At 71.0% G+C, this 56,287-nt stretch carries 51 protein-coding genes, 1 tRNA gene and 1 pseudogene (1 of these 53 cut by a window edge); 25 read left to right on the forward strand and 28 right to left on the reverse strand.

What is annotated here, in order from left to right; genetic code table 11:
* Positions 1-367: 367 nt before the first annotated feature.
* The 8 genes from G472_RS0118295 to G472_RS0118330 form a co-directional block, all read right to left on the reverse strand.
* Positions 368-2,014 (reverse strand): ABC-F family ATP-binding cassette domain-containing protein, encoded by a 1,647-nt coding sequence (locus tag G472_RS0118295; protein ID WP_029009529.1) that lies wholly within the window; start codon positions 2,012-2,014, stop codon positions 368-370.
* A gap of 86 nt (positions 2,015-2,100) precedes the next feature.
* Complete coding sequence (locus G472_RS0118300; protein WP_035692982.1) at positions 2,101-3,000, reverse strand: adenylate/guanylate cyclase domain-containing protein; 900 nt, start codon at positions 2,998-3,000, stop codon at positions 2,101-2,103.
* 68 nt (positions 3,001-3,068) lie between these two features.
* Positions 3,069-4,880, reverse strand: a complete 1,812-nt coding sequence (gene nifA / locus G472_RS0118305; protein WP_029009531.1) for a nif-specific transcriptional activator NifA — start codon at positions 4,878-4,880, stop codon at positions 3,069-3,071.
* A gap of 257 nt (positions 4,881-5,137) precedes the next feature.
* On the reverse strand, positions 5,138-5,803 hold the full coding sequence (elbB, locus tag G472_RS0118310; protein WP_029009532.1) for an isoprenoid biosynthesis glyoxalase ElbB: 666 nt from the start codon (positions 5,801-5,803) through the stop codon (positions 5,138-5,140).
* A 110-nt stretch (positions 5,804-5,913) separates the two neighbouring features.
* On the reverse strand, positions 5,914-6,378 hold the full coding sequence (locus G472_RS0118315) for a VUT family protein (RefSeq protein WP_029009533.1): 465 nt from the start codon (positions 6,376-6,378) through the stop codon (positions 5,914-5,916).
* A 127-nt stretch (positions 6,379-6,505) separates the two neighbouring features.
* Positions 6,506-7,879, reverse strand: coding sequence for a cysteine--tRNA ligase (cysS, locus tag G472_RS0118320; protein WP_029009534.1), 1,374 nt, complete (start codon positions 7,877-7,879; stop codon positions 6,506-6,508).
* Positions 7,880-7,906: 27 nt separating this feature from the next.
* A complete protein-coding gene (gltX, locus tag G472_RS0118325; protein ID WP_029009535.1) occupies positions 7,907-9,250 on the reverse strand; it encodes a glutamate--tRNA ligase in 1,344 nt (447 codons plus the stop codon).
* 88 nt (positions 9,251-9,338) lie between these two features.
* Entirely contained in the window at positions 9,339-9,815 is a 477-nt protein-coding gene (locus tag G472_RS0118330; RefSeq protein WP_156927171.1) for an MmcB family DNA repair protein, read from the reverse strand.
* 153 nt (positions 9,816-9,968) lie between these two features.
* Between G472_RS0118330 and G472_RS0118335 the strand changes: the two genes are divergently transcribed.
* From G472_RS0118335 to G472_RS0118350, 4 genes are all read left to right on the forward strand, one after another.
* Complete coding sequence (locus G472_RS0118335) at positions 9,969-11,318, forward strand: ATP-binding response regulator (protein WP_029009537.1); 1,350 nt, start codon at positions 9,969-9,971, stop codon at positions 11,316-11,318.
* 259 nt (positions 11,319-11,577) lie between these two features.
* Positions 11,578-13,785 carry a sensor histidine kinase gene (locus tag G472_RS34120; protein ID WP_051340990.1) on the forward strand — a complete coding sequence of 736 codons (2,208 nt, stop codon included), beginning with the start codon at positions 11,578-11,580 and terminating at the stop codon, positions 13,783-13,785.
* 494 nt (positions 13,786-14,279) lie between these two features.
* Positions 14,280-15,692 carry a bifunctional enoyl-CoA hydratase/phosphate acetyltransferase gene (locus G472_RS34125; protein WP_084536764.1) on the forward strand — a complete coding sequence of 471 codons (1,413 nt, stop codon included), beginning with the start codon at positions 14,280-14,282 and terminating at the stop codon, positions 15,690-15,692.
* Positions 15,693-15,703: 11 nt separating this feature from the next.
* Positions 15,704-16,897, forward strand: a complete 1,194-nt coding sequence (locus tag G472_RS0118350; RefSeq protein ID WP_245593523.1) for an acetate/propionate family kinase — start codon at positions 15,704-15,706, stop codon at positions 16,895-16,897.
* Between the two features lie 42 nt (positions 16,898-16,939).
* On the opposite strand, the gene G472_RS0118355 is transcribed toward G472_RS0118350, so the two are convergent.
* Positions 16,940-17,293, reverse strand: a complete 354-nt coding sequence (locus G472_RS0118355) for a hypothetical protein (protein WP_029009539.1) — start codon at positions 17,291-17,293, stop codon at positions 16,940-16,942.
* A gap of 504 nt (positions 17,294-17,797) precedes the next feature.
* Here G472_RS0118355 and G472_RS38915 point away from each other — a divergent pair.
* Positions 17,798-18,235, forward strand: a complete 438-nt coding sequence (locus G472_RS38915) for a CBS domain-containing protein (RefSeq protein WP_029009540.1) — start codon at positions 17,798-17,800, stop codon at positions 18,233-18,235.
* 14 nt (positions 18,236-18,249) lie between these two features.
* Here the strand turns inward: G472_RS38915 and G472_RS0118365 are convergent, their stop codons facing one another.
* Positions 18,250-18,690, reverse strand: coding sequence for a YccF domain-containing protein (locus G472_RS0118365; RefSeq protein WP_029009541.1), 441 nt, complete (start codon positions 18,688-18,690; stop codon positions 18,250-18,252).
* A gap of 74 nt (positions 18,691-18,764) precedes the next feature.
* Between G472_RS0118365 and G472_RS0118370 the strand changes: the two genes are divergently transcribed.
* The 3 genes from G472_RS0118370 to G472_RS0118380 all read left to right on the forward strand — a co-directional run bounded on the left by G472_RS0118370 (position 18,765) and on the right by G472_RS0118380 (position 26,132).
* Positions 18,765-19,943, forward strand: coding sequence for an aminotransferase class V-fold PLP-dependent enzyme (locus G472_RS0118370; RefSeq protein ID WP_051340992.1), 1,179 nt, complete (start codon positions 18,765-18,767; stop codon positions 19,941-19,943).
* Positions 19,944-20,090: 147 nt separating this feature from the next.
* Entirely contained in the window at positions 20,091-22,733 is a 2,643-nt protein-coding gene (locus G472_RS34130) for a sensor domain-containing protein (RefSeq protein WP_051340993.1), read from the forward strand.
* A 141-nt stretch (positions 22,734-22,874) separates the two neighbouring features.
* Entirely contained in the window at positions 22,875-26,132 is a 3,258-nt protein-coding gene (locus tag G472_RS0118380) for a bifunctional diguanylate cyclase/phosphodiesterase (RefSeq protein ID WP_051340994.1), read from the forward strand.
* Between the two features lie 19 nt (positions 26,133-26,151).
* Here the strand turns inward: G472_RS0118380 and G472_RS0118385 are convergent, their stop codons facing one another.
* From G472_RS0118385 to G472_RS0118395, 3 genes are read right to left on the reverse strand one after another with little or no spacing between them, the layout of a single operon-like run.
* Complete coding sequence (locus tag G472_RS0118385; RefSeq protein WP_211100211.1) at positions 26,152-27,360, reverse strand: iron-containing alcohol dehydrogenase; 1,209 nt, start codon at positions 27,358-27,360, stop codon at positions 26,152-26,154.
* Positions 27,357-28,112, reverse strand: a complete 756-nt coding sequence (eutC, locus tag G472_RS0118390; protein ID WP_029009545.1) for an ethanolamine ammonia-lyase subunit EutC — start codon at positions 28,110-28,112, stop codon at positions 27,357-27,359. The genes G472_RS0118385 and eutC overlap by 4 nt, the downstream gene beginning before the upstream one ends.
* Positions 28,109-29,497: an ethanolamine ammonia-lyase subunit EutB gene (locus G472_RS0118395; RefSeq protein ID WP_029009546.1), complete on the reverse strand. Its 1,389-nt coding sequence runs from the start codon at positions 29,495-29,497 to the stop codon at positions 28,109-28,111. The genes eutC and G472_RS0118395 overlap by 4 nt, the downstream gene beginning before the upstream one ends.
* A 330-nt stretch (positions 29,498-29,827) precedes the next feature.
* On the opposite strand from G472_RS0118395, the gene G472_RS38220 reads away from it, so the two are divergent.
* The 3 genes and pseudogenes from G472_RS38220 (at position 29,828) to G472_RS0118405 (ending at position 31,268) form a co-directional block, all read left to right on the forward strand.
* Positions 29,828-30,499, forward strand: coding sequence for a sulfotransferase (locus tag G472_RS38220; RefSeq protein ID WP_084536754.1), 672 nt, complete (start codon positions 29,828-29,830; stop codon positions 30,497-30,499).
* A gap of 112 nt (positions 30,500-30,611) precedes the next feature.
* Positions 30,612-30,914, forward strand: a pseudogene (locus G472_RS0118400) (integrase core domain-containing protein); the annotation flags it as partial.
* 84 nt (positions 30,915-30,998) lie between these two features.
* Positions 30,999-31,268, forward strand: coding sequence for a hypothetical protein (locus G472_RS0118405; protein WP_029009548.1), 270 nt, complete (start codon positions 30,999-31,001; stop codon positions 31,266-31,268).
* A gap of 299 nt (positions 31,269-31,567) precedes the next feature.
* Here G472_RS0118405 and G472_RS0118410 read toward each other — a convergent pair.
* The 7 genes from G472_RS0118410 to cysE all read right to left on the reverse strand — a co-directional run bounded on the left by G472_RS0118410 (position 31,568) and on the right by cysE (position 36,632).
* Positions 31,568-31,642: transfer RNA gene (locus tag G472_RS0118410), tRNA-Met, on the reverse strand.
* A gap of 98 nt (positions 31,643-31,740) precedes the next feature.
* Positions 31,741-32,862, reverse strand: a complete 1,122-nt coding sequence (gene mnmA, locus G472_RS0118415; RefSeq protein ID WP_029009549.1) for a tRNA 2-thiouridine(34) synthase MnmA — start codon at positions 32,860-32,862, stop codon at positions 31,741-31,743.
* Positions 32,863-32,936: 74 nt separating this feature from the next.
* Positions 32,937-33,266 carry a ferredoxin family 2Fe-2S iron-sulfur cluster binding protein gene (locus G472_RS0118420; protein ID WP_029009550.1) on the reverse strand — a complete coding sequence of 110 codons (330 nt, stop codon included), beginning with the start codon at positions 33,264-33,266 and terminating at the stop codon, positions 32,937-32,939.
* A 56-nt stretch (positions 33,267-33,322) separates the two neighbouring features.
* Positions 33,323-33,973, reverse strand: a complete 651-nt coding sequence (locus tag G472_RS37395) for a molecular chaperone DnaJ (protein WP_029009551.1) — start codon at positions 33,971-33,973, stop codon at positions 33,323-33,325.
* Between the two features lie 162 nt (positions 33,974-34,135).
* Entirely contained in the window at positions 34,136-35,272 is a 1,137-nt protein-coding gene (locus G472_RS0118430; RefSeq protein WP_029009552.1) for a cysteine desulfurase family protein, read from the reverse strand.
* Between the two features lie 30 nt (positions 35,273-35,302).
* Positions 35,303-35,788 (reverse strand): Rrf2 family transcriptional regulator, encoded by a 486-nt coding sequence (locus G472_RS0118435; RefSeq protein WP_029009553.1) that lies wholly within the window; start codon positions 35,786-35,788, stop codon positions 35,303-35,305.
* An 88-nt stretch (positions 35,789-35,876) separates the two neighbouring features.
* Entirely contained in the window at positions 35,877-36,632 is a 756-nt protein-coding gene (cysE, locus tag G472_RS34140; protein ID WP_051340996.1) for a serine O-acetyltransferase, read from the reverse strand.
* A 247-nt stretch (positions 36,633-36,879) separates the two neighbouring features.
* Between cysE and G472_RS0118445 the strand changes: the two genes are divergently transcribed.
* Positions 36,880-37,542, forward strand: coding sequence for an alpha/beta hydrolase (locus tag G472_RS0118445; RefSeq protein ID WP_029009554.1), 663 nt, complete (start codon positions 36,880-36,882; stop codon positions 37,540-37,542).
* Between the two features lie 4 nt (positions 37,543-37,546).
* On the opposite strand, the gene G472_RS34145 is transcribed toward G472_RS0118445, so the two are convergent.
* Together G472_RS34145 and G472_RS0118455 are read right to left on the reverse strand one after the other, a co-directional pair.
* Positions 37,547-38,095 (reverse strand): nitrogen fixation protein NifQ, encoded by a 549-nt coding sequence (locus G472_RS34145; protein WP_051340997.1) that lies wholly within the window; start codon positions 38,093-38,095, stop codon positions 37,547-37,549.
* A 60-nt stretch (positions 38,096-38,155) separates the two neighbouring features.
* Positions 38,156-38,548: a winged helix-turn-helix domain-containing protein gene (locus G472_RS0118455; protein ID WP_051340998.1), complete on the reverse strand. Its 393-nt coding sequence runs from the start codon at positions 38,546-38,548 to the stop codon at positions 38,156-38,158.
* 211 nt (positions 38,549-38,759) lie between these two features.
* On the opposite strand from G472_RS0118455, the gene G472_RS0118460 reads away from it, so the two are divergent.
* From G472_RS0118460 to G472_RS0118470, 3 genes are all read left to right on the forward strand, one after another.
* Positions 38,760-40,022, forward strand: coding sequence for a hypothetical protein (locus tag G472_RS0118460; protein WP_029009556.1), 1,263 nt, complete (start codon positions 38,760-38,762; stop codon positions 40,020-40,022).
* A 20-nt stretch (positions 40,023-40,042) separates the two neighbouring features.
* The gene (locus G472_RS40640; protein ID WP_084536756.1) at positions 40,043-40,837 is read left to right on the forward strand and encodes a motility protein A; all 795 of its coding nucleotides are present in this window, start codon (positions 40,043-40,045) and stop codon (positions 40,835-40,837) included.
* Between the two features lie 94 nt (positions 40,838-40,931).
* Entirely contained in the window at positions 40,932-41,699 is a 768-nt protein-coding gene (locus tag G472_RS0118470; protein ID WP_051340999.1) for an OmpA/MotB family protein, read from the forward strand.
* 87 nt (positions 41,700-41,786) lie between these two features.
* Here the strand turns inward: G472_RS0118470 and G472_RS34150 are convergent, their stop codons facing one another.
* Complete coding sequence (locus G472_RS34150; protein ID WP_245593524.1) at positions 41,787-42,290, reverse strand: SRPBCC family protein; 504 nt, start codon at positions 42,288-42,290, stop codon at positions 41,787-41,789.
* Positions 42,291-42,436: 146 nt separating this feature from the next.
* On the opposite strand from G472_RS34150, the gene G472_RS34155 reads away from it, so the two are divergent.
* Genes G472_RS34155 through G472_RS0118495 form a run of 4 tightly spaced genes read left to right on the forward strand, consistent with a single transcriptional unit; the run spans position 42,437 to position 46,948 of the window.
* Positions 42,437-43,204, forward strand: a complete 768-nt coding sequence (locus tag G472_RS34155) for an ABC transporter ATP-binding protein (protein ID WP_211100212.1) — start codon at positions 42,437-42,439, stop codon at positions 43,202-43,204.
* Positions 43,198-43,935: an ABC transporter permease subunit gene (locus G472_RS0118485; protein WP_029009559.1), complete on the forward strand. Its 738-nt coding sequence runs from the start codon at positions 43,198-43,200 to the stop codon at positions 43,933-43,935. The genes G472_RS34155 and G472_RS0118485 overlap by 7 nt, the downstream gene beginning before the upstream one ends.
* A gap of 15 nt (positions 43,936-43,950) precedes the next feature.
* Positions 43,951-45,867: a GldG family protein gene (locus G472_RS0118490; protein ID WP_029009560.1), complete on the forward strand. Its 1,917-nt coding sequence runs from the start codon at positions 43,951-43,953 to the stop codon at positions 45,865-45,867.
* A 16-nt stretch (positions 45,868-45,883) separates the two neighbouring features.
* Positions 45,884-46,948 carry a DUF4340 domain-containing protein gene (locus G472_RS0118495; protein WP_029009561.1) on the forward strand — a complete coding sequence of 355 codons (1,065 nt, stop codon included), beginning with the start codon at positions 45,884-45,886 and terminating at the stop codon, positions 46,946-46,948.
* Positions 46,949-46,952: 4 nt separating this feature from the next.
* On the opposite strand, the gene G472_RS0118500 is transcribed toward G472_RS0118495, so the two are convergent.
* The 3 genes from G472_RS0118500 to G472_RS0118510 form a co-directional block, all read right to left on the reverse strand.
* Positions 46,953-48,254, reverse strand: coding sequence for a hydroxyacid-oxoacid transhydrogenase (locus tag G472_RS0118500; RefSeq protein WP_035692988.1), 1,302 nt, complete (start codon positions 48,252-48,254; stop codon positions 46,953-46,955).
* Between the two features lie 74 nt (positions 48,255-48,328).
* Entirely contained in the window at positions 48,329-49,084 is a 756-nt protein-coding gene (locus tag G472_RS0118505; RefSeq protein ID WP_029009563.1) for a DUF72 domain-containing protein, read from the reverse strand.
* On the reverse strand, positions 49,081-49,377 hold the full coding sequence (locus G472_RS0118510) for a hypothetical protein (protein WP_029009564.1): 297 nt from the start codon (positions 49,375-49,377) through the stop codon (positions 49,081-49,083). Before G472_RS0118510 ends, G472_RS0118505 begins: the two co-directional genes overlap by 4 nt.
* Before the next feature lie 215 nt (positions 49,378-49,592).
* Between G472_RS0118510 and G472_RS0118515 the strand changes: the two genes are divergently transcribed.
* A complete protein-coding gene (locus G472_RS0118515) occupies positions 49,593-50,876 on the forward strand; it encodes a lytic murein transglycosylase (RefSeq protein WP_029009565.1) in 1,284 nt (427 codons plus the stop codon).
* A gap of 10 nt (positions 50,877-50,886) precedes the next feature.
* On the opposite strand, the gene G472_RS0118520 is transcribed toward G472_RS0118515, so the two are convergent.
* A complete protein-coding gene (locus G472_RS0118520; RefSeq protein ID WP_029009566.1) occupies positions 50,887-51,306 on the reverse strand; it encodes a secondary thiamine-phosphate synthase enzyme YjbQ in 420 nt (139 codons plus the stop codon).
* A 27-nt stretch (positions 51,307-51,333) separates the two neighbouring features.
* On the reverse strand, positions 51,334-51,720 hold the full coding sequence (locus G472_RS0118525; RefSeq protein ID WP_029009567.1) for a hypothetical protein: 387 nt from the start codon (positions 51,718-51,720) through the stop codon (positions 51,334-51,336).
* Between the two features lie 246 nt (positions 51,721-51,966).
* On the opposite strand from G472_RS0118525, the gene G472_RS0118530 reads away from it, so the two are divergent.
* The 5 genes in view from G472_RS0118530 to G472_RS0118550 are tightly spaced (at most 41 nt apart) and all read left to right on the forward strand, a layout consistent with a single transcriptional unit that may run on beyond the window.
* Positions 51,967-53,076 (forward strand): inositol-3-phosphate synthase, encoded by a 1,110-nt coding sequence (locus G472_RS0118530; RefSeq protein WP_051341001.1) that lies wholly within the window; start codon positions 51,967-51,969, stop codon positions 53,074-53,076.
* Between the two features lie 13 nt (positions 53,077-53,089).
* Positions 53,090-53,704, forward strand: a complete 615-nt coding sequence (locus G472_RS34160; protein ID WP_051341002.1) for a histidine phosphatase family protein — start codon at positions 53,090-53,092, stop codon at positions 53,702-53,704.
* A complete protein-coding gene (locus G472_RS0118540; protein WP_029009569.1) occupies positions 53,701-54,789 on the forward strand; it encodes a CgeB family protein in 1,089 nt (362 codons plus the stop codon). Before G472_RS34160 ends, G472_RS0118540 begins: the two co-directional genes overlap by 4 nt.
* Positions 54,790-54,830: 41 nt before the next feature.
* Positions 54,831-55,571, forward strand: a complete 741-nt coding sequence (locus G472_RS34165; RefSeq protein ID WP_035692990.1) for a sugar phosphate nucleotidyltransferase — start codon at positions 54,831-54,833, stop codon at positions 55,569-55,571.
* On the forward strand, positions 55,571-56,287 hold the 5' portion of the coding sequence (locus tag G472_RS0118550; protein WP_029009570.1) for a TIGR04290 family methyltransferase. It continues 75 nt past the right edge of the window; 717 of the gene's 792 nt are visible here — the first part of the coding sequence; the start codon lies at positions 55,571-55,573; its stop codon lies off the right edge, out of view. Before G472_RS34165 ends, G472_RS0118550 begins: the two co-directional genes overlap by 1 nt.

Below are 56,287 nucleotides of genomic sequence, written 5' to 3' on the forward strand. Positions count from 1 at the left end.
CTCGGGGGCGTAGAGCCGAAGCACGGCGTCGATGTGCACCAAGTCGGCCCGGTGCTGGGCGATGCGCTTCTCAAGGTCCGCGATGATGCCCGAGACTTCGGCGCGCTTGGTGGTCAGGCCGGAGATGATGTAGGTGTCGCCCATGGCTTCCTCTCTGGAAGGAAATGGGATATAGTGCAGCTAAATCAATTGGTTAGCGGCTATCTGGGCGTGGTGTATTTGCTACCGAATACCGAATCTATTCGACTGCCGGCGCACGCAGCCGGAGGAACGTCGCCGAGTGGCATAGCCACCCGATCCCCGTCGCTCTCCCCACCCCCCGCATCGTCCACCCGTCGCGGCGGCACCCGCGTGCCGCCGCTCTTCCTCACCGGCCGGCGGGTTGGAAGGAGGTCGGGTGCAGGCCGGGGGCTTCCTGGCCGGTGCGGGCCACATACTCCGTATAGCCGCCGCCGTATTGGTGGATGCCGTCGGGGGTCAGTTCCAGCACGCGGTTCGACAGGGTCGCCAGGAAATGGCGGTCGTGCGACACGAACAGCATGGTGCCCTCATAGGCGGACAGGGCGGTGATCAGCATCTCCTTGGTGTCGAGGTCCAGGTGGTTGGTCGGCTCGTCCAGAACCAGGAAGTTGGGCGGGTTGAACAGCATGATCGCCATCACCAGCCGCGCCTTCTCACCGCCGGACAGGACACGGCATCGCTTCTCCACGTCGTCGCCGGAAAAGCCGAAACAGCCGGCCAGCGCCCGCAGCGCCCCCTGGTCGGCCAGAGGGAAGGACGCCTCCAGGGACTCGAACACGGAGCGGTCGCCGTCGAGCAGTTCCATGGCGTGCTGGGAGAAATAGCCCATCTTCACGCTGCCGCCGACGGTGACCGTGCCGGAATCCGGTTCGGTGCTGCCGGCCACCAGTTTCAGCAGCGTCGACTTGCCGGCACCGTTGACGCCCAGGACGCACCAGCGCTCCTTGCGGCGGATCGTCAGGTCCAGCCCTTCGTAAATGATCCGGCTGCCATAGCCCTTGTGCACCCCCTTCAGCACCGCCACGTCCTCGCCCGACCGCGGGGCCGGGGGGAAGTCGAACACAACGGTCTGGCGGCGCCGGGGCGGCTCGAAACGCTCGATCTTGTCCAGCTTCTTCACCCGGCTCTGCACCTGGCTGGCGTGCGAGGCGCGGGCCTTGAAACGCTCGATGAACTTAAGCTCCTTCGCCAGCATGGCCTGCTGCCGGTCGAACTGCGCCTGCTGCTGCTTCGCATGCAGGGCCCGCTGGCGCTCATAGAAGGCGTAATCGCCGGAATAGCTGGTCAGCGAGCCGTCGTCGATCTCGATGATCTTCGACACGATCCGGTTGAGGAACTCGCGGTCGTGCGACGTCATCAGAAGGGCGCCGTCATAGCCCTTGAGGAACGCCTCCAGCCAGATCAGGCTTTCCAGGTCCAGGTGGTTGCTCGGCTCGTCGAGGAGCATGACGTCGGGCCGCATCAGCAGGATGCGGGCCAGCGCCACGCGCATCTTCCAGCCGCCCGACAGGGCCCCGACGTCGGCGTCCATCATCTCCTGGCTGAAGCTGAGCCCGGCCAGCACCTCGCGCGCCCGGCCCTCCAGCTCGTAGCCGCCCAGCTCCTCGAAGCGGGCCTGCACCTCGCCGTAGCGCTCGATGATCGCGTCCATCTCGTCGGCGCGGTCGGGATCGGCCATGGCCGCTTCAAGCCCCGCCAGCTCCGCCGCCACGGCGCTGACCGGTCCGGCCCCGTCCATCACCTCGGCCACCGCGCTGCGGCCGGCCATCTCGCCGACATCCTGGTTGAAATAGCCGATCGTCACCTGCTTCTCGACCGTCACGCGGCCGTCGTCGGGCGCTTCCTCCCCGGTGATCATCCGGAACAGCGTCGTCTTGCCGGCGCCGTTGGGACCGACAAGGCCGATCTTCTCCCCACGGTTCAGCGCCGCCGACGCCTCGACGAAGAGGATGCGGTGGCTGTTCTGCTTGCTGATGTTCTCAAGGCGTATCATGTGCGACCGGGTTCCCGTGGCTTGGCGGGCACCTTATGCCACAGGATGGCGACGCGGCGGTATCCCGATGGCCGGGCCGGCGCGCGTCACCGCTGGTCGCAGCGGAAGGCCGCGACGTGGTCCTCGCCGGCGTCCGCCGGCTCCGCGCCGAAGCCGATGAGGCCGCTCCCCACCAGCTTGGTGCTGTCGCGCTTCAGCGCCACGGGCCGGGAGTCGCCGGCGCGCACGAAGGTGCCGTTGGTCGACTGGTCCGTCAGGATGAAGCTCTCGCGGCTGAAGTCGATGGTGGCGTGCTGGCGCGACGTGCGGCGCGACGGGATGCGCAGGCCCGCACCCTCGCCGCGGCCGATGCCCAGGCGCGGCCGGTCGCGGCCGACGGTCAGCCGGGTGCCCCGGTAATCGATGTGCAGCACCATGTCGGGGGCGGTCAGAGCCGCCAGGTCGTTCATGGTGAAACCGATGGTCGTGCTGTCCAGGGCATCCTCCGGGTCCTCGGGCCCGTCCGGGTGGAAGCGGTGGATGCGCAGCGGCATCGAGCGGCCCTTGACCGCCACGTTGTTCAGCAGCCGGGCGTGCCTCCGCTGATCCGGCGTCAGGCGATCGACGAAATCCTCGGTCGCCAGCACCTCGCCCGGCCGCGCCATCGCCTCGACCCGGGCCGCGACGTTGCAGGCGTCGCCGTACAGGTCCTCCTGGCGCTGCACCACCGGGCCGTGGTGCAGCCCGATGCGCAGGGTCAGGCCCAGCACGTCCTGGAAGCGCATCATGGTGGCCGCCGCACAGGCGGCGTCGTCGGCGGTGGAGAAGGCGCCCAGCAGCCCGTCGCCCAGCAGCTTGACCACGGTGCCCTCGTTGGCCTCGATGGCCAGGCGGAGCAGCAGCAGCATCTTGCGCGTCAGCGCCGCCGCCCGCACGTTCCCGATCCGCTCATAAAGCGGGGTGGAATCGGCGATGTCCACGAACAGGATCGCGAGGGGCTTTTCCATGGTCCCGACCGGGCCACCCTTGGGTTCCCACGGTGATAGCACACCGCCCCCGCCGGGTGGGAGCCCGCTCAGAAGCGCTTGATCTCGATGTTGTACTTGCGCAGGGCGTAACTGACCTGGCGCGTGGTCATGCCCAGCAGACGGGCGGCCTTGGCCTGCACCCAGCCCGTGCGGTCCATCGCCCAGATCAGCCGCTCGCGCAGGGACCCAGAATCCGGCTCGTCCGGCAAGTCCACCGGGCCGTCACCGTCCGGGTCGGGCGGCAGGGCGGAGGCGGGCGGTGCGGCGGGACCGGCGGCGGCCGGACCGGCCGGACCCGCGGGGGCGGCATCGGCCGCGGCATTGCCCGCGGGGGCGGGGGCCTGGCACGGCTGGCCCGGCGCCGCACCGCAGGTGTTGCAGCCCGTGGGCGGCGCCACATGGGAGGCCGCACCCGGCACGATCGCTCCGGGGCCGTGCACCGCCGGGGCCAGGCCGCCCACCGCCTTGCCGGCCGTGCGGTACTGCAACAGGATCGAGGAGTTGCAGAGGTTCTGGCTGCACGACAGGTCGACGGCGCGGATGGTGCCGTCGCGGCACTGGGTGGCCGCGCGCTCGATGCAGTTCTCCAGCTCGCGCACGTTGCCCGGCCATGGACAGCGGCTCAGCACCTCCTGCGCCTCGGTCTCCAGCGCCAGGGTCAGGCCGTTGTCCTTGGCGAACTTGGCCACGAAGTGGCGGGCCAGGGGGGCGATGTCGCTGCGCCGCTCGCGCAGGGGGGGCAGGAAGATGCTGACGACGTTGATGCGGAAATAGAGGTCGGCGCGGAACTTGCCCAGCCCCACGGCCTCTTCCAGGTTCAGGTTGGTGGCGCAGATCAGGCGGACGTCGGTCTTGATGGTCTTGGTGCCGCCGATGCGCTCGAACTCCTGCTCCTGCAGGACGCGCAGCAGCTTGGCCTGGAAGTTGGACGAGATGTCGCCGATCTCGTCCAGGAACAGGGTGCCGCCCGACGCCAGCTCGAACCGGCCCTTGTGGTCCTTCTGGGCGCCGGTGAAGGCCCCCTTCTCGTGGCCGAACAGTTCCGACTCCAGCAGGGATTCGGGCAGGGCGGCGCAGTTGACGCGGATGAACGGGGCGTCCTTGCGCGGCGACAGGTTGTGGATGGCCCGGGCGATCAGCTCCTTGCCGGTGCCGCTCTCGCCGCGGATCAGCACGCTCGACTTGAACGGCGCCACGCGGTGCACCTGGGCCAGCACGTCCACCATGTTGGGGCTGGAACAGACGATGTCGGCAATGGGCTCCGGCGCGCGCAGTTCCTTCTGCAGGCGGAAGGTCTCGCGCATCATATAGCGCCGCTCCTCCGCCACCGTGCGGTGCAGGCGCACGGTCTGGCCGATCAGGTTGGCGACCATGGTCAGGAATCGCACGTCGCTGCCGAAATGGGTGGTCGGCCCGTCGTCGCTGATGCGGTCGATGGTCAGCACGCCGACCGCGCTGCCGGCCACCTTGATGGGAACGCCCACCAGGGATGCCACCACCTCGTCCAGGTCGTCGCGCCCACCGGTGCGATTGAGGAACAGCGGCTCCTCCGCCAGGTTGGGCACCACGGCGGGCATGCCGGTCTTCAGGATGCGGCCGATGATGCCTTCACCCTCGCGCAGCTCCACCTGTCGCGCCTCATCCACCGGGGCGCCGTTCACCGCGACGAGCCTCAGGACCTGGTCGTCGCCCAGCAGCCACACGCGGCCGCGGTGCATCTGGAGCTGGTAGGCCAGGACGCGCAGCACCTCGCGCAGCGTCTGCTGCAGGTCGAGCGACGAGCCCAGCACCTTGCTGACCTCGTAGATGGCCATCAGTTCCAGGTTCGACGACGCGGCGCTGCGCGTTGTGGACGGCATTCCCGACACCTCTTCCTCCACCCATCCGCCGCGTCCCTGCGGCGGTGTTGTGCAATCCGAGCTGTCTCCACCCTCTACCGGCCGGCTGTCGTGTCACCGGGCGCGGCGGCCAATGCCCCGCACCCGAAATCCACCGCCGTCGTCCCGCATTTCCCTGAGCGGGTGCGGCAAAGTTTCGGGGACATTGCAGGCAAACGCAAGTGCTTTCGCGGGACGATGCTGCGGTGCAGCAACGTCCCGCGCCGCCCGATCGGCGGTCAGGCCAGTTCCGCCAGCGCCTTCACCGCGTTGGCGGCGCCGTCGGCGATCTGCGAGACGCTGGCATCCAGCATGTAGCAGGGGGCGGTGACGATCTTGCTGGCGCGGTCGACCACCACCTCGCAATGGGTGGTCGCGGTGTGGCGCGCCCCCATCGCCTGAAGGGCCGCCGCCGTCTCCGCGTCCGAGCCGATGGTCAGTTCCACCCCCTCGCCGCCCATCAGCCGCGCCAGGATCGCCGGGGCGATGCACAGGGCGCCGATCGGCTTGCCGGCCGCCTTCATGGCGCGCACGGCCGACTCCACGTCGGGGTTGACGGCGCAGTCGGCGCCCTTGAAGGCGAAGTCGCAGAGGTTCTTGGCGGCGCCGAAGCCGCCGGGGAAAATCAGCACGTCCACGTCTTCGGCGTTGAAGGCGGCGAGCGGCGTGATCTTCCCCCGGGCGATGCGGGCCGCCTCGATCAGCACGTTGCGGCGCTCCGCCGTCACCTCGCCGGTGAGGTGGTTGACCACGTGCGCCTGGTCGACGTCGGGGGCGTAGCACTTCGCCTCGCCGCCGATGCGGTCGATGGCCAGCAGGGTGCACACCGCCTCGTGGATCTCCGCCCCGTCGAAGACGCCGCAGCCGGCGAGCACGACGCCGAACCGGAGCTTCTTGTCGGCCATGGGTCCATCCTCCTTCATGGGTGCCGTTTGGTTGTGCCGCGCGGGCGGGCGCCAGGGTAACCCGGGCGCCGCCCGCGGTCACGGGCCGAAGGTGGACGATGCAACCCCGCTCACGCCGCCGCCGTGCGCGCCGCGCGGGTGCGCATCAGCAGCCACACCGCGGTGATGCCCGCCAGCTTCGACGCCAGCGCCACCGTCCACACCTCCGGCGCCCAGATGCCGATCATGCCGAAGAAGATGGCGGTGTCCACCGGCACCGAGATGGCGGAGCTGATCCACAGCCGGTCGCGCAGCGGCCGGCGGGTGATGGTGAAGACGGCCCAGTCGATCATCTCCGACACCGCGAAGGCGGTGACGCTGGCCATCGCCACGAAGGGATCGGCCAGCCCGTAGGACACGGCGCAGGCCGCGAGCATGGCGGCAAGCGACCAATGGCCGTAGCGCACCTGCACCATGTCGCGCAGGATGAAGATCAGACCGGCCCAGCAGGACCAGAGGATGTCGAGGTGGGGGGCGGCGCTGAAGGCGATGTTGATCGCGATCACGCTGCCCATGTAGGCGGCAAGCCAGAGCATGGCACAAATCCTCGTTGCCACCCGCCTGAACGCGGGCGCCACAGTGATGAAGGGCGGGGCGGACCCGCATGAACGCGAGGGCCCCTCGGCAGCTCCCCGCCCCCCGGAAGGGGAGGGGGAAAACGGGTTACGAACGCTTCCAGGTGGTGCCCTGCGGGCCGTCCTCCAGGATGATTCCCAGTTCGGCGAGATCGTTGCGGATGCGGTCGGCGGTGGCGAAGTCCTTCGCCTTGCGGGCGTCGCGCCGCTCGACGATCATCCGCTCGATCTCGGCGTCGCTCGGCCCCGCCGCCCCCTTGGGCGCGCGGCGGAACCACGCCTCGGGGTCCTGTTCCAACAGGCCCAGCGCCTTTCCGGCGGCCAGCAGCGCCCCCTTGGCGGCGGCCCGGGCGCCCAGCGTGTCGGCCTTGTTCACGGCCGACGCCAGCTCGTGCAGGTGGGCGATGGCGAGCGGGGTGTTGAGGTCGTCCTCCAGTGCGGCCAGCACCTCGAAGGGCAGTTCCGCCTCGGCCGGCACGGGGTCGCCGCGCAGGGACTGGTACCAGCGGTCGAGCGCCGCCCGCGCCTGGCGCAGCCCGTCGCGGGTGAAGTCCAGCGGCTGGCGGTAGTGGGCCGACAGCAGGGTCAGGCGGATCGCCTCGCCGGGGTGTTCGTCCAGCAGCTCCTGGACGGTGAAGAAGTTGCCGAGCGATTTCGACATCTTCTCGCCCTCGACGGTGACGAAGCCGTTGTGCACCCACGTTCGCGCCAGCGGCGCGCCGGCGTGGGCGCAGCGGCTCTGGGCGATCTCGTTCTCGTGGTGGGGGAAGATCAGGTCCAGCCCGCCGCCGTGGATGTCGAAGGTGGCGCCCAGGTGCTTCTCCGACATGGCGGAGCACTCGATGTGCCAGCCCGGCCGGCCGCGGCCCCACGGGCTGTCCCAGCCGGGCACATCGTCGGCACTCGGCTTCCACAGCACGAAGTCCTGCGGGTCGCGCTTGTAGGGCGCCACCTCGACGCGCGCGCCGGCGATCAGCTCGTCGGGCGAACGGCGGGAGAGCTGCCCGTACTCCGGCATGGACGGCACCGAGAACAGCACGTGCCCGTCGGCGGCGTAGGCGTGGCCCAGGTCGATCAGGCGGGCGATCATGGCGATCATCTCGCCGATGTGGTGGGTGGCGCGCGGCTCCACGTCGGGGCGCAGCGCGTTCAGGGCGCCCATGTCCGCGTGGTACTGACGGGCCGTGCGCTCGGTCAGGGCCTCGATCGGCTCCCCCGACTCCCGCGAACGGTCGATGATCTTGTCGTCCACGTCGGTGATGTTGCGCACGTACGTCACGTTGGCGTACAGCCGCTTCAGCAGGCGGTACAGCACGTCGAACACCACCACGGGGCGGGCGTTGCCGATGTGGGCCGTGTCGTACACCGTCGGACCACACACGTACATGCCCACCGTGTCGGCGACGAGCGGCTCGAAGCGCTCCTTCCGGCGGGTCAGCGTGTTGTACAGGTCCAGCGGCATTGCTCCGGCTCCATCTCGGCGGGCGCGTCAGGCGGTGTCACCGGCCAGGCGCCTGGCGGCCCGGTCACGGCCGATGAGGGGTAGCAGGTTCTTCAGTTCCGGTCCATGGTCGCGGCCGGTCAGCGCCCGGCGCAGGGGGAGGAACAGGTCCTTGCCCTTGCGGCCCGTCGCCTGCTTCACCGCGCCCGTCCAGGCGCCCCAGGTGGCGGTGTCCCACGGCTCCGGCGGCAGCAGGGCGGCGGCGGCGGCCGTGAAGACGGGGTCGTCGATGGACGGGACGACCGGGGCGTGGGTCACCGCCCACCACTCCGCCGCGTCCGCCAGCCGGGTCAGGTTGGGCCGCACCGCCTCCCAGAACGCGGCGTCGGCGCCGGCCAGACCCGCCCCGGCCAGACGCTCCCGCACCGCGTCGAACGGCGCCTCGTGCAGGACGCGGGCGTTGAGGCGCATCAGCTCGTCCGGATCGAACTTCGGCGTGCCGCGGGCGATGCGGGCCATGTCGAACTCCGCCGCCAGGGTGGCGAGGTCGGGCCGCGGCTCGATGGGGTCCGATGTGCCGAGACGGGCGAGCAGAGAGAGCAGTGCCATGGGCTCCACCCCCTCCTCCTCCCGCAGGCTCCGCACCGACAGGCTGCCCAGGCGCTTCGACAGGCCCTGGCCGGCGGCATCGGTCAGCAGCGGCAGGTGGGCGAAGACGGGCACCGCGGCGTCCAGCGCCTGCCACAGTTGGATCTGCACCGCCGTGTTGGCCACGTGGTCCTCGCCGCGGATGACGTGGGTGATGGCGAGGTCGGCGTCATCCACCACCGAGGTCAGGGTGTAGAGCGGCCGCCCGTCCTCGCGGATCAGCACCGGGTCGGACAGGGCGGCGCCCTCGAAGCGGACGGGGCCGCGCACCAGGTCGTCCCAGGCCACCGGCCCCGGTTCCAGCAGGAAGCGCCAGTGCGGCCGGCGCCCCGCCGCCTCCAGCCGGGCGCGGTCGGCGTCGGTCAGCTTCAGCGCGGCGCGGTCGTAGATCGGCGGCTTGCCGCCGGCGGCGAGGCGCGTGCGCTTCAGCGCCAGCTCCTCCGGCGTCTCGTAGCAGGGGTACAGGCGCCCGACCGCCTTCAGGGCCGCCGACACCGCGTCATAGCGGGCGTAGCGGTCGCTTTCGCGGGCGAAGCGGTCGGGGATCAGGCCCAGCCAGCGCAGGTCCTCCTCGATGGCCACGGCGTATTCGGGCCGCGAGCGCTCCGCATCGGTGTCGTCCAGGCGCAGCAGGACGGTGCCGCCGTGCTTGCGGGCGAACAGCCAGTTGACCAGCGCCAGGCGCAGGTTCCCCACGTGCAGCAGGCCGGTGGGGCTGGGGGCGAAACGGACGGCGACGGACATGACGGAACCGGCGGGCTGGTGTGGCGGGAACGGCGGGAGGCGGCAGCCATAGCACGGAACCGGCGGGCCCGCGAACCCGTCCGTTGCCTCATCCCCCCATCTGGTCCGGCGCGAAGCCGGGGTCCTCCAGGCGGTGCAGGCGGCCGGCGGCGGCGAGGGCGGCGCGCAGCACCACCGCCTTGCGGCGGGCGGCGGCCAGCTTCGACGCGGGGGCATCGCGCAGCAGCGCCGCGCCGAAGGCGTCGGCGACGTACAGCCCGCAGTCGTCCGGGATCAGGTCGGCCGGGAACGCCTCGTCCACCGCGAAGTAGAAGGCGTCGCACCAGTCCCGGTACTCCGTCCACTTGCGGTCGGCCCGGAAGTCGGCGACCGAGCTTTTCACCTCGACGATCAGGACCGTGCCGTCGCCATCCACCGCCAGCACGTCGGCGCGCCGCCCGCTGGCCAGGCGGAACTCGGTCAGGGTGGCGAAGCCGCGCTGGGCGAGCGCCCGGCGCACGCCCCTTGTGATGGCGACGGCGCCCGCGGGCTCACCGCCGGGCGCCTCGGTAAGCGGGTCGGACATGGGGCGCAGCATGGACCGGCCGGGCCCCGGCGCGCCAGCGGGAAACGCCCCGGACCGGACGCCCCGCATCCGACAAAGGCCAGGGTTGAAGGATCGGCGCAAATCCTTAGGGTTGCTTGGAAGGGGGCAGCGGACCGACGGGGGCGGGGAGTCGTGCAGTCGGAAGGTGGAGGTGCCGGGACGGCGGTGCTGGTGTTCGACGGGGGTGGCCGGCTGGCTGCCTGGAACGACGCGGCCGCGGCCCTGCCGGCGCTGGCGGGCGTGCTGCGGACGGGCCTCGCGGTGGAGGCGCTGGATGCGCGGCTGGCGGGACGCGCCCTCAGCGACCGCCGGCTGTGCGACGGCGGGCTGGTGCGTGTGGTGGGCGAGGGCGGCGGGCTGACGGCGGAGCGCGGCAGCCGCCTCTTCGCCGCCGCCAGCCACGACCTGCGCCAGCCGCTGGCGGCCCTGTCGCTGCTGGTGGGGGCGCTGGACGGCCGCGTCGGCGACCCCGCGGCGCGCGACGTGCTGAAGGCCATGGGCACCGCCGTGCAGTCCATGAAGACCATGGTGGACGGCCATTTCGACCTGGCCCGGCTGGAGGCCGGCCTGATCGAGCCGGACATCGGCCGCAGTGCCGTCAACGGCATCCTCACCCGCCTGGCGCTGGAGTTCGCCCCCCGCTTCGAGGGGCGCCGGCTGCGCTTCACGGTCATGCCCTGTTCCGCGATGGTCGAGACCGATGCCGTCCTGCTTGAGAGAATCCTCCAGGCCCTGCTCGGCAACGCGCTCCGCCACACCGGCCGTGGCCGGGTCCTGCTCGGCTGCCGCCGGCACGGCGGCGACGGTCTGCTGGTGGGGGTGTGGGACAGCGGGCGGGGCCTGCCGCCCGAGGAGGTCCGCACCCTGCGTGAAGAACTGGCGCGGACGCATGCCGGCGAGACGCCGGGTCGGGTGCTCGGCCTCGGGCTGACGCTGGCAGGGCGGCTGGCGCGGCGCCTCGGCCTGCGCCCGGTGGTGGAGTCGCGGACGGGGCGCGGCATGCTGTTCGGCGTCGTGGTGCCCCGGGTGTCCGACGACGAGGAGGGCATGCCCGCGGCCCCGGCGCCCGAGGAGACGCCGCGCGAGATGGATGTGAGCCGCGCCCGCGTCCTGGTGATCGAGGACGACCGCATGGTCCTCGATGCGCTGGGTGTGCTGCTGGGGCAATGGGGATGTGCGGTGATCGGCGCGGACTCCTATGATGCGGCGATGACCCGCCTGGGACCCGACCCGGAGGTGCCCGACCTGGTGATCGCCGACCTGCGCCTGAAGGGAGCGGCCAACGGCATCGTCGCCATCCGGCAGATCGCCAAAGCGCTGGGGACCGCCGTGCCCGGCCTGGTCCTTACCGGCGACACCGATCCGATCCGCCTGCGCGAGGCGCGGCTGTCGGGCTATCCGGTCCTGCACAAGCCGGTGGCGCCGCTGGCCCTGCGCACCGCGGTCGCCCGGCTTCTCGGTCGCGACCGGCTGTCACACTGAAATATGAATCGTGTTTTATTGTATGAACCGCGAAATATTCCAATGCGCGGATTCCGTCTCATTACAACAATGAAACTTCGTCCACGTTCGAGCGCTGCGAAGTCCGGTCATATTGCTATCCTCAGGGAGATAATTGCCGCTTTGTCCTTCATACGGACGGCGAAAACATGATAGGCTTTGGGAAACGATAGATTACGAACGATCCGACACACGGTATGGCTCCATGCTGCTGGGAGGACGACGGCGACGCACCGGAGCGATGGCAATTCCGCTGCTGGTGGTGGTCGGGGTTGCGCTGTCGATCGGGATGTTCGTCCTGCTGCAGGTGCAGGCCCGCGAGGCTGCCCGCGACCGGATGGAGCGCGCGGCGACCCAGTACCGCCTGGCGGTCGAAGAGCGGCTCCAGGACACGGTGTTCGTCCTGACCGCGCTGCGCGGGCTGTTCGCCGGATCCGTCGCGGTGACGGTGGAATCCTTCGCTGCCGCCGCCGACCCGCTGCTGCCGCTTCATGATAGCCTGACCGCGGTCGGCTGGGCCACCCGGCTCGTGCCGGGCGAGGAGGAGGAACTGGAGCGGGAGGCGCGGGCGCGGGGCGTCGCCCGGTTCACCGTTGCACCGGAGTCCGGTGCCGCGGCCTCGCCCGGCGGCGATCGCTTCGTGCTGCTTCATGTCCAACCCGCCGATTCCGCCACGGTCCTCGCCGGCCTGGATCTCGTCGCCATCCCCGGACATGGCGCGGCGCTGGCGCGGGCCTGCGCCGACGACCGCATCACCGGCGACGCGCCGTCGGCCGGGCTGCTGCGGCTGTTCATGCCCGTCTATTCCGCACCCGCGCTCCGCCCGGAAGCCGATGCCCGCTGCGACGCCGTGACCGGTTTCCTGATGGCGGAGATCGCCATCGACCGGCTGGCAGCGCGCGCCTTCGCCGCGGTCCCGTCGCCGTCACCGCCGGCACTTCTGGTGGATGGGTCGCCGGCAGGTGAGGGGAGGGTGCTCGCCGCCACCGGCTCAGCCGGCCGCGAGGGGATTTCCGAAGGCGCGGCCGTGCAGTCCCTGTCGGCCGGAGACATCCCCTGGCAGGTGGTGGTTCCCCCGAACGGCGGCGTCCTGTTTCCCGGTGATCCCACCGCGTGGGGAACGCTGGCGGTGGGCCTGGTGCTGACCGGACTGCTGGCGGCCTACCTGCACCGCGAGGGGCGCGCCCACAGGCTGCTGCAGGCGGAAGCGGTCGCCCGCTCCGCCATGGCCCGCATGCTGCGCGAGAGCGAGGAGCGGTTCCGGCTGGCCCTGCGCCATTCCCATGTGTCGGTGTTCAGCCAGGACCGCGACCTGCGCTATGCCTGGGTCTACAACCCGCAGCTTCCCATTCCGGCGGAGCGGTTCATCGGCCGCCGCCACGCCGACCTGTTCGGGCCGGCGGAGGCGGAGCGGCTGGACGCCCTGAAGCGCAGGGTCATGGAGAGCGGCACCGGTGTGCGCGAGGAGATGGCGTTCACCACCGGCGGCCGACTCACCGTTCTGGACCTGGTGGTGGAACCGCTGCGCGACGACGACGGCGCGATCGCCGGCGTCATCTGCGCCTCGATCGACATCACCGAGAGCACGCGCATCAAGACCGCCCTGGCCGAGGCCCACGCGGAGGCGGAGCGGGCGAACCGCGCCAAGAGCCGGTTCCTGGCGGCGGCCAGCCACGACCTGCGCCAGCCCTTCCAGGCCATGAGCCTGTTCCACCACGTGCTGTCGGCGTCCCTCACCGATCCCCGCCAGATCGAGATTGCCGGCAAGCTGGGCGAGGCGCTGGCCGCGGGCAACGCGCTGCTGACGGCGCTGCTGGACACCTCGGCGCTGGAGGTCGGCAGCGTGACGCCGCGCACCGGCGACTTCCCGTTCCGCACCATTGCCGACCGCCTGGCCATCGAAACCGCCGGTCAGGCCGCGGAGAAGGGGTTGGAGTTCCGGATGGTGCCATCCCGCGCGATGGTGCACAGCGATCCCGTGCTGCTGGAGCGCATCCTGCGCAACCTGCTGGTCAATGCCCTGCGCTACACCCGCCGCGGCCGCATCCTGATGGGCTGCCGGCACCGCGGCGACCGCCTGGTGGTGGAGGTGTGGGACACCGGGCCGGGCATTCCGCAGGACCAGTTGGAAAGCGTCTTCGAGGATTTCTATCGCGGCCATGCCGACCGCGACGACGACAGCCGCGGCCTGGGGCTGGGCCTGTCCATCGTCCGCCGCACCGCCCGGATGCTCGAACACCCCGTGACGGTCCGCTCGGTGGTCGGGCGCGGGACGGTCTTCGGGATCTCGGTGCCGCTGGCCCGCACGGCCGGGGGCGACGATCCGGGCGGCGGTGCCGGTACCGTCGCGCGCCCTGCCGCACTGCCGCATTTTGCCGCAGCGCGGCGAGGCGGCGGGTCGCCGGACGTCAATGGTTCCGATTCGCCCCATCCGGCACCCGCCGGCTAAGTGTCTCCAGGATCGCTGCACCGCAGCGGCGTTGATCTGGATCAAATTGTCGACCGTTCATCTCCCTTAAGTACTTAGGCGTCCATAGGGTGGAGTGTCGGCTCCGACTTGACGTGTCGACGCTCAATTCTGTAGACAAAGGCTCCCGAGGCCGGAGGCAACCGGTTGAGTGCAAAGCGATTTGCCGCACGCACCGAACGATCGCGGGCGAACGGACCGGCAGCGGGCCGGTGCGGCGGCGCCTGTCACACCGGTTTCATCATGCCGCGGTATGAACCGGGACCGCGGCCGCCGATGGCCGCACCGCTCCCTTCCCCGCGCGGCGGACGCCGTGCGGCGGGCGGGGGCCAACAACGACAAGCAGCGCCGGGAAGCGCCCGCGGGGCGGCAGCGGCGATGGGAGGATTCGGCCAGGACGACCCGAGCCGACATCCCTTAGGAGCACGGACGCAATGGACATCGCCTTCGAGGCCGGCAAGCCAGGGGCCGCAGCCATGATTGAGAACCTGACCTTCGACGAAATCGAGATCGGCCGCTCCGCCAGCCTGTCCCGGCGCCTGACCATGTCGGACATCGAGTTGTTCGCCACTGTCTCCGGCGACATCAACCCGGCCCACCTCGACGAGGAGTACGCCGCCGACAGCCTGTTCCACAAGGTGATCGGCCACGGCATGTGGTCCGGCGCACTGATCTCGGCGGTGCTGGGCACGCTGCTGCCGGGGCCGGGCACCATTTATCTGGGCCAGGACCTGCGGTTCCGCCGGCCGGTGGGGGTGGGCGACATCATCACCGCCACCGTCACCGCCCGCGACAAGACCGCCGAACGCAACGTCGTCGTGTTCGATTGCGTGTGCGTGAACCAGGACGGCAAGGAGGTCGTCACCGGCACCGCCGAGGTGATCGCCCCCACCAAGAAGGTCCGGCGCGCCGCCCACGAGTTGCCGCAGGTGCAGTTCCTGCGCCACGACAAGCACGAACTGCTTCTGAAGAAGTGTGACTCGCTGCCGCCGGTGCCCACCGCGGTGGTCCACCCCTGCGACGAAAGCTCGCTCAAGGGTGCGGTCGAGGCGGCCGAGGCAAACCTGATCCAGCCCGTTCTGGTCGGGCCGGAGGCCAAGATCCGCTCGCTGGCCGATGCCTTCGGCCTGAACCTGGCGTCCTACCGCATCATCGATGTGCCCCACAGCCATGCCGCCGCCGAGGCCGGCGTGGCGCTGGCCCGCAGCGGCGAGGTCGAGGCGGTGATGAAGGGCTCGCTCCACACCGACGAGCTGATGGGCGAGGTGGTGCGCAAGGAGACCGGCCTGCGCACCGGCCGGCGCCTCAGCCACGTCTTCGTGATGAACGTCACCACCTATCCCCGGCCGCTGCTGATCACCGATGCGGCGATCAACATCTATCCGACGCTGGAGGACAAGGTCCACATCGTGCAGAACGCCATCGATCTGGCCAAGGTGCTGGGCGTGGACGTGCCGAAGGTTGCCATCCTGTCGGCGGTGGAGACGGTCAATCCCAAGATCGCCTCGACGCTGGAGGCGGCCGCGCTGTGCAAGATGGCCGACCGCGGCCAGATCACCGGCGGCATCCTGGACGGCCCGCTGGCCTTCGACAACGCCATCTCCGCCGAAGCCGCGCGCACCAAGGGCATCGTCTCGCCGGTGCCCGGCGAGGCCGACATCCTGCTGGTTCCCGACCTGGAGGCCGGCAACATGCTGGCCAAGCAGCTCTCCTTCCTGGCCAACGCCGACGCGGCCGGCATCGTGCTGGGGGCGCGGGTGCCGATCATCCTGACCAGCCGCGCCGACACCGTGCGCACCCGCCTGGCGAGCTGTGCGCTGGCCACCCTGATGGCCGCCGCCCGCCGCCGGGGCGCCGCCACCGCCGCCGCTGCGGCCGCCGCGGAATAAGGGGTGCAGTCATGCAGATGTCCACCGACAGCGCCGTTCTGGTGATCAACGCCGGCTCGTCCAGCCTGAAGTTCTCGGTCTTCCGGGGGGTGGGGGCGGAGCCGGATGCGGTCATCAACGGCCAGATTTCCGGGATCGGCACGGCGCCGCGCTTCGAGGCGAAGGACACCGCCCGGCGGGTGATGGCCGACCGCACCTGGGGCGAGGGGGAGGCGGCGGATCGCGCCGCCCTCCTGGGCTTCCTTCTGGACTGGATCGAGGACCACCTGGACGGTGCGCGCCTGATCGCCGCCGGTCACCGGGTGGTGCACGGCGGGGCCACCCACTCCTCTCCCGTGCGCATCGACGACGGCGTGCTGGCGGAGCTGGAGCGGCTGGTGCCGCTGGCCCCCCTTCACCAGCCCCACAACCTGGCCGCCATCCGGGCGCTGGCCGCGGCGCACCCGGAACTGCCCCAGGTCGCGTGCTTCGACACCGCCTTCCACCGTGGCCAGCCCTGGCAGGCGCAGACCTTCGCCCTGCCGCGGGAGATGACGGAGGCGGGCATCCGCCGCTACGGATTCCACGGCCTGTCCTACGAGTACATCGCGCGCCGCCTGCCGCAGGTGGCGCCGGTGCTGGCCGATGGCCGGGTGGTCGTCTGCCATCTCGGCAGCGGCGCCAGCATGTGCGCCATCCACGGCGGCCGCAGCGTCGACAGCACCATGGGCTTCACCGCCGTCGACGGCCTGCCCATGGGGACGCGGACCGGCGCCCTGGATCCCGGGGTGCTGATCTACCTGATGCGCGCCAACGGCATGGACGCCGACGCGCTGGAGAAGCTGCTGTACTACCGTTCGGGCCTGCTGGGGGTGTCGGGCATCTCCAACGACATGCGCGTGCTGCTGGAGTCCGAGGATCCGCATGCGGCCGAGGCGGTGGAACTGTTCTGCTTCCGCGTGGCCAAGGAGGCGGGGGCGCTGGCCTCCTCCATGGGCGGCATCGACGCCCTCGTCTTCACCGCCGGCATCGGTGAGCGTTCGGCACCCGTGCGGGCGCGGGTGGGCGAGAAGCTGGCCTGGCTGGGCGTGGCCATCGACGAGGCCGCCAACGCCGCCAACGCCACGATGATCAGCGGTCCCGGCAGCCGCATCCCCGTGTGGGTGATCCCCACCGACGAGGAGCGCATGATCGCCCTGCACACGCTGCGCGTGATGGGAGCGTAAGCCGGCTGCGGCCGGTCCGGAGGCGGGGGAGGGGCCGGGCCTTCACCCCCGCTGCCGGCGCAGGTATTCCAGCAGTTTGCGTTCGAAGAAGGGCTGCGGGGGCTGGTAGCGGGCGACCAGACCGCTCTCCGCGTCCAGGCGCACCACGATGCCGCTGCAATGGAATTCGACGGGTTCGTTGTCCAGGTCGAAGGCGATGCGGAAATCGAAGCGCTGGCGGGCGATCAGGTCGCCCTCATAGGGCCGGATGCGGAAGGAACCGGGGGCGAACTCCTCGGTCTGGTAATCGTGCCGGTCGATGATGACGTGGGGCAGGGCGACCGGACCGGCCTTCGGGGCGGCCGCGTCGGTCGCGGTGGTCTTGCCTCGTCCGCGGAACATCGAAAGAAACGACATCGTCAACGGATCCTTATCCGACGAATACCGGGGGCCGGCCGAAGCCGGCGCCGTGGAGATGATCCAACCGGGACTCCCCGGTGGAAACCGCGCGTTAACCGAGATCGCCCGCACACAGTGTCCGTGACCGCAGGTTGATCAACCGTTAACGCATCGGCACTCCGATCAGAATGTCGCACAGATTCCGTGCCACAGATTCCCCGAAAGGCGGGCGACGGGCGGTTTTGTCGCATGCTGCATCCTCATGTCACCCATGCCCGCGGCCGCGGTCGCCCGACTCTGCAAAAGAAGATAGTCTTTTTTCATCGCGCCGCCCGTCGATCCAAAGATAGACAAAGTTCTCGCCCGCGGATGTTTTTGCACATGCGTCGGAGTTTGTGTGCGACGCAGAATGGCGAAGACTTGCGGGGCGTTTCGGGGACTTCGGCGGTCATCGGATACCGCAGCGGAGCCGGGCCGCGTCAGGTGCGGACCCGCCCGCCGGAAAAAATGGGGAGAACCGCCATGATGCATCGCCACGTCGGGGATCTGCTCTCCAGCCGTCACGTGGTCAGCCTGCCGCCCGACAGCTCCGTGCGTCTGGCCGCCACGCGGATGAAGGCGGCGCACGTCGCCTCGGTGGTCGTTACCGACGGCGAGGACGGGCACCTGGAAGGGATCTTCACGGAACGCGACCTGACCGAGCGGGTGGTGGCGGGCGGGCTGGACCCGGATGGCACGGCCCTGTCGGTGGTGATGACGCCGTGCCCGATCACCGTGGACGTGGACACTTCGATGCGCGACGCGCTGCGCCGCATGTTCCTCAACGGCTTGCGCCATTTGCCCGTGGTGCACGGCGGCAAGGTGGTGGGCATCCTGTCCATGCGCGATTTCATGGGCGAGGAACTGGCCCAGCTCGACCGCGAGCGGGAACTGGTGGAAAGCCTGACCGAGGTGTTGTGACGGGCGGCGCGGCGTCAGCGCCCGAAGGCGCGCCGCCGCGCCGACGCCTCGTCGGCCGGAACGATCTCCATGCCGATGGGCCACAGCGCCAGCCCGGCCAGCTTCAGGTGCGCCCAGGCGAAGGGGATGCCGATGAGGGTCAGGGCCAGGCCGACCGCCGTGATCAGGTGACCCAGCGCCAGCCACCAGCCGGCGAAGACGAACCAGACGATGTTGCCCAGCGCCCCCAGCGCCCCGGTGCCCATGTCCTCGCGCCCGCCGTAGGCGTCGCGGCGGACCGCCTCCTGCCCGAAGGGCAGCAGGGTGTACCAGGCGATGGTGAAGGCGGAGCGGGCCCAGGGGATGCCGATGATGGTGATGATCATCACCACGCCGGCGATCAGCCAGCCCAGCGCCATCCAGATCCCGCCGGTCACCACCCAGAGAATGTTCAGCACGAGGCTCAGCAAGGGCATGGATCGGTCTCCTCTTTTGCCCACATGTGGGGTGCCGGCGTGTGCCGGACCAGACCCGCGGCGGGGGGAAAAGCATGAGCGAGACCGCAACCGGCTTCACCGGACGCGAGGCGTCGGCGCGCGCGCTGTGGCGCCTGGACTCCGGCGCCGCCTATCTGAACCACGGTGGCTTCGGGGCGACGCCGGGTGAGGTTCTCGACGCCCGCGCCGCTCTGGCCGACCGCATCGAGGCGGCCCCCGGCCCCTTCTTCACCCACGACTATCCGGCTCTGCTGCGCGCCGCCGCCGATGCAGTCGCGGCATGGCTGGGCGCCGACGGGCACGACCTGGTGTTCGTCGACAACGCCACCGCCGCGGTCAACGCGGTGCTGCGCTCGTTTCCCCTGCGCCCCGGCGACGAGATCCTGGTGACCACCACCACCTACGGCGCCGTGCGCAACACCGCCCGCTTCGCCGCCGCCGCCGCGGGGGCGCGTGTTGCGGAGGCGGTGCTGCCCTTTGCGCCCGACGACGCCGGCGCGGTGGTGCGCGCGGTGGAGGCCGCGGTGACACCGCGCACGCGGCTCGCCGTGATCGACCATGTGGTGTCGGAAACGGCGCTGGTCCTGCCGGTGGCCGAGCTGGCCGGCCGCCTGTCGGCGCGCGGCGTGGCGGTGCTGGTGGACGGCGCCCACGCGCCGGGACAGGTGCCCCTGGCGATCCCCGCCATCGGCGCCGACTGGTACGCCGCCAACCTGCACAAATGGGCCTTCGCGCCGCGATCCTGCGGGGTGCTGTGGGCGGCGGCGCAGCGTCAGGAGGGGCTGGTGCCGCCGGTCGTCTCGTGGGGATGGGGACAGGGTTTCACCGCCGCCTTCGATTGGGTGGGGACCCGCGACCCGACCCCCTGGCTGGCGGCGCCGGCGGGAATCGCGGCCCACACGCGGCTGGGCGGACCGCGCCTGATGGCGGAGAACCGGCGCCGCGCGGCGGCGGCCGTCCGCATGCTGGAGGAAGCGTGGGGCGTGCGGGCGCCGGTGGTGCCCGAGACGATGACCGGGGCCATGCGGCTCGTGCCCTTGCCCGACGACGGCCTGGCGGCCGACCGGGCCTCGGCCGACGCGCTGCGCCGCCGCCTGTGGCAGGAGTTCCGCGTCGAGGTGCCGGTGCTGGCGCTGGAGGGCCGGCTGTGGGTGCGTCCGGCGGCGCAGGCTTACACCACGCCCGACGACGTGCGGCGCCTGGCGGCGGCGGTGGGGCGCATCGCCCGCTGAGCGGCAGGACGGGCGCGGCGAAATGTACCATTCGAGGGGAAATCAAACCATTTTCGTTGCGGAATTGACACATTCCGCCTAGCATCCACTGCGCGAGAGCCATCACCCCAATACAACAATGATGGCCATTCCGGGGGAAGCCAGGACATGCACGGGGTCGTCGACGCCGGCAATGGGTCGGTTCGTGTGAAAGGCGGGGATGGCGGCATCGGACTGCCGCCCGACGGCGGGGCCGAGCCCCGGCAATGGATGCTGTCAATTCTCCAGGGGCTGCCGGTCGCCACCTTCGTGATCGACGCCGACCACCGCGTCACCCATTGGAACCGTGCGTGCGAGGTGATGATCGGCGTTGCCGCCGACCGCATGATCGGCACCCGCGACCAATGGCGGGCCTTCTACACCGAGCCGCGGCCGATCCTGGCCGACCTCATCGTCGACGGCATCGGCGAGGAGGTGTTGACCCGCCTCTATCCCGGCCGCTGGGCCCGCTCCTCCCTCATCGAAGGCGCTTACGAGGCGGAATCCTACTTCCCGCATTTCCCGGGGGGCGGGCGCTGGATGTCCTTCACCGCGGCGCCGCTGCACGATGCCGACGGCCGCATCATCGGCGCCATCGAGACGTTGCAGGACATCTCCGAACGCAAGCGCGCCGAGGCAGCGGAGCGCGAGCGCGACGCCGACCGCCGCCTGGCGGAGGTGGTGCGCAACAGCCCCTTTCCCACCTTCGTCCTCGACACCGAACACCGGGTCACCGTGTGGAACCGGGCCTGCGAGGCGGTCATCGGCGTGCCCGCCGACGCCGTGGTGGGCACGCGCCTGCACTGGCAAGCCTTCTACGACCGCGAGCGGCCGGTGATGGCCGATCTGGTGCTGGATGGCGTGCCGGAGGAGGCGATCGCCGCCCATTACCCCGGCAAGTGCCGCCGCTCGCTCTACATCGACGGCGCCTACGACGCGGAGGACTTCTTCCCGAAGTGTCCCGGCGGCGGCCGCTGGCTGTCGTTCACCGCGGCACCGATCCATGACGCTGCGGGGCGGGTGGTCGGCGCCATCGAGACCATGCACGACGTCACCGAGGCGCGCCTGTCCGCCGAGGCGCTGCACCTCTACCAGCGCGCCGTGGAATCGGCCACCAACGGCATCATCATCTCGGACATGCGGGCGCCGGACAATCCTGTCGTCTACGCCAACCCCGCGTTCGAGCGGATGACCGGCTACCGGGCGGAGGAGGTGGTCGGGTGCAACGCCCGCTTCCTGCTGGCGGGCGACCGCGACCAGATCGATCTCCAGTCCATCAAGTCGGCCCTGCGCCAGCACCGTCCCGGCAGCGGGGTGCTGCGCAACTACCGCAAGGACGGCACGCTGTTCTGGAACGAGCTGTTCGTCGCACCCGTGCGCGACGGCGCGGGTGTTGCAACGCACACCGTCAGCGTCATGACCGACATCACCGAGCGGCGCCGCTACGAGGAGGAACTGGAGCATCAGGCCAACCACGATGCGCTCACCGGGCTGGCCAACCGCAGCCTGATGAAGGACCGGCTGGAGCACGCGCTGACCTACGCCCAGCGCTACCACGGCAAGGTGGCCACCCTGTTCGTCGACCTCGACAACTTCAAGACCATCAACGACACGCTGGGGCACGGCGTGGGCGACCGGCTGGTCCAGGCGGTTGCCAAGCGGCTGGTCAACTGCCTGCGCGACGTCGACACGGTGGCGCGCCTGGGTGGCGACGAGTTCGTCATCATCGTCTACAACCCCCACGACGAGAGCGACGTCACCCAGGTGATGCGCCGCATCATGGAGACGCTGAACAAGCCGTTCCGCATCGACGAGGCGGAGCTGTACGTCACCTGCTCCATCGGCGCGGCCCTGTCGCCGCGCGACGGCTCCGACGTGGACACGCTGCTGAAGCACGCGGACGCCGCCATGTACCGGGCCAAGGAACTGGGCCGCGGCGGCTTCCAGTTCTTCACGCGCGAGATCAACGAGCAGGTGTCGGAGCGCATGGCGATCGAGCGCGAGCTGCACGGCGCCATCGCCCGCAACGAACTGGAGGTGCATTACCAGCCCCAGGTGGACGTGCGCACCGGCGCCATCATGGGGGCCGAGGCCCTGCTGCGCTGGACGAACCCGCGTCTGGGCGCCGTGTCGCCCGCCCGCTTCATCCCCGTCGCCGAGGAAAGCGGTCTGATCCTCTCCATCGGCCGCTGGGTGCTGGAAACGGCGTGCCACGATTCCAAGCGCTGGATCGCCGAGGGTTGGACCGGTGCCCGCCTGTCGGTCAACCTGTCGGCCCGCCAGTTCCGCCAGACCGACCTGTTCCGCCACATCGAGGAGCTGCTGCAGGATGCCCACCTGTCGTCGCTGGTGCTGGAGCTGGAACTGACGGAAAGCATGGTGATGCAGAACCCCGAGGCCGCCATCGGCACCATGCGGGCGCTGAAGGACATCGGGCTGCGCCTGGCCATCGACGATTTCGGCACCGGCTACTCCTCGCTCAGCCATCTGCGCCACTTCCCGCTGGACATCCTGAAGGTCGACCAGACCTTCGTGCGCGACATCTCCAGCCACTCCGACGGCGAGGCCATCGCGGCGGCGGTCATTTCCATCGGCCATGCGCTGGGCAAGAAGGTGGTCGCCGAAGGGGTCGAGCAACCCGAGCAGCTCGACTTCCTGCGCGGCCACGGTTGCGACGAGTACCAGGGCTTCCTGTTCAGCCGCGCGGTCCCGGCGGGGCGCTTCCGGGAGTTGCTGAAGCACAATGGCCAGTTGCCGGATGCGGTCGGATAGACGGGGCGCGGCTTTCCGTCGCGGGTACCGGGCCCGGTGGCGGATCGCCCGCGGGCGACCGGGCTTGCATCGCTCCCGCCGTTCGGGAATCTTTGTCCCTGGCCGAACGGGGTAATATGCCTCTGCCGGGCGGAGGAGTTGTTGCCGGATACCGTCATCGACATACCCCTTGAGGAGCCGCGCGAAGCGGACGAGGCGCGGGTTTACCGGCTGCAGTTCCTGGCATCGCTGACGCTGTCGGCATTGCTGGTGATCGGGCTGGGCCTGTTCTTCGTCTACCAGCACGTCATGGATTTCCAGGCGGCCCGCGAACAGGCGGAAGCGCGCCACCTGGAGGACCAGCGCGTCGCGCTGATGCAGCAGGTCGAACACGCCCGCGACTACCTGGAGTTCATGCGCTCGCGCACCGAAACGGTGCTCAAGCTGGAAATCCGCCGGCAGGTCGATTTCGCCCATTCGATCGCCATGGCGATCTACGACCGCGACCGCGACCATCGCCCGCCCGAGGAGATCCAGGCGGCCATCCGCGAGACGCTGCGGCCGCTGCGCTTCTTCGATGGGCGCGGCTATTTCTTCGTCGATGACCTGGAAGGCAACTGCATCCTGCTGCCCATCAATCCGGAGCTGGAGGGCACCTCTCTGCTCGACAACCGGGACGACATGGGCACCTACATCATGCGCGACCTGATCCGATCGGTGCAGACCCCGGAACGGCAGGGCTATTCCCGCTACCGCTGGTATGCGCCGGGCGGCGGCGGGCGGATGATGGAGAAGATCGCCTATTCGCGCCTGTTCGCCCCCTATGACTGGCTGATCGGTGCCGGTGAATATCTGGAGGTGGTCGAGGAGCTGTTGCAGGAGGAGGCGCTGGAACGCCTGCGGGCCCTGCGCTTCGGGCGCGACGGCTACATCGCCGTGCTGCACGCCGACGGCATGGTCCTGTCTTCGCCCACGGTGCCGGAGTCCGAGGGGCGGGCCGTGGAGAGTTTGGCCACCCGGGAGGAGCGCGACCTCGTGCGCCGCCTCATCGCGCTGGGGCGCGAGGGCGGCGGAACGCTGCGCTACGACTGGATCCGCCCCAGCACCGGCCATACGGCGCCCAAGCTGTCGTACGTGTCGGCGCCAAACGCCTGGGGCTGGATCATGGTCGCCGGCGTCTACCTGGACGAACTGGAAGCCGCCATGGCGGCCCAGCGGGACGAGCTGTGGGTGGGGGTGGAACTGCGCATCGTCACCACGGTGGCCGTGCTGCTGCTCGCGCTCGCCGGCTCGGTCGTCATCTCCTGGCTGGTGACCGGGTGGATCCGCCGGATCGTCGGCGGCTACCGCTCGCGCGTGCGGCAGAGCGACAGCATGCTGCGCGAACGCGCGCGCCAGCTTCACCTCTCCAACTTCTTCCTCGACCACGTGTCGGAGGTGGTGGTGCTGGCCGACGCGGAGCGCCGCGTCGTCTACGTCAACCCCTTCGGCTGCCAGGTGCTGGGCGCCCGTGCGGAGGACCTGACGGGGCGACCCGCCGCCCTGCTGGAAGGCTGCGCCCCCGACGTCGACCGCGACACCCGCTATGAGACGACGTTGCGCACGCCCGACGGGCGCACGCTCCACCTGGAGGTGACGGCCAGCCGCATCATCTACGACGGGCACGGCCATCTCTGCGCCATCGCCCGCGACGTCACCGAGCGGCGGCGCGCGGAGTGGGAGATGCGGCTGGGCGCCAAGGTGTTCGACCACGCGGCCGAAGGCATGATGGTCACCGATGCGGACAACCGGCTGGTGGCGGTCAACGACGCCTTCGAGCGCATCACCGGCTACAGCCGGGCCGAGGCCATCGGGCGGAACCCCGGCATGCTGGCCTCCGGCCGCCACGGACCGGAGTTCTACACCGCCATGTGGCGCTCCCTTCAGGACGAGGGCGGGTGGAGCGGCGAGGTGTGGAACCGCCGCAAGTCCGGTGAGGTCTATCCGGAATGGCTGAGCATCCGGGTGGTGCGCGACGCTGACGGGGTGGTCGGAAACTACATCGCCGCCTTCACCGACGTCAGCGAGTCCCGCGCCCAGGAGGAGCGCATCCGCCGTCTGGCCCAGTACGACGTGCTGACCGACCTGCCCAACCGGGTGCTGCTGCGCGACCGGCTGGACCGGGCGCTGGCGGCGGCGGTGCGCACCGGCCGCAAAGTCGGCGTGCTGTTCGTCGACCTGGACCGTTTCAAGACCATCAACGATTCCCTCGGCCACGCCGTCGGCGACGCCCTGCTGCGCGACGTCGCGCACCGTCTCAGCGAGGCGGTGCGGGGTGCCGATACCGTCAGCCGCCAGGGCGGCGACGAGTTCGTGATCCTGCTGAGCGACCTGGAGATGCCGGAGGCGGCCGGAACGGTGGCCCGCAAGCTGCTGGCCCTCCTGTCGGAGCCGTACCGGATCGAAGGGCACGAGCTGCGCGTCACCCCGTCCATCGGCATCGCCGTCTTTCCCGACGACGGCACGACGGGCGACGCGCTGCTGAAGAGCGCCGACATGGCCATGTACGCGGCCAAGGAGTCGGGTCGCGCCACCTACCAGTTCTTCACCATGGAGCTGAACCGGCGCGCGTCGGAGCGGCTGTGGCTGGAAAGCAACCTGCGCCGGGCCATCGAGAACGGCGACATGGAGCTGCACTACCAGCCCCAGGTGCGCATCGAGGGGCGCCGCATGGTGGGCTGCGAGGCGCTGGTGCGCTGGCGCCAGCCCGACGGGCGCCTGATCCCGCCGTCCCATTTCATTCCCATCGCCGAGGACACCGGGCTGATCCTGCCGCTGGGCGACTGGGTGCTGGACGAGGCGTGCCGTCGCGCCGCCGATCTGCGCAACGCGCCGGGCGGGCACATCGCGGCGGGGGAAATGTTCCGCATGGCCGTCAACCTGTCGGCCGTGCAGCTCCGCCGGCCGGGCCTGCCCCAGCGGCTGGCCGACATGCTGAGCCGCCACGGGTTGGCGGCGGCCGCGCTGGAGCTGGAGGTGACCGAGTCCATGCTGATGGACGATTCCGAAACCATCGCAGACACCATGGCGCGCCTGCGCGAGATGGGCGTGGCCCTGGCCATCGACGATTTCGGCACCGGCTACTCGTCGCTCAGCTACCTGAAGCGCTTTCACGCGGACAAGCTGAAGATCGACCGCAGCTTCGTGTCCGGTCTGGCGCGCGATCCCGACGGCACCGCCATCGCCGGCGCCATCATCAGCATGGCGCGCGCGCTGCGCATGGAAACGCTGGCGGAGGGGGTGGAGACCGACGAGCAGCTGGAACATCTGGCCGCCATGGGGTGCGAACAGATCCAGGGCTTCCTCATCGGCCACCCCATGCCATTCGAGGAGTTCGTCGAATTCCTGGCGCAGCACCGGGGTGAGCGGCTGGAGGCGTGAAAGGGCCGGGGCGGCGGCATCACAGCCGCCGGCGCACCACCCGGGCGATTTCCGCGTCGGTCAGCACCACCGGGTTTGTGGTCATGGAGGAACCCCGGCTGTCGGCGACGATGCGTCCCACATCCGCCTCCCTCACCCCGAAGGCGCCCAGCCGCGGCAGGGCGAGGCGTTCCTGCCAGCCGTGCAGCAGGTCCACCAGGGCATGGCGAGCGGCACCGTCGTCGAGCCCCCTCAGGCCGGTCAGCAGCCGGCCGGCACGGGCGTAGCGGGCAAGTGCCGGCGACTCCGGCAGCCGTTCCTCCAGGGCGCGGATGTTGACCGCAGTGGCCTCGCCGACCAGCGTTCCGCACGCCACCCCGTGGGGAACGGGAAACAGGGCGCCCAGCGGCGCGGCCAGCCCGTGCACCGACCCCAGCCCGGTTTGCGCCAGGCAGATCCCCGACAGCAGGGCAGCGTAGGCGAGCTGGCCGCGCCCGGCGGCAGCCTCGGGCCCGGCACCCCGCCAGGTGGGGAAGAAGCCGGCGGCGAACGCCTCCAGCCCCGACCAGGCCAGCGCCTCGGTCAGCGGGTTGGAACGGGTGGAGACCGCCGATTCCAGAAGCTGGGTGAAGGCGTCCATGCCGTTGGCGGCGATCAGGCCGGGCGGGCAGGTGGCCAGCAGGTCGGGATCGACCAGGGCGACGCGGGCGACCAGCGCGTCGTCGCGGAACGACTTCTTGTAGCCATCCGGACCGCGGTGGCTGAGCACGGCGTTCTTCGTGGCCTCGCTGCCGGTGCCGGCGGTGGTGGGGACGGCGACGAAGGGCAGGGCGGGTCCTGCGTAGGGCAACCCGCGCCCCACCCCCTCCAGGTGGTCCAGGACGGAGTTGCCGGGCACCAGCAGCCCCGCCACCGCCTTGGCGAAGTCGAGCACCGAGCCGCCGCCGATCCCCGCCACCACCTCGATGCCGTTACGGCGGTGGGCCGCGACGGCGGCGTCCACGTCGTCGGGCGACGGTTCCCCGGCCACCGCCGCCATCTCCACCGCGACGCCGCGCTCCGCCAGCCCGTCGAGCAGCGGTTGCCAGGCGGCCGAGGCGCGGAACGACCCGCCACCGGTGACCAGCAGCACCCGCCGCCCCAGTGCCGCCACCTCGTCGGGCAGGCGGGCGAGGCTGCCGGCACCGAAGACGATCCGGGGCAGGCGGGCAATGGCGAAGGGGGCGATGGGGAGCATGGGGGCGGTCACGTCTGCGGTTTCGGAAGGGCCGCACCCTCGTCCTTCAGCCCTACGCCGGTGAGGCCGCGCTCGCGGGCGGCGTGCATCAGGCGGACGAGGGTGTCGGCGGCGGCATCGTACCCCAACCCGTCGGGCGGATGGATGTTGGACAGGCAGTTGCGTTCGGCGTCGCTGCGGCCGGGGCGCGGGTCCAGGGTGAGATAGATGCCCAGGCTGTCGGCGGCGCTGAGGCCCGGCCGCTCGCCGATCAGCACGGCGACCATGGCGGCCCCCAGCCGTTCGCCGATGGCATCCCCCAGCGCCACGCGCGCCTGGTGAGCCAGCACCACCGGGCCGATGCGCCAGCCGGCCAGGCGGGCCAGCACCGCCGTCAGCGTCGGTGCGGCGTGGGCGTGCACGGCGGTGGCGGACAGCCCGTCGGCGATGACGAAGACGATGTCCGGGGTCCCCGGAGTCAGCCGGGCGGCGCTCTCGGGCGCCAGGCGGCGGCCCAGGTCGGGGCGCTTCAGGTAGGTGGCGCGGTCGGGGGCGGCGCTGCGCACCTCGACCACCGCCGGCACCCCCTCGGCGCCGTCCAGGGCCGCGGCGACGGCGGGCGCGTCGAAGGGGGTGTGGACGGCGTCGCGGGCGCGGGCGTGGGCAAGCTGGAAGTCCAGCAGCGGCGCCGTCGGCAGCCCGTCGCCGCACCGCCCCAGCCCGATGCGGGCGCGGGTGGCGGCGCGCAGGGTGGCCCAGGGATCGGCAACCGGCGGCCGGGTCATGCCGCGCCCTCCGCCGGGGTCAGCAGCGCCCGCAGGCGGGGCGGCGGCAGGTCGCGCACCCGGCCGCCGGGGTCGAGGATGCCCATGCCTTCCAGCCACCGCGCGAACTCCGGCGCCGGCCGCAGGCCCAGGGCGGCGCGCAGGTACAGGGCGTCGTGGTAGGAGGTGCTCTGGTAGTTCAGCATGACGTCGTCGGCCCCGGGGACGCCCATGATGAAGGTCACGCCGGCGACACCCAGCAGGGTCAGCAGGGTGTCCATGTCGTCCTGGTCGGCCTCGGCGTGGTTGGTGTAGCAGACGTCCACCCCCATGGGCAGGCCCAGCAGCTTGCCGCAGAAATGGTCCTCCAGTCCGGCCCGGGCGATCTGCTTGCCGTCGTACAGGTATTCCGGCCCGATGAAGCCGACGACGGTGTTGACCAGCAGCGGCCGGAAGGCGCGGGCAACGGCGTAGGCGCGGGCTTCGCAGGTCTGCTGGTCGACGCCGTGGTGGGCGTCGGCGGACAGGGCCGAGCCCTGGCCCGTCTCGAAATACATGACGTTGTCGCCGACCGTGTGGCGCTTCAGGGACAGGGCGGCGTCCCGCCCCTCCTTCAGCACCGCCAGGTCGATGCCGAAGGCGCGGTTGGCCGCCTCGGTCCCGGCGACGGACTGGAAGACCAGATCGACGGGCGCCCCGCGCTCCACCGCCGCCAGGGTGTTGGTGACGTGGGTCAGCACGCAGGACTGGGTGGGGATGGCGTAGCGCTGCCGCACCTCGTCGATCAGGGTCAGCAGCGCCATGGCCTGCGGGATGCTGTCCGTGGCGGGGTTGATGCCGATGACCGCATCGCCGCAGCCCATCACCAGCCCATCGAGGATGGAGGCGGCGATGCCGGCGGGGTCGTCGGTGGGGTGGTTGGGCTGGATGCGCACCGACAGCCGGCCGGGCAGGCCGATGGTGGTGCGGAACGCCGTGACGACGCGGATCTTGCGGGCGACGGCGATCAGGTCCTGGTTGCGCATCAGCTTGGCGACGGCGGCCGCCATCTCCGGCGTCACCCCCGGTGCCAGGGCGGCCAGCGCCGCTCCGTCGGCGGCGTCGGACAGCAGCCATTCCCGGAACGCCCCGACGGTGAGGGACGCCACGGGGGCGAACGCCGCGGCGTCGTGGGTGTCGATGATGAGGCGGGTCACCTCGTCCGTTTCGTAAGGGATCACGGCCTCGGTCAGGAAGGTGGCGAGCGGCAGGTCGGCCAGCACGCGCCGCGCCGCCACCCGCTCCTCGTCGCTTTGCGCCGCCACCCCGGCCAGCGCGTCGCCGGAGCGCAACGGCGTGGCCGCCGCCAGCAGCGCCTTCAGGTCGGCGAACGTGTGCCGGGTGTGCCCGACCGTCGCGGCATACATGGTGCGTTCCCCCCGCCTGCCCCGCGTTGCCGGCCAGCGTAGCGCATGCCCGGTCCGTGCTGAAGCGGGACATTGGGCGGGTGAGGTGATGCGGTGGACGGTCCTTTTCCCGCTTGTCGGTGAAAAGCGTTTGATGCCGAAGAGACCATCTCACTTTTTTGTCATTGGCGCGCACCCTTGGTATGGGCATAAAGCACGCCCTGATCCCGCAGCGAACCAACCGACGCCGAATGATAAACCGCTAATGTATGATCATTATAATGGCTATTTCATGGCGATTGGCGTTGAATCGCTCAATATGACAAAGCGAAATATCATAGGTCTTAAGTAATGCGCAAGTATTTTTCTATCGTTTCAATGGGGCGGAGCGGCTCAACGCTTTTGGAAAGGCTTCTCGCATCGCACCCGGATATTACATCGCTCGGAGAGGTGATTAGCCCGTATGGGAAATACGGCAAAAATTCAAGCATACCAATCAGGCAGTTCATCGAACACGAAATGTTTGGAGAACGAACCGGCATCTGTGGGTTCAAGATGCCGTTTGATTGGATGCTGACATACCCTGATGTGTTCGGTGCATTCTTTGATCTTAAGTTCAAGATCATCTATCTGAAAAGAGCCAATAAGCTGGACCAATTCATCTCTATGAAGCTGGCGCAAAAAACAGGAGTGTGGGAATCCAATGCGAATTATAAAGGCGCTCGAATTGTGATAAAAATCGAAGAGATTGGCAAATTTTTCATTAGCGCTAACTACGCTGACGAAGTGCTGCGCCAAATGACGTCCCGGTTTCCGAAGGTGGAAGTGACATATGAAGGACTAATTGCCGGCGATAGCCACCAGGATATTTTGAATTTTCTTAACGCATCAGGCCATCCGCTCACCACAAACACCGTTCGCTCAAGAACGATGAGCCGTCGTGACGTGATTGAGAATTTCGACGACGTTGCGGAAGCGTTCTCCGGCACACCCCATGCTTGGTTCTTCACAGCTCCGGAGTGATTTCTTCTGTAATGGTGATTGCTCACCGGGCTGGCTGAGCGCGTGAAGGCGGTCGGCGCTCTGCGCATTGGAGGCGGCGAGAGGTCGGGTGTTGCGACGACCGCTTGAATCCACCCAATACGTTGCCATCAAATACACCGAGCGTCTCACCGACGCCGGCGTCGAACCCTCCGTGGGCAGCGTCGGCGACAGCTATGACAACGCCTTGGCCGAGACGATCAACGGCCTCTACAAGACCGAGGTGATCCGGCGCCGCGGACCGTGGCGCACCCTGGAAGACGTCGAGTTCGCCACCCTGGAATGGGTGGACTGGTTCAACCACCGGCGCCTCCTCGAACCCATCGGCAACATTCCTCCCGCCGAGGCCGAGGCGCGCTACTATGCTCAAGCCGAGGACGTCGCCATGGCGGCGTAACTCAAGCAAAATCGCCTCCGGAAAACCCGGGGCGGTTCAACCTACCGCGAGTCGGGCACCTGCTCGAACAACCGAACGATTCGGGTGACGGAACTGCAGGAGCGGGTAGTCGCGGGGCTGACGGCGCGCCTCCTCTCCCCGGAGGCTGTCGCGCTGTTCATCAAGACCTACGCCGAGGAACGTCGCCGTCTCCGCACAGAGGCCCGACGTGAGCATGCCGAGGTCGAAGCCCGGCTTGCCAAGCTGACGCGCCAGATCTCGAACATCATTGATGCCATCGCCGATGGTGCCGCGAGGCCGTCCATGCGGACGAAGCTGATGGAACTGGAAGCCGAAGGCCGAGGTCGAACGTGACCTGGCGGCGATCCTGGAGGCGGAGAGCGCAGACGAATCGGTGGTCGCGTTGCATCCCGCTGCTGTCGAGACCTACCGCCGACAGATCGAAGCCCTGTACAAGGGATGGTCCGACGACAGCGAGGCGCGCCAAGAAGCCGTGAACGCCATGCGGGCACTCATCGCGCGCATTGAAATCGCACCCGGCGAGCGCCGTGGCGAAACCCACGTCAGGATTCTGGGGAAGATCGAGGAACTGCTCGGCCTCACCCAGCCAAAGCTGGATGAGGCCTGCAGCACAGTCGCTAGGACTGCATCGATGGTAGCAGCGGAGGGATTTGAACCCCCGACCAAGGGATTATGATTCCCCTGCTCTACCACTGAGCTACGCTGCCATCGGGTCCGGCCGTTGCCGGCCGGGAGCGCTTAATTAGGCGAAGAGACGGAGTGTGTCAAGCGCTTGTGTGACGGGTTCGCGGCGCCTTTTTCCGCCTCACGCGGCGGCCGCGATCCAGCCGCCGCCCAGCACCCGGTCACCCCGGTACAGCACGCACGCCTGGCCCGGCGCGATGCCGAACTGCGGCTCGTCCAGCGTCACCTCGGCCGTGCCGTCGCCCGCCAGGCGGACGGTGGCGGGGGCGGGGGGCTGGGCCGAGCGCAGCTTGACCTCGACCGCCACGGGCTCACCGGGGGCGGCGTCGGGACCCAGCCAGTTGACCTCGCGCACCCGCACGCCGGCGCGGGCCAGGGTGCGCTTCGGGCCGACCACGACGCGCCGGGTCGGCGCCTCGACACGCACCACGTACAGCGGCTCCTCCTCGCCCCGCAGGCCGCCGATGCCCAGGCCCTTGCGCTGCCCCACCGTGTAATGGACGATCCCGCGGTGGCGGCCCAGCACCCGCCCGTCCACATGGACGATGTCGCCCGGCTCCACCGCCCCGGGACGCAGCGCCGCCACCACGTCGGCGTAGGAGCCGTCGGGCACGAAGCAGATGTCCTGGCTGTCGGGCTTGTCCGCCACCGCCAGGCCATAGCGCTCGGCCAGGGTGCGGGTCTCCGGCTTGGTCAGGCCGCCCAGGGGAAAGCGCAGGAAGTCGAGCTGGTCGCGCGTCGTGGCGAACAGGAAATAGCTCTGGTCGCGCGCCGGGTCGACGGCGCGGTGCAGCTCTGCCCGGCCGTCGGGCCCGGCGACGCGGCGCACGTAATGGCCGGTGGCCAGGGCCGCCGCCCCCAGATCGCGGGCGGTGTTCAGCAGGTCGCGGAATTTGACCCGCTGGTTGCAGCGCACGCAGGGAATCGGCGTCTCGCCGCGCAGGTAGCTGTCGGCGAAATCGTCGATCACGTCCTGGCCGAATCGGCTCTCGTAATCCAGCACATAGTGTGGAATGCCGATGCGGTCGGCCACCTGACGGGCGTCGTAGATGTCCTGGCCGGCACAGCAGGCGCCCGCCTTGCGCAGCGCCATGCCGTGGTCGTAGAGCTGCAGCGTGATGCCGACGACGTCGTACCCCTCCTCCCGCAGCAGGGCAGCGGTGACGGAGGAATCGACACCGCCGGACATCGCAACCACCACGCGGGTGTCCTGCGGGCGTCCGGGCAGGCCCAGGGAATTCACACAAGCGCTCATGGGGGCCCTATATGGGCCGGCCGGCCGCCGCGGCAAGCGGGGTGCCGGCCGGCCCGCACGCATCAGCCCATGGCGTTGCGCGAACCGCCGGGCAGGCGGACGGCCAACCCGTCCAGCTCCTCGGTCATGATGATCTGGCAGCCGAGCCGCGACGTCTTGGTCAGGCCGAAGGCGAGGTCGAGCATGTCCTCCTCCTCCTCGCTGGCATCGGCCAGCACGTCGTACCATTCCGGCTCGACGATGATGTGGCAGGTCGAGCAGGCGAGGGAACCCTCGCACGCACCTTCCAGATCGAGCCCGTGCTTGTGCGCGACCTCCAGCACGGACAGGCCGAGCGGAGCGTCCACCTCGCGGCGGGTGCCATCGGGTTCGATGAAGGTCATCTTCGGCATCGGTTCGCAACCTCCCAGGTGCGCGGTTCGGTGTGGGGATCGGGGACGGAAGGGGGTCAGGCCGGCGGTACCGGCGGAGCGTGGCGGGTGCGGCGGGCGCGGGCATCGGCGGCCACCGCCTCCAGCTCCTCCAGCCGTCCCAGCACGCGGGCCGCGGTGCCGGTCAGCCCGACGCGGAAGGCGTGGGCCAGTTCGCGGATGCAGCCCTCGATGCGGTGCGCCACCTCGTGGGCAATGCGGTCGATGGCGATGGCGTCGGTGGCGGCGTCCAGCCGCCGGCGCAGCTCCGCCACCTCGGGGCCGGAACCGGGGTCGTTCTCGACCGGGCCGGCTTCCAGCAGGGTGAGCAGGTACCGGGCGCGGCGCACCGGGTCGCGCAACACCGTCTGCGCCTCGTCCAGGGCGCGGGCCTGGGCGGCGGCGTTGGACTGCTGGCGCACCCCGCGGGCGACGAATCGCTCCGGCGTGAGCGCCCGCGACAGGCCGGCGTGCTGACGGGCCAGGTGCTCCGGATCGATGTCGAACCGGCGCTCCAACCCCAGGCGGGTGAAATGGTCCAGATCGCGCGGCGGCTGGACGGCGCCGCAGCCGTGGCAGAACAGGGCGCGAATCCCAACCGAGCGCCCGCACAGCCAGCAGGGCTGCAGGTCGCCGTCGATGGTGCCGGCGATGCGCGGGCCACCGGTGCCCTTTCCCGACTCGGTCATGATTGGCTCATCCGGAACGTGCTCACCAGGTCGTGCAAACATCCGCGTCGCGTGCGGGCGCGCCGCGGACGGGGGCGTGGCCGGGGGCCCGTTCCGGCGCGTCATACCGACAACCGCCGCCGGACGCAATGATAACCATGGCAAATCGGATGGATGGAGCCATCACGCCGCACCGTCCGTTCGGCCGGCGCCCGGCGTCAGGCGCCGCGCCACCGCCGTCCAGGCGTCGAGAAACCGCTCCACGTCCGCGGCCGTGGTGGTCCAGCCCAGGCTGACCCGCACCGCCGACCCGGCGGTGGCCGCGTCCTCACCCATGGCCGACAGCACGTGGGAGGCGCGGACGGTGCCGCTGGAGCAGGCCGCTCCCGTCCCCACCGACACGCCCGCGAGATCCAGCGCCATCATCTGGGTCTGCGCCGGCACGCCGGGCAGGGCGAGGCAGGTGGTGTTGCCGACCCGCGCCGCGCCCGCGCCGATCACGCGCGCCTGCGGCACCGCCGCCAGGGCCCGCTCCTCCAGCGCGTCGCGCAGGGCGGTCAGCAGGGCGTTGCGGCCGGTCGCCGCCGCGTCCTCGCACGCCAGTGCCGCCGCCGTGCCGAATCCCACCAGGCCGACCACGTTCTCGGTGCCCGCCCGCCGCCGCCGTTCCTGCCCGCCGCCGCGCAGCACCGGTGCCGGGTCCAGCCCGTCGGCCACCAGCAGCGCCCCGGCTCCGGCCGGCCCGCCGATCTTGTGCGCCGACAGGGTCACCAGATCGGCGCCCAGCGCGTCCATGTCCAGGGGCAGCCGCCCGGCCGCCTGCACGGCGTCGGTGTGCAGCAGCCCGCCGCGGGCGCGCACGAGCGCCGCCGCCTCGGCTACGGGCTGGACGACTCCGGTCTCGTTGTTGACCAGCATCAGGGACACCAGCGGCGGCCGGCCGTCGCCGGCGGCCAGCAGCGCTTCCAGGGCCGTCAGATCGACGACTCCGTCGCGGCGCACCGGCACCCGCTCCGCCTCCGGTGCTGCGGCCAGCACCGATTCGTGCTCCACCGCCGACACCAGCAGGCGCCGGTCGGGAAAGCCGCGCAGGGCCAGATTGTTGGCTTCCGTGCCGGAGGATGTGAACAGAACGCGCTCCGGCGCCGTTCCGGCCAGGGCGGCGACGCGGGTGCGCGCCTCCTCCACCGCGCGGCGCACGGCGCGGCCGTGGGCATGCACCGACGACGGGTTGCCGACGAGGTCCAGCGCCTCCCCCATGGCGGCCTTGACGGCCGGCTTCAGGGGCGAGGACGCGTTGTGGTCGAGATAGGCGGCCATGCGGCGGCGGAGGCGGGGCCCGGTGTCGGGCTACTCCGCAGCCACGGCGGCGCCTTCGGCGTCCGGCCCCGCCACCGGCTTGAGGGTCAGGGCGCTGGTGCCGATGACGCGCCGTTCCACCACGTCCGCCACGGTGACGGAGGAGAGATACATGTGGATCTGGTTGCCCAACTCCTCCCACAGATCGTGGGTCAGGCAGCGCGACCGGTTGGTGCGGCAACCCTGGGGCGTGATGTTGGCGCAGCGCGTGGTGCGGATCGGTTCGTCCACCGCCAGGATGATGTCCGAGATGCGCGTGGTGTCCGCCGTGTGGGCCAGCAGGTAGCCGCCGCCGGGGCCGCGCACGCTCTTCACCAGCCCGCCCTTGCGCAGCTTGGCAAACAACTGCTCCAGGTAGGAGAGGGAGATTTCCTGCCGTTCGGCGATGTCCGCCAGAGCCACCGGGTGGCCGTTGCTGTTGGCCGCGAGGTCGACCATGGCCATGACGGCGTAGCGTCCCTTGGTGCTCAGTCTCATCACTGCTCTCCCTCTGTCCGGACCGGGGCAGCCGTCCGTGGGCGGCCCGGTGTCCGGTGCGCTGCGGCCGGTCGCTCCCGGCCTTGGTTCAACAGGGACCGACGGGCCCGGCCGTCACGGGCCGCCGCTCGTGCACCGGTGCGTCGCCGCCGGCCGGCACCTCCTCTCCGTCGGGCAGGGCCGCGGGGTCGCGCACCGACTCCAGCTCGTCCACGCGCCGGCGCAGGCTCTGCACCTGGTCCAGCAGGCCGGACAGCGCGCGCGCCACCGGATCCGGGATGTCGCCGCACGGCGTGCCGTAGGGCAGGAACTTGCCGGTGTCCGTCTTGTCGCGCGGCACCACGACCCGGCCGGGGATGCCGACCACCGTCACGCCCGCCGGCACCGGCGCCACCACCACCGCGTTGGCGCCCACGCGGGCCCCCGCACCGACGGTGATGCCGCCCAGGATCTTGGCACCGGCACCGACGATCACGCCGTCCTCCAGCGTGGGGTGGCGCTTGCCCTGGTGCAACGAGGTGCCGCCCAGCGTCACCCCGTGGTAGAGCATGACGTCGTCGCCGATCTCCGCGGTTTCGCCGATCACCACACCCATGCCGTGGTCGATGAAGAACCGCCGGCCGATGGTGGCGCCGGGGTGGATCTCGATCCCGGTCAGGGCGCGCGCCGTCTGCGATACCAGGCGTGCCGCCAGCGTCCAGCCGCGGTCCCAGAAATAGTGGGCGATCCGGTGGGCCAGCAGGGCGTGCAGGCCGGGATAGCACAGGGCCACCTCCAGCCGCGACTTGGCGGCCGGGTCGCGGGCCATGATCCCGTCGATTTCTTCGCGAAGATGCTTGAACACCGACTCATCCGCCGTGGTATAGTCCGCGCTCTCATTAGGATCGGTACGAACCCCAGCCTTTCCGGTTGCGCGGGGAGCCCCGGACGACATACCGTCGCATATATGATGACCAAGGAAAACGGTCAAGAATTGGATTCACGAAAAACGTGGCCCGGACCGCGCAACCACATTAGCTTGTCGCCCACTGCGGGCGGCGCCCGCGGGGTGGTTTGTGTCTGTCCCTGTTCGCGTCAGGATCGTCGCCCCTATGCCTGAAGTGATGATAAACGGCCCGGCCGGTCGCCTTGAGGGGCGCTACGCCCATGGCAAGACGCCCAACGCTCCGGTGGCCCTGATGCTGCATCCGCACCCGCAGCACGGCGGCACCATGAGCAATAAGGTCGTCTATACGCTCTTCCAGACCTTCGTGAAGCGCGGCCACTCGGTGCTGCGCTTCAATTTCCGCGGCGTCGGGCGCAGCCAGGGCTCCTTCGACAAGGGGGAGGGGGAATTGGCCGATGCCGCCGCCGCCCTGGACTGGCTGCAGACCTACAACCCCAACGCCTCGCTGTGCTGGATCGCCGGCGTGTCCTTCGGGGCATGGATCGGCATGCAGCTTCTGATGCGCCGGCCGGAGATCGACGGCTTCGTCACCGTGTCGCCGCCGGTCAACCGCTTCGACTTCTCCTTTCTGGCCCCGTGCCCGTCGTCGGGCCTGATCGTCCACGGCGACCGCGACGAGATGGTGCCGGGGGCGGCGGTGCAGAAGCTGGTGACCAAGCTGTCCACCCAGCGCGACATCCGCATCGACCACCGTACGGTCCCCGGTGCCGGCCACTATTTCGTCAACCGCACCGACGAGCTGGCGCGGGAGGTGGACGACTATCTCGACCGCGCGCTGGGCAACCCGCTGGCGGCCGTTGCGGAGTAGGCGCTCAGGTCGCGAAGCACTCCGCACGGTCATCGCATTGCTCGCAGTTGGGTGACTTGCACAGCAGGAACCCTTCGCGGGCGCAGAGCTGGCGGTAGAAGAACTTCTTCCACTTCATGTCGGCGGCGTTGGCCGCCACCAGGGCCGGGAAGTGGCGGCGGAACATGGCGTTCAGCTCCCCCCGGTTGGCGAATCCCATGTCCTGCCACAGGTGCTGGCCACCCATGCTGCGCCGCGCCACGATGGCGGCCAGCCACTCCTCCTCTTCCCCCGCGCCGGCCCGGTGTTCCAGCACCAGGGCGCGCAGGTCGGTCTCCTCAAGTTCATCCTCCCCCGGTCCGGCGTCGGCGGGGAGGGCGGCCACGGTGGCGGCGAAGGCCGGTGCGTGTCGGTCCACCAGGCGGGCCAGGGCACTGCGGCTCAGCCCCAGGGCGCGGGACAGCGGCTGCCCGGTCTCGGCGGCGGCGTGGGCGACGATGCGCGTGAACAGCAGCGAATCCGGGACGGCCGCGGATTCAGGCGCGGCGGGAGCGGGGGCGGCGGGATCGGGCATGGCGGCGGTCTTCCGCAGTGCAGCACACCATGCCATTTGGCCCGGGTCTTCAGGGATTTTTCAAGGGTCGTCTCCGGATCCGCGGGCGGAGTCGGGCAGCGTCATGGGGTCCAGCCATTCCAGATGGGGACGCGCCGCCTCTTCGGCCGCGCGCTCCATGGCGCGGTAGCGCTCCACCAGTTGCGCGCCCAGCGCCGTCAGTTCGGCACCGCCCCCGGTGCGCCCGCCGGCGCTGGCGCGGACCACCGGCTCGCGGAACACCCGGTGCATGGTGTCGATGAGCTGCCAGGCCCGGCGGAACGGCATGTCCAGCGTGCGCGCCGCCGCGGAGATGGAACCGGTGCTGCGCACCGCCTCCAGCAGGCGGATCTTGCCCGGTCCCACTGAGCCCCCTGCGTACAGGATTCTCAACCGCAGCTTGCCGTGCCCATGCTCCCCGGTGTCACCCTCCATGCTCCGCTCCTTCGCCGGTAAATCCATACGTTATCGATGGTTGGGCATGTCGCGGGCAAGGGCAAGGGGGGTGGCTGCATGGCAGGGGCCGATCAACCCCGCCGCGCCCATTTGCGCGTTGATGTGGCGGCGTTTCCGGTCCACGATCAACGGGATTTCGAGGCGAATTGGCGCGATGCGCCGTGACCTCGCAGACCGTGGAAGGTGGACGATGTCTGAGGCAGCCGTAGGGCATGTCCTGCTGGCTCGGCTCGCCGCCCTGCGCGACCGGCCGGAGGAGCTGGCGGGTCTGCTGGCCGATCTGCGGTCGGTGGAGCACGGGAACGATCCGCGATTCGCCCTGACCCTCGACCATTATCTGGAAAGCTGGCTGGGCGACCGCCCGCGCGAGGTGTTCCGGCTGCCCGGTCCGCGTGTCCTGATCCTCGCCCCCGCCGCCGCCGCGCCGCTGCTGGCCGGCGGGGCGGGCGCGCTGGCCCGGCTGCTGCGCAGCCACGGCTTCGGCGCCATGGGTGTCGCCGCCTACGACCTTCCCCGCGACCTGGAGCGGATGATCGCCGACCTGGTGCCGCCCGCGGCGATCGACCGCCTGCGGGTGGCCGCCGCGGCCGAGCGGGTGCCCACCGCCGCCCTCGATCAGGTGCTGGCGGTCGAGCGGGTGCTGCACGGCGCCGATCTGGCAAGCCTGCTGCGTGAGGAAACCCTGTGGGCTTTCGGTCCCGACGGCCCGCAGCCCCGGCTGACCGAACTGGCGGTGTCCCTGGACGAGCTGGAGGGGCGGCTGGAGCTGTCGCTGCGCCGCGACGCCTGGCTGCGCCACGAGGTGGCCTCGCTGCTCGACCGCGGCGTGCTGCGCCACGTCGCGCGCGACCGCAGCCGGGGGACCGAGGACTACGCCTTCGACCTGCACACCGCCACCGTGCTGGACGACGGCTTCGCCGCCCTGGCCCGCGCCGTACCGGTGGAGCGGCGGCGCCGGCTGACGGCGGAACTGGCGGCCTGGGAACTCGGCCTTTCGGCCGATCGTTTCGCCGCCGCCGCCGCCCGCCTGGCCGACCTGGGGCTGGCGGTGGCGATCGACCATGTGCCGCTGGCGGCGCTGGCGACGCTGGATTCCGGCGGGGTCGAGCCCGCCTACGTCAAGGTTCTGGCCGATGGTGCTCCGGCGGGGGAGGTGCCGGCGCTGCTGCGCGCCGGCGTGGAGCGGTTCGGCGCGCAGCGTCTGGCGGTCTGGCGGTGCGAAACACCCGCCCTGCTGGAGGCCGGGCGCGCCGCCGGGGTGTGCCTGTTCCAGGGGACGGCGGCCGACGCCGCGGCGCGGGAGGAGGCGCGGACCGAGGCCGAATCGCCGCCGCATCGAAGCCGCCCGGCGGACGGCGCTCCAAGGGAGGAGGGTGGTGCCGAGGGTGGCGCGGAGGGCGAACCGCCGCCGCGCCCGGGCTTCCTGGCGCGCCTGTTCGGGCGTCTGCGCTGAGCGGCGGAGGGGGGTGATCCATGCCCGATCGGCCGAACGGCAAGGGGATCATGACCTCGACGGTGCTCGGCATGGCCGGGGCCATGGGCTTCCTCGGCTACATCGGCATGGGCGAGGGGATGGCGGTGCTGTGGAACCCGCCCAGCCTCGGAATCGTGCTGGGCGGCATCCTGGTGGCGGCGCTGGTCGCCTTCCGCACCTCCGAGCTGGCGGCGGCGCTGGTTTCCGTGATGACCATCTTCCGCGAGGAGGAGGACATCCGCCCCGACATCGCCGAACTGGTGGAGGTCGCCCGCCTGCTGCAGCGCAACCAGATCCATGAGGCGGAGGAGCGGGCGGGGCGCGTGCGCAGCCCCTTTCTGCGCCTGGGGCTGCAGCTCATCGCCGACGCCGCCCCGGTGAACGACATCCTGCATGTCATGACCTGGCGCATCCAGAAGATGACGGAACAGGAGGCGGCGCAGGCCCGGCTGTTCCGCACCCTGGCCGCCCTGTCCCCGGCGTTCGGCCTGCTGGGCACGCTGGTGGGGCTGGTGGGAATGATGCAGCACCTGGGTGCGGCCACGGTGGAGCAGATCGGCATGAACATGGCGGTGGCGCTGACCACGACGCTGTACGGCGTGGTGCTGGCCAACATCGTCTTCAAGCCCATCGCCATCAAGCTGGAGCAACGCACGGCGCGCCGGGCCGCGGCGCTGAACGTGCTGCTGGAAGGGGTGCTGCTGGTGCGCCTGGGCCGCTCGCCGACCATCGTGGCCGAGGCGCTGGCCGAGTTCGTGCGCGAACGCCGGGACGAACTCCATGGCGCCGCGTGATCACGGCCCCGGTGGCGGCCCGGGAGGCGGCCCCGGTGGCGGCCCGCCCCGTCGCGAACCGGAACGGCCGCCGGAGCCGGCGGTCCCGCCCTGGATGACCGTGCGCAGCAACGGTTCCGGCACGCCGCCGGACGAGGACGAGCTGTGGCTGGTCACCTACAGCGACCTGGTGACCCTGCTGTTCGCGGTGTTCGTCATGCTGCTGGCCCTGGCCACGGTGAAGGACCTGACCCCTGATGCGCCGCTGCCGCCCGAACAGCCGCTGGTCACCGTCCCCGAACCGGTCGAGGCCGACGACCGGGTGCGCAGCCTGACCCCCGCCACTCCCGTGCCGCCCGCACCGCCCGGGGAACCGCTCCGGGAGCCGGCCCCCGACGGCCCCCGCCTGCGCGAGGACGAGGTGGCGGCCAGCGCGCCGGAGCCGCTGGCCGACCGCTGGCGGCGGCGGCTGGAACAGGCAGGCATGCCCGCGGGCGTCGCGGTGACGGTGCAGCACAACCGCGTCGGCATCGTCATCGGCGACGCCATCCTGTTCGCGCCGGGGCAGGCCGACCTGTCCCCGTCCGGCCGCGACCTGCTGGCGCGCCTGGCCCCGGTGCTGGCGGCCACGCCGGGCGAGGTGGTGGTGGAAGGGCACACCGACGCCATTCCCATCGCCACCCCGCGCTTTCCTTCGAACTGGGAACTGTCGGCGGCGCGCGCCGCCGCGGTGGTGCGTCTGCTGGAGGGGCTGGGCCTGCCGCCGCACCGCCTGTCGGCGGTTGGCTACGCCGACACCCGCCCGCTGGTCCCCGAGACCGACGCCGAAAGCCGGGCGCGCAACCGGCGCGTCACCCTGTCGCTGCGCGCCGAGGGACCCTGACGGTATGACCCGATCGATCAATGCAAAGCATTGATCTGTCGGGTTTCACGGCCGGAAACCAATGGAACGGATCGTTTTCCGGCCGTTTCAGGGGGCGTTGCGGTCCCCGTGCTCCCCGACCCACTCGAAGGCGGCCACCGCCTCGGTGAAGCGGGCGAAGAAGCGGTCGGCGTAGCCGGTGGCGCTGGAGCGCACCAGGCGCCCGGCCAGCGCCGCGATCCGGCCGCCCAGGTCGGCGGTGGCGGTGTAGGTGACGCGGGTGTGGCCGTCGCCGACCTCTTCCAGGCGCATGCGGGCGACGGCGCGCACCATGCCGGCCAGGCCGCCGCGGCCCTCGCCGACCAGGGTGTAGACGTGGGGCGGATCGATGGGATCGACGGTCAGGCGGCTGTCGAAGCCGACCTTCAGGGGGCCGATGCGGGCGATCACGCGGGCGGCGTACTCGGTCTGCGACAGGCGGGTCACATGCTCGCACACGGGCACGCAGAACTTCAGCACGCCGGGGTCGCACAGGGCGGCGAAGACCCGGTGGCGGTCCGCGGGGATGTGATAGCTGCCCGTCAGTTCCATACCCTCTCCGCTGCCTGCCATCGCGCCCTTCTCCCTGTCGACGGTCCCGGCCGGCGAACGGCGCGTCGCCGGCCTGCGGGTGAAAATGATGCTTGAGCTTGCCGCCCGGTAGGGCTAAGGCCCCACACGCTGTCGATTGGTTCACTCAACAGGGATACCGACTTCGCATGGCGATGATCGTGATCGAAAGCCTGGTGAAACGCTTCGGCGCCTTTACCGCCGTCGACGACGTCAGTTTCGCGGTCGAACGCGGGACGGTCCTGGGGTTCCTCGGCCCGAACGGCGCCGGCAAGTCCACCACCATGAAGATGCTGACGGGGTTCCTGGCGCCCACCGCCGGCCGGGTGCGGGTCTGCGGCTTCGACGTGGAGACCCGGCCGCTGGAGGCGCGGCGGCGAATCGGCTACCTGCCGGAGGGGGCGCCCACCTATCCGGACATGACTCCCGCGGGATTCCTCGGCTTCGCCGCCGCGGCGCGCGGCCTGCGCGGTGCGGCCGCCCGCACCGCCATCGACCGTGCGGTGGATCTGGTGGAGCTGAAGCCGGTCCTGCACCAGCCCATCGAGACCCTGTCCAAGGGATTCAAGCGGCGGGTCGGGCTGGCGCAGGCCATCCTGCACGACCCCGACGTGCTGGTGCTGGACGAACCGACGGACGGCCTGGACCCCAACCAGAAGCACCAGGTGCGGGCGCTGATCCGCTCCATGGCGACTGAAAAGGCCATCGTCATTTCCACCCACATCCTGGAGGAGGTCGAAGCGGTGTGCACCAGGGCCATCGTCATCGGCCACGGCCGCATCCTCGCCGACGGGGAGCCCACCGGCCACGGCTGGCGGCTGGGCCCGCACATGGCGGCCCCCGGTCGGCTCGACGACGTGTTCCGCAGCATCACTCTGGGGGCCGGCGCGCCGGCGCGGGAGGTGCTGCCATGCTGACCGGTGCGGGCCCCGTCTTCCGCCGCGAACTGGCGGGCTATTTCGCCACCCCCGTGGCCTATGTCTTCATCGTCGGCTTCCTGCTGCTGGCCGGCATCCTCACCTTCTACGTCGGCAACCTGTTCGAGCGCGGGCAGGCCGACCTGAAGCCCTTCTTCGCCTTCCACCCCTGGCTCTACATCGTGCTGATGCCCGCCGTGGCCATGCGGCTGTGGGCGGAGGAGCGGCGGTCGGGCACCATCGAGCTGCTGCTGACCCTGCCCGTGCAGGTGGCCGGCGTGGTGGTCGGCAAGTTCCTGGCCGCCTGGGCCTTCACGGCGGCGGCCCTGGGGCTGACCTTCCCCGTGTGGATCACCGTCAACGTGCTGGGCGATCCCGACAACGGCGTGGTGCTGGCCGGCTACATCGGCAGCCTGCTGATGGCCGGCGGCTATCTGGCCATCTGCGCCTGCCTGTCGTCGCTGACCCGCAACCAGGTGGTCGCCTTCGTCGTCGGCGTGGTGGCGTGCCTGCTGTTCACGGTGGCGGGCAGCCCCATCGTGCTGGACGCGGTGTCCGGCTGGGCGCCGTCAGCGCTGGTGGACGCGGTGGCGTCCTTCAGCTTCCTCAGCCGATTCGCGGCGATCATGAACGGCGTCATCGACCTGCGCGACGCGGTGTTCTTCGCGTCGCTGATCGCGTTCTGGCTGTTCGCCAACGCGGTCGTCGTCGACCTCGGCAAGGCCGGCTGAGGGAGGGCGGTAACGATGACCCGCAAGACCGTATCCCTGATCGCCCTGGCGCTGGCCGCCGTGCTGTTCGTGGCGGTGAACGTGCTGGCCCAGGCAACCCTGCGCAACGCCCGCCTCGACCTGACGGCGGACCGGCTCTACACCCTGTCTCCCGGCACGTTGAACGTGCTGGCCGGCGTGCGCGAGCCGGTGACGCTGCGCCTGTACTTCTCCGAGCGCCTGGCCGGCGACGTCCCGGCGCTGCGCACGTACGGACAGCGCGTGCGCGAGCTGCTGGAGGAGTACGAGGCCCGCTCCGATGGCCGCGTCCGGCTGGAGGTGATCGACCCCGAACCCTATTCCGATGCCGAGGACCGCGCCGTGGAGGCCGGCATCACCGGCGTGCCCCTGGACCGCGCCGGCGGCCGGCAGGTCTATTTCGGGCTGGTCGGCACCAACACCATCGACGGGCAGGAGGTGATCCCCTTCTTCCAGCAGGAGCGCGAGGCGTTCCTGGAGTACGACCTGACCCGCCTGGTCCACGCCCTGGCGCAGGCGAAGCGGCCGGTGGTCGGCGTGCTGACCGCCATGCCGCTGGAGTACGGGCCGGGCGGCATGATGGCGGCCATGCGCGGCGGGGCCCGGCCCTACGCCGTGCTGTCGACGCTGCGCGCCCTGTTCGACGTGCGCATGCTCCAGCCGGGGGGTGGCGCCATCGACCCGGACATCGACGTGCTGGTGGTGGCGCGGCCGCGCGACCTGTCGCCGCGCACCCTCTACGCCATCGACCAATTCGTCATGGGCGGCGGCCGGGCCCTGTTCTTCGTCGATCCCTGGGCGGAGAGCGAGGCGGTGGCCGGCCCCGGCGGCATGCCCAACCCCGTGGCCGATCGGGCGGCGGCGCTGCCGGAGCTGTTCGACGCCTGGGGCATCGCCCTGGAGGCCGGCCGCTTCGTCGCCGACCCGCAGATCGCCATTTCCGTCAGCACCGGCCGGCGGACGCTGCCCTACGCCGCCTGGCTGGCGGTGGGAGAGGCCGGCCGGGCGCGCGACGACGTGGTGACCGCCGACCTCGGCGTCGTCAACCTCGCCTCCGCCGGCAGCCTGGCGCTGAAGGAGGGATCGCGCCTGACCCTGACGCCGCTGCTGACATCGTCGGCTGCCGGCCGGCTGGTGCCGGTGGCGCAGCTCATGGGCCGGCCGGAGCCGGAGAAGCTGCTGGCCGGCCTGAGCGGCGAGGGCTCCCGCCACGTGCTGGCGGCCCGCCTGTCGGGACCGCTGACCTCCGCCTTCCCCGACGGCCCGCCGCGCGCCGACGATGGGGAGGAGGGCGAGGCCGGCGATGGGGAGCCCCCGGCACCCCCCGCTCCGCACCGGGCGAGCGCCGACGGCCCGGCCAACCTGATCGTGGTGGCCGACAGCGACCTGCTGGAGGACCGGTTCTGGGTGGAGGATCAGGCGCTGCTCGGCCAGTCACTGGCCATGCCCTTTGCCGGCAACGGCGACTTCGTGCTGAACGCGGTGGAGAACCTGGCGGGATCGGCCGACCTGATCGCCCTGCGCGGTCGCGCCGGCTCGCAGCGGCCCTTCGTCCTGGTGCAGGACCTGCGCCGCGAGGCCAACCGCGAGATGCTCGCCCGCGAGCAGGAGCTGGAGGCCGAACTGCGCGACACCGAAACCCGCATCGCCGAGCTTCAGGGCAAGGCCAGGGCCGCCGCCGGGCCGCTGCTGTCGGCGGAGGAGCAGGCGGCCATCGACCGCTTCCGCGGCGAGGTCGTGCGCATCCGCAAGGAGCTGCGGGCGGTGCAGCACAGCCTGAACCGCGACATCGAGCGGCTGTCGGCCACCGTCAAGGCGGTCAACATCGTCGCCGTGCCGCTGGCCGTGGCGCTGCTGGCGGTGGTCATGGCGGGCTGGCGGGCCCACCGCCGCGCCCGGCTGGTGCGCGAGTAGGAGCGAGGAGGACGCGATGCGCAACACATCCCTGGCGGTGCTGGCGCTGGTGACCGCCGTCACCGTCGCCGCCGCGGCCGTCGCGGTGACCCGCACCGGGCCGACCGGCGTCGACGCGGCCGCCGCCGGTACCCTGTTCCCCGGCCTGAAGGAGCGGATCAACGACGTGGCCCGGCTGGAGATTGCCACGTCCCGCGGCCGGGTCGGCGTGACCCGCGCGGCGGACGGGGCGTGGGTGGTGGCGGACAAGGACGGCTATCCCGCCGATATGGACGCGGTGAAGGGCCTGGTGGTGGCCCTGGCGGACATGACGGCGGTGGAGCCGCGCACCGCCCTGGCCGATCTCTACCCCCGCATCGGCGTGGAGGACGCAGGGCCGGGCGCCGGCTCCACGGCCGTCGTGCTGGAGGGGGTGGACGGCAAGCCCCTGGCGTCGCTGCTGCTGGGCAAGACGGCGTCCGCGACGCCGGGCGGCGGCGGCACCCACTATGTCCGCCGGGCGGGGGAGGAGCGGTCGTGGCTGGCCCGCGGCCGGGTGGTGCCGCCCGACAGCGACCCTTTGCGCTGGCTGGACCGCCGCATGCCGCAGATACCGCGCGACCGGGTGATGGCGGTGGAGATCCGCCAGTCCGACGGCAGCGCGGTGACCGTCAGCCGGCCCGATCCGCAGACCCGCACCTTCACCGCCGAGGGCCTTCCCGGCGGTGCCGAGCCGCGCGCGTCAGCCGTGGAGGAGGTCGTCGGGGCGCTCGCCTATGTCTCGTTCGAGGATGTGCGGCGCGCCGACCCCGATCTGTTCGCCGACGCGGCGACCGCCATCATCCGCACCTTCGACGGGGTGGTGCTGACGGTCCGCACAGCCCGCCGGGACGATGCCGACTGGATCACCATCGCCGCCGCCTATGACGCGGCGGCGGTGACGCCGGACGCCGCCCCTGCCCATCCGGCGCTGCCATCGCCCGAGGCGGCGCAGGCCCAGGCGCAGTACTGGCAGGCGCGCCATTCCGGCTGGGCCTACCGCGTCTTGCGCTCCACCGCCGATCCCCTGCGCCGCCGCCCCGAGGCGTTCGCGGAGGGATAACGTCTCACCAGTACACCATCGCGTCGGCGTAAAGGGCGCGCAACTCCTCCTCGCCCACCGGGCAGGGGGCGATGGACAGCAGGCGCTGCTGCGCGGCGGCGCCGGCGGCCAGCGCCGGGATGTCCGCCGCCCCGTAGCCGAGAGCCGACAGGCCGTTGGGCAGGCCGGTTGCTCGCATCAGGGCGATCAGCCGGTGGGCGAGCGCCGCTCCGGCTTCCTCCGGCCCGGTGCCGCCGGGGTCGGCGCCCAGCGCGGCGGCGGCGCGCCGGTGGGCATCGGGGGCGGCGGGTCCGGTGAAGCGAAAGGCGGCGGGTGCGTTCAGCACCACCGACAGGCCGTGCGGCACCATGGGCGGTGCCGATTCATAGCCGGCGGCGCGGAACGCGTGGTTCATGCCGGCGACGGAATAGGACATGGCGTGGGGGATGTGCACCCCGGCGTTGCCGAAGGCGAGGCCGGCGAGCGTCGCGGCGAACATCAGCGCATCGCGCGCCTCGTGATCCCCGGGATCGGCGACGGCGCGCTCCAGGTAACGGCCGCCCAGACGGATCGCTTCCAGGCTGCCGATGTCCGACCATGGGTTGGCCCCCTGGTAGGGCGGCCGTGCCGCCGGGCCGTCGGGGCGCGGCCGGGTGCGGAAGGGGCGGGCGGTGTGCGATTCGATGGCGTGGGTCAGCACGTCGAAGCCCGTCGAGGCGACGACGCCCGCCGGCAGGCTGTAGGTGGTCGTCGGGTCGACCACCGCCAGGGTCGGGCGCAGGTGGCGGGACGAGATTCCCGTCTTCACCCGGCGCTCCACATGGTCGAAGATGGCGACGCCCGTGGTCTCGCTGCCGGTGCCGCAGGTGGTGGGGCAGGCGATGTGGGGCCGCACCGGCCCCGGCACCGGCCGGCCCTCGCCCAGCGGCTTGTTGACGTAGGCCAGGAAATCGGCGGGGTGGGTGGCGTAGAGGTTGGCCGCCTTGGCGGTGTCGATGACCGATCCGCCGCCGATCGACACGAAGCCGTCGAAGGCGCCGTCGCGGGCGAATGCGGCAGCCTCCAGGAAGGAGGCGCTGGTCGGCTCCACCCGGCAGCCGTCGAAGAGCACGACATCGGCCCCCTCCCGCCGCAGGCTGTCCACCGCCGACCGGAAGGGAGGCGTCTCCGCCACGTTGGGTTCGGTGAACACGGCGACCCGGCGCAGCCCCAGCGACCGGGCGTCAAGGCCCAGTTCGGCGAGCATGCCGGGGCCGAACTTCATGGCCGCGGCCTCTACGGTGAAGCCCCGCTCGCCCTGCGGGTCGATGGGGAAGGGCTGGGGCATGATCGGTTCCTCCCGCTGATTGTTCGCAAACTCCCGTTTCCGCCATGGGAGCGCGAAGTCGGGGGGCCGTCAACTCATACGCTCGGCCACCCTGCGGTGAGCCGGTCGCGGATCGCCAGGGCGTCGGCGGTGGCGTGGCCCAATGCGGTGTTGTCGAAGATGCACCACACCGGCCGCAGCGCCGCGTCGGCGCGCAGCAGCGTGGCGATGCGGTCCAGGGCGGCCGCCGGGTAGGCCGAGCGGTACATCTCCGGCGATCCGTGCAGGCGCACGTAGACGAGCCCGTCCCAGCCGCCGGGCACGTCGGCCCCGGGTGCCGGGGACGGATCGGCGGCGACCCGGGCGACGCGGTGCTCCGCCAGCAGGCGCTCCGCCGCGGGCACGAACCAGGAGGGGTGGCGCGGCTCGCACACCGCGTCGCCGGAAAACCGTGCCCGCAGGTCGGTGAAGAAGGCGTCGGCGACGGCTGCGTCGAAGCGCAGCGACGGGGGAAGCTGCACCAGCAGCGGCCCCAGCCGGTCGCCCAGACGTCCGGCCTCTCCCAGAAAGCGGTCCAGCGGGGCCATGGCGTCGACCAGCCGGCACTCGTGGGTCACCGCGCGGGGCAGCTTGACGGCGAAGCGGAAGCCCGGCGGCGTCGCGGCGGCCCAGCGGGCGTAGGTGTCCGGCTTGTGGGGTCGATAGAACGAGGTGTCGATCTCCGCCGCCGGCAGGATGCGGGCGTAGCGCTGAAGGTGCGTGCCGTCGCCGGGGAACGCGTCGGCCACCGCCCGGGGCACCGACCAGCCGGCCGTGCCCAGATGGATCGGGTGTGCGGCGGCGCCGGTCACGCCGCCGCCGCGCGGTCGCGCCGACGACGCTCCTTCTCCGCCTCATAGAGGGGCCGGTACTTGCCGACGAATCCCTTGCGGCAGGCGCGCCGGAACCGGCCGGCGGCGGACTGCCAGTCGTCGCCGGGCCGCACCCAGCTCACGTAGGTGACGCCGGTGCGCGGGTCGGTGCGCAGGTAGCGGCCCCGGCCCTTCTCCCCGCTGACCCATTGCCCCGGTTGCAGGCGCAAGGCGCCGTGCCGGAGCAGCAGGGCAATCTGCGGCGTGATGTCGATGGTTGGAAGATACGGCATGGCTGTGCGAGCGGAGCCGCGCTCCGCATTGGTAAACACGATGTCTTTCGGGGGGGGGGGGGGGCGGCCCTGGCCGGCTGAGTGATCATATGGGGACTCCGGCCCGATTCCGCAATGTTTCGGGGCGGTGGCGGTCCCCGGCCGCTTTTGCCCGTTGAGCCCCGGCCCCGGCATGCCTAACCTGCGGTCCATCCACCACCACCGGTGCAAGGCGCATGCGTCCGATCAGTTCCCTTTCCGTCCGCGTCCTTCTCGCTGCCGGCGTTCTGGCCGGGTGCCAGACGACCGGGACCGCCCCCGAGGCCGCCACCGCCACCGGGTCCGGCGGCACGGCGACTGCCGCCGCGTCGGCGGTGCAGGTGCCGGCACGCAAGCCGCAGAGCTTCCGGGACTGGCTGGCCGAGCTGCGGCGCGACGCGCTGTCCCGCGGCGTCAGCGCCGCCACCTTCGACCGGGCCTTCGCCAATGTCCGCTTGCAGGACCGGGTGCGCCAGCTTGACGGCAACCAGGCGGAGTTCAACCGCATGGTCTGGACCTATCTGGACAGCGCCGTATCGGACCAGCGGGCGCGCCAGGGCCGCGAGCGGTTGCAGGAGAACGCCCGCCTGTTGAACCGCGTGTCCGGCGAGTTCGGCGTGCCGCCGGAGATCCTGGTCGCCTTCTGGGGCATCGAGACCGATTACGGCCGGCAGACCGGCGGCTTCTCGGTGATCGACGCCCTGACCACGCTGGCCTACGAGGGGCGCCGCGCCGACTATTTCCGGCGCGAGCTGCTGGCGGCGCTGGAGATCCTGCAATCCGGCGACATCGCGCCGGACCGCATGACCGGCTCCTGGGCCGGGGCCATGGGGCAGACCCAGTTCATGCCCACCGTGTTCCTTGCCCACGCTCAGGACGAGGACGGCGACGGCCGCCGCGACATCTGGGGCAGCCTGCCCGACGTCTTCGGATCGACCGCCCGCTTCGTGAAGGCCAACGGCTGGAAGACCGGCGAGTCCTGGGGGCAGGAGGTGGTGCTGCCGTCCGGCTTCCCCTACGAGGAGGCGGAGCTGACCATCACCAAGCCCATCGCCGAATGGCGGCGCCTGGGCGTGCGCGGCGCCGGCGGCGCGGCGCTGCAAGGTGAGGGGACCGCAGCGATCCTGGTGCTGGGCGGCCACCAGGGCCCGGCCTTCCTGGTGCGCGACAATTTCCGCGCGATCATGCGTTACAACCCCTCCACCAGCTACGCCCTGGCGGTGGCGGTCCTGTCCGACCGCATCGCCGGTCGCGAGGGCATCCGGGCGGGCTGGCCGCGCCACGAGCAGCCGCTGACCCGCGAGGAGCGCGAGGAGGTGCAGCAGCGCCTGGCGACGCTGGGCTTCGAGCCCGGCCCGGTGGACGGGCTGATCGGCGCCAACACCCGCAACGCCCTGCGCCGCTTCCAGGCCACCGCCGGCCTGGTGCCCGACGGCTTCGCCACCAAGGGCCTGCTGGAGCGGCTGCGCCGCGCCTCCTGATGCCGCCCGTTCAATCCGCCAGCAGGTGCAGCACCACCTGCCGGCTGTGCGGGCGGGTGCGGTGTTCGAACAGGTGGATGCCCTGCCAGGTGCCCAGCACCATCCGTCCGTCCTCGACGGGGATGGAGAGCTGGACGCCCGTCAGGGCGGCCCGGATGTGGGCCGGCATGTCGTCCGGCCCTTCCGCCGTGTGCTCGTAGAGCGCCGGGTCCTCACGCACCAGACGCTTGAAGAAGCGTTCCAGGTCGGTGCGCACGTCGGGGTCGGCGTTCTCCTGAATCACCAGGGACGCCGAGGTGTGGCGGCAGAACAGCGTCAGCAACCCCGTCCCGCACCGCCGGCCGGCCAGCCAGCGGGCCACTGGCGCGGTGATCTCCACCAGTCCCTGGCCGCGGGTTTCGACGGTGAGCGTGGTGATGGACTGGGGCATGGCGCGACGGGGGTGCCGGAGGCGTCCTTACAGGGCTGTCGCGGCGGGTGCCGCGGCGCCGCCCATCCAGCCGCCGACCGTCGCGGCGCCGCGGCTGACGGCGCCGGCGGCCATGGTCATCCCCTGGCCCAGCGCGCTGCCCGCGGCCGTCAGCCCCTGGCCCATGGCGGCCCCGGCGGCGCCCAGCCCGGCCGCGACGCCGTTCCCGGCGGCGATCAGCGCGCCCGGCGGCATGAAGTAGGCGATCACCAGCCCGCCGATGATGCCGGCGGCGGTCGCCGCCACCACGGCGTCGGCGCTGTAGGTTTCCGCAGGCGGCGGGGCCGGCTCGACCGGGGTGGTCTGGGCCATGGCGTGCCCGGGGGCGTGCAGGGTCATGCCGGCGACGACGGCGGCGAGGAGCAGGGTGCGCATCGGCAGGGTCTCTCTCTCGGCTGGTGGGGCGTTGAACCGCAGGTGGACGGATTGTTCCACCGGCAACCGGCGGATACAAGCGGCTTGGCCGGGTGGCCGCCCCGGACCTTTGGCCGATTGACCTTTCTCCTGCCCCGGTTGGGGGTGCCCATCCGCACCGGGTGACGGGCGGAACCGCCCGGCCCATGCTTCGTTCACCCCGGGAATGCCTCGGGGATCGGTGACCGGAACAAGCGGGTGGCGGGGATGACGGGTGTGGGACAGGGTCCGGCCGGCGGCGCCGGGGTGCGGGTGGCGCTGGTCGGTGCCGGCAATTGCGCCTCGTCCCTGGTCCAGGGGGTGCACCATTACCGGGACACGCCCGACGACGCCGACGTCCCCGGGCTGATGCATGTGCGCCTCGGCGGCTACCACGTGGGCGACGTGACGTTCTCCGCCGCCTTCGACGTCGCTGCCGCCAAGGTCGGCCGCGACCTGTCGGAGGCCATCGCCGCCGCTCCCAACAACACCGTCCGCTTTGCCGAGGTGCCGCACCTGGGCGTGCCGGTGCTGCGCGGGCCGACGCTGGACGGGCTCGGCCGCTATCTGAAGGACGAGGTTCCGGAATCCGACGCGGCACCGGTCGACGTCGCCGCCGTCCTGAAGCGGACGCGCACCGACGTGCTCGTCTCCTACCTGCCGGTCGGGTCGGAGGAGGCGACTCGCTGGTACGCCGAACAGGCGCTGGAGGCCGGCTGCGCCTTTGTCAACTGCATCCCCGTCTTCATCGCCTCCGACCCCGCCTGGAGCCGCCGCTTCACCGAGCGGCGGGTGCCGCTGATCGGCGACGACATCAAATCGCAGGTCGGCGCCACCATCGTGCACCGCGTGCTGGCCAACCTGTTCCGCGAGCGCGGCGTGCGCCTGGACCGCACCTACCAGCTCAACTTCGGCGGCAACACCGACTTCCTCAACATGCTGGAGCGGGAGCGGCTGGAATCGAAGAAGATCTCCAAAACCCGCGCCGTCACCAGCCAGCTCGGCCGGCCCATGGCCGGGCGGGACTGCCACATCGGCCCGTCCGACCACGTGCCGTGGCTGGAGGACCGCAAATGGTGCCACATCCGCATGGAAGGCACGGCGTTCGGCGGGGTTCCCATGGCCATCGACCTGAAGCTGGAGGTGTGGGACAGCCCCAACTCCGCCGGTGTCGTCATCGACGCGGTGCGCTGCGCCCGGCTGGCCCTGGACCGCGGCATCGGCGGGCCGCTGGAGGGGCCGTCCGCCTACTTCATGAAATCCCCCCCGGTCCAGTTCACCGACGCCGAGGCCCGTCTGCGCACCGAACGCTTCATCCTGTCCGGCGATCCCTGCTGAGCGGGGTGCCGGCATGACGACGCTCCACCTCATCCGCCACGGGGATCACGACTGGATCGGCCGCGGACTGGCCGCACGCCTGGACGTGCCGCTGAACGAGGAGGGCCGCGCTCAGGCGGCGGCGCTTGCCCGTCATTACCGCGGCCGGCGCGTCGATGCGGTGTGGGCGAGCCCGCTGCGCCGGACCGTGGAGACCGCAACCCCCGTCGCGGACGCGCTCGGCCTGGAACTGCGCACCGCCGATGCCCTGCTGGAGGTGGATTTCGGCGCCTGGTCGGGCCGCAGCTTCGCGGATCTGGAGGAGGATCCGGAGTGGCGGCGCTGGAACGGCGCCCGGTCGCGGGTCCGGGCGCCCGGCGGCGAGACGATCGCCGAGGTGCAGGCGCGGGCCGTCGGGTTCCTCAACCGCCTGTGCGACGACGATCCCGGCGGGGTCCACGTGGTCGTCGGGCACGGGGATCCCATTCGGGCCGTCCTGGCGTATTACCTCGGGGTACCCATCGATTTGTTTCTGCGTATTGAAGTCTCGCCCGCCGCCATCAGTGTTCTATCGGTGGACGGATGGGGCCCGCGGGTCCTGCACGTCAATGCTTCCATCGATGACCGCAAGATCGGGGCGGGACCATGAAGTTCGTCATCTTCGGGCTGACCATCAGCTCTTCCTGGGGCAACGGCCACGCCACGCTGTGGCGCGGGCTGGTCAAAGCCCTGGCGCGGCGGGGGCACCGGGTGGTGTTCTTCGAGCGCGACGTGCCCTACTACGCCGAGGCGCGCGACTACGGCGAGATTCCCGGCGGCGACCTGGTGCTGTACCGCGACTGGACCGGGGCATCCGCAGTGGCGGAGCGGGAGGTGGCCGACGCCGACGTGGCCATGGTGACCTCCTACTGTCCGGACGGTGCGGCGGCTGCGGCGCTGGTGCTGGCCTCGAACGCGGCGCGCAAGGTCTACTACGATCTGGACACGCCGGTGACCCTGGCGCGGCTGGAAGCCGGGGAGCGGCCCGACTACCTGCCCGCCGACGGGCTGGGCGGCTTCGACCTGGTGCTCAGCTACACCGGCGGAGCGGCGCTGGACGCGCTGCGCGACCGGCTGGGGGCGCGGCTGGCCCGGCCGCTGTACGGCTGGGTCGACCCTGAGGTGCACCGGCCGGTCGACGCGGTGCAGGACTACATGGCCGACCTCTCCTACCTCGGCACCTACGCCGCCGACCGCCAGGAAGCGGTGGAGCAGCTTTTCGTCGAACCGGCGCGCCGGCTGACCCGGCGGCGTTTCGTGATCGGCGGCGCCCAGTATCCCGACACCTTCCCGTGGACGAAGAATATCTTCTTCGTCCGCCATCTGCCGCCGTCGGAGCACCCCGCCTTCTTCGCGTCCTCCACCCTGACCCTGAACGTCACGCGGGCGGCCATGAAGCGCATGGGGTGGTGCCCGTCGGGCCGCCTGTTCGAGGCGGCCGCCTGCGGCACCGCCATCGTCTCGGACGCCTGGGAGGGGCTGGAGAGCTTCTTCGAGCCGGGGCGGGAGATCCTGGTGGCCAGGGAGACGGATGACGTCACCACGGCCATGTCGCTGCCGCGCGACCATCTGGCCAGTCTGGGCCGTCGCGCGCGGGAACGGGCGCTGGCCGAGCACACCGCCGAGCACCGTGTGGCCGAATTGCGCAACCTGCTCGACCAGTGCGGCGGGCCGGCGGCGGGCGGGCAGAGCTGACCGGTTCCTTTCATCCTCGCGCAGCAGGAGCATCCCGAGCCATGTGGGGCATCATCCCGGCCGCCGGCAGCGGCACGCGCATACAGCCGCTGGCCTTCTCCAAGGAGCTGCTGCCCGTCGGCAGTCGCCTGGAGAACGGCACCGAGCGGCCGCGGGCGGTGAGCGAATATCTGGTGGAGCGAATGCTGCGCGGTGGGGCCGACAAGATCGCCTTCGTCATCGCCCCGGGGAAATTCGACATCCTGCAATACTACGGCAACCGGCTGGACGGGGCCGACTTCGCCTATGTGGTGCAGCCGCGCCCCGGCGGGCTGTGCGACGCGCTGTTCCGCGCGCACCACCTGATCCACCCGTCGGAGCCGGTGATGATCGGCCTGCCCGACACTGTGTGGTTCCCCGAGGACGCGCTGGCGGCGCTGCCCGACGACCGGCTGTCGTTTCTGCTGTTCCCGGTGGACCGGCCGGAGCTGTTCGATGCGGTGGTGACCGACGAGGCCGGCCGTGTCCGGGAGATCCGGGTGAAACACCTCGATGCGGGCACGCGCTGGATCTGGGGGGCGTTCAAGATGCCGGGGCGCGTGTTCCACGACCTGCACGCCCTGTGGCGCGGCCGGGGCGAACGGGACGAGTACATCGGCACCCTGGTCAACGCCTACATCGATGAAGGGGGGGAAGCGGTGGCGGTGCGCGCCGGCACCTCCTACGTGGACGTCGGCACCGTCCGGGGATACCGCGCGGCCATCGGCCTGCTCAGCCGGGCGCTTCCGGAGGCCGCAGAGTGATGACGGGGGAGAACGGCGTGCTGACACCGGAAGCCATCGAACGCCGGGTTCGCGAACTCGGGCAGTGGTTCCACAACATCGACCTCAAGGGCGTGCAGACCGCGCCCGACCATTTCCTCGGCGACTACCCGCGCGTGAAGTGGCAGCGCTTCGCCCATGCCATCCCGCAGGACCTGTCGGGGATGAGCGTGCTCGACATCGGCTGCAACGGCGGCTTCTACTCCATCGAGATGAAGCGTCGCGGGGCGGCGCGCGTGGTCGGCGTCGATTACGACGACGCCTATCTGGCCCAGGCCCGCTTCGCCGCCGAAGTGTCGGGAGCGGACATCGAGTTCCGCCGGCTGTCGGTCTACGACGTGGCGCAACTCGGCGAACGCTTCGACCTCGTGCTGTTCATGGGCGTGTTCTACCACCTGCGCCACCCGCTGCTGGCGCTCGACCTCATCCGCGAACACGTGGCCGGTGATCTCGTGGTGTTCCAGTCGATGATGCGCGGTGCGTCCGATGTGGAGCCCGTTCGCGACGACTACCACTTCTGGGAGACGGATCACTTCGAACGCCCCGGTTACCCGCGGATGGTTTTCGTCGAGAACAGGTACTGCGGCGACGAAACGAACTGGTGGATTCCCAACCGCGCCGGCGCCGAGGCCATGCTGCGCTCGGCCGGTTTCCGGGTGATCGACCATCCCGAGGAGGAGGTGTTCGTCTGCCGTGTC

The organism is Azospirillum halopraeferens DSM 3675 (assembly GCF_000429625.1).
Taxonomy (GTDB): domain Bacteria; phylum Pseudomonadota; class Alphaproteobacteria; order Azospirillales; family Azospirillaceae; genus Azospirillum; species Azospirillum halopraeferens.

Coding starts and splice junctions, on each gene's coding strand:
- G472_RS0118295 (WP_029009529.1), bottom strand. CDS start 2,014: ATGATACGCCTTGAGAACATCAGCAAGCAGAACAGCCACCGCATCCTC.
- G472_RS0118300 (WP_035692982.1), bottom strand. CDS start 3,000: ATGGAAAAGCCCCTCGCGATCCTGTTCGTGGACATCGCCGATTCCACC.
- nifA (WP_029009531.1), bottom strand. CDS start 4,880: ATGCCGTCCACAACGCGCAGCGCCGCGTCGTCGAACCTGGAACTGATG.
- elbB (WP_029009532.1), bottom strand. CDS start 5,803: ATGGCCGACAAGAAGCTCCGGTTCGGCGTCGTGCTCGCCGGCTGCGGC.
- G472_RS0118315 (WP_029009533.1), bottom strand. CDS start 6,378: ATGCTCTGGCTTGCCGCCTACATGGGCAGCGTGATCGCGATCAACATC.
- cysS (WP_029009534.1), bottom strand. CDS start 7,879: ATGCCGCTGGACCTGTACAACACGCTGACCCGCCGGAAGGAGCGCTTC.
- gltX (WP_029009535.1), bottom strand. CDS start 9,250: ATGTCCGTCGCCGTCCGTTTCGCCCCCAGCCCCACCGGCCTGCTGCAC.
- G472_RS0118330 (WP_156927171.1), bottom strand. CDS start 9,815: ATGTCCGACCCGCTTACCGAGGCGCCCGGCGGTGAGCCCGCGGGCGCC.
- G472_RS34120 (WP_051340990.1), top strand. CDS start 11,578: ATGGCAATTCCGCTGCTGGTGGTGGTCGGGGTTGCGCTGTCGATCGGG.
- G472_RS34125 (WP_084536764.1), top strand. CDS start 14,280: ATGATTGAGAACCTGACCTTCGACGAAATCGAGATCGGCCGCTCCGCC.
- G472_RS0118350 (WP_245593523.1), top strand. CDS start 15,704: ATGCAGATGTCCACCGACAGCGCCGTTCTGGTGATCAACGCCGGCTCG.
- G472_RS0118355 (WP_029009539.1), bottom strand. CDS start 17,293: ATGTCGTTTCTTTCGATGTTCCGCGGACGAGGCAAGACCACCGCGACC.
- G472_RS38915 (WP_029009540.1), top strand. CDS start 17,798: ATGATGCATCGCCACGTCGGGGATCTGCTCTCCAGCCGTCACGTGGTC.
- G472_RS0118365 (WP_029009541.1), bottom strand. CDS start 18,690: ATGCCCTTGCTGAGCCTCGTGCTGAACATTCTCTGGGTGGTGACCGGC.
- G472_RS0118370 (WP_051340992.1), top strand. CDS start 18,765: ATGAGCGAGACCGCAACCGGCTTCACCGGACGCGAGGCGTCGGCGCGC.
- G472_RS34130 (WP_051340993.1), top strand. CDS start 20,091: ATGCACGGGGTCGTCGACGCCGGCAATGGGTCGGTTCGTGTGAAAGGC.
- eutC (WP_029009545.1), bottom strand. CDS start 28,112: ATGACCCGGCCGCCGGTTGCCGATCCCTGGGCCACCCTGCGCGCCGCC.
- G472_RS0118395 (WP_029009546.1), bottom strand. CDS start 29,497: ATGTATGCCGCGACGGTCGGGCACACCCGGCACACGTTCGCCGACCTG.
- G472_RS38220 (WP_084536754.1), top strand. CDS start 29,828: ATGCGCAAGTATTTTTCTATCGTTTCAATGGGGCGGAGCGGCTCAACG.
- G472_RS0118420 (WP_029009550.1), bottom strand. CDS start 33,266: ATGCCGAAGATGACCTTCATCGAACCCGATGGCACCCGCCGCGAGGTG.
- G472_RS37395 (WP_029009551.1), bottom strand. CDS start 33,973: ATGACCGAGTCGGGAAAGGGCACCGGTGGCCCGCGCATCGCCGGCACC.
- G472_RS0118430 (WP_029009552.1), bottom strand. CDS start 35,272: ATGGCCGCCTATCTCGACCACAACGCGTCCTCGCCCCTGAAGCCGGCC.
- G472_RS0118435 (WP_029009553.1), bottom strand. CDS start 35,788: ATGAGACTGAGCACCAAGGGACGCTACGCCGTCATGGCCATGGTCGAC.
- G472_RS0118445 (WP_029009554.1), top strand. CDS start 36,880: ATGCCTGAAGTGATGATAAACGGCCCGGCCGGTCGCCTTGAGGGGCGC.
- G472_RS34145 (WP_051340997.1), bottom strand. CDS start 38,095: ATGCCCGATCCCGCCGCCCCCGCTCCCGCCGCGCCTGAATCCGCGGCC.
- G472_RS0118455 (WP_051340998.1), bottom strand. CDS start 38,548: ATGGAGGGTGACACCGGGGAGCATGGGCACGGCAAGCTGCGGTTGAGA.
- G472_RS0118460 (WP_029009556.1), top strand. CDS start 38,760: ATGTCTGAGGCAGCCGTAGGGCATGTCCTGCTGGCTCGGCTCGCCGCC.
- G472_RS40640 (WP_084536756.1), top strand. CDS start 40,043: ATGCCCGATCGGCCGAACGGCAAGGGGATCATGACCTCGACGGTGCTC.
- G472_RS0118470 (WP_051340999.1), top strand. CDS start 40,932: ATGACCGTGCGCAGCAACGGTTCCGGCACGCCGCCGGACGAGGACGAG.
- G472_RS34150 (WP_245593524.1), bottom strand. CDS start 42,290: ATGGCAGGCAGCGGAGAGGGTATGGAACTGACGGGCAGCTATCACATC.
- G472_RS34155 (WP_211100212.1), top strand. CDS start 42,437: ATGGCGATGATCGTGATCGAAAGCCTGGTGAAACGCTTCGGCGCCTTT.
- G472_RS0118485 (WP_029009559.1), top strand. CDS start 43,198: ATGCTGACCGGTGCGGGCCCCGTCTTCCGCCGCGAACTGGCGGGCTAT.
- G472_RS0118490 (WP_029009560.1), top strand. CDS start 43,951: ATGACCCGCAAGACCGTATCCCTGATCGCCCTGGCGCTGGCCGCCGTG.
- G472_RS0118495 (WP_029009561.1), top strand. CDS start 45,884: ATGCGCAACACATCCCTGGCGGTGCTGGCGCTGGTGACCGCCGTCACC.
- G472_RS0118500 (WP_035692988.1), bottom strand. CDS start 48,254: ATGCCCCAGCCCTTCCCCATCGACCCGCAGGGCGAGCGGGGCTTCACC.
- G472_RS0118510 (WP_029009564.1), bottom strand. CDS start 49,377: ATGCCGTATCTTCCAACCATCGACATCACGCCGCAGATTGCCCTGCTG.
- G472_RS0118515 (WP_029009565.1), top strand. CDS start 49,593: ATGCGTCCGATCAGTTCCCTTTCCGTCCGCGTCCTTCTCGCTGCCGGC.
- G472_RS0118520 (WP_029009566.1), bottom strand. CDS start 51,306: ATGCCCCAGTCCATCACCACGCTCACCGTCGAAACCCGCGGCCAGGGA.
- G472_RS0118525 (WP_029009567.1), bottom strand. CDS start 51,720: ATGCGCACCCTGCTCCTCGCCGCCGTCGTCGCCGGCATGACCCTGCAC.
- G472_RS0118530 (WP_051341001.1), top strand. CDS start 51,967: ATGACGGGTGTGGGACAGGGTCCGGCCGGCGGCGCCGGGGTGCGGGTG.
- G472_RS34160 (WP_051341002.1), top strand. CDS start 53,090: ATGACGACGCTCCACCTCATCCGCCACGGGGATCACGACTGGATCGGC.
- G472_RS0118540 (WP_029009569.1), top strand. CDS start 53,701: ATGAAGTTCGTCATCTTCGGGCTGACCATCAGCTCTTCCTGGGGCAAC.
- G472_RS34165 (WP_035692990.1), top strand. CDS start 54,831: ATGTGGGGCATCATCCCGGCCGCCGGCAGCGGCACGCGCATACAGCCG.